Genomic DNA, 56526 nt, shown 5'->3' on the forward strand with positions numbered 1-56526 from the left:
TGCCCGACTTCAGCAAGTGAGCCCGGGTGGCCGCCGGATCCTCTCCTCGAAGGGGGGAAGGATCCGGCGGCCGCCGCCCTGTGCCCGGCCCAACCCTGATCTTCCAGAAGGTGTCGAACCATGACAGTCGCCATCGACCGCGCGACCGGCAAGCGCCGCGGTGACCGCGCGCCTCGGCCCGGGCTGGGCCGGCGCATCAAGAGTGGCTACCAGAAACACTGGTACGCGTACGCGATGATCGCCCCGGTGGCGGTCGTGCTGGGCGCGCTGGTGATCTACCCGCTGGTGTACGGCCTGTACCTGACGCTCACCGACGCCAACAGCCTGAACACCGCCCGCACCATCGGCGTCAACCACATCGACGCCACCTACAAGTTCATCGGGCTCGACAACTACAAGGACATCCTGTTCGGCCCGACGGCGTACGACCGCTTCTGGTCGCACTTCATCTGGACGATCGCCTGGACCGTCCTCTGCGTCGCGCTGCACTACTGCATCGGCCTGGGCCTCGCCCTGCTGCTCAACCAGAAGCTGCGCGGCCGCACCTTCTACCGGCTGATCCTCATCCTGCCGTGGGCCGTGCCCACCTTCGTCACCGTCTTCGGCTGGCGCTTCATGCTCGCCGACGGGGGCATCATCAACTCGGCGCTCGACGCGCTGCACCTGCCGGCCCCGCTGTGGCTGGAGGACACCTTCTGGCAGCGGTTCGCCGCCATCATGGTCAACACCTGGTGCGGTGTGCCCTTCATGATGGTCTCCCTGCTCGGCGGCCTGCAGTCCATCGACTCCTCGCTCTACGAGGCGGCCGAGATGGACGGCGCGAACTCCTGGCAGCGCTTCCGCTACGTCACCCTGCCGGGCCTGCGGTCGGTCAGCTCCACCGTCGTGCTGCTGGGCATCATCTGGACGTTCAACCAGTTCGCGGTCATCTTCCTGCTCTTCGGCAACACGGCGCCGGACGCACAGATCCTCGTCACCTGGGCCTACTACCTGGGCTTCGGACAGCAGCCGCGTGACTTCGCGCAGTCGGCCGCCTACGGCATCCTGCTGCTGGCCATTCTGATCGTCTTCACCTCGTTCTACCGCCGCTGGCTGAACCGCAACGAGCAGCAGCTCGCGATCTGAGGCAGGAGTCCCCATGAGCACCACGACACCTCCCGAGGCCACCGCCCAGAAGCCGGTGACCCCCCAGGTCCTCGAGGCCCTGAACCGCGGCCCGGCCCCCCGCCGGGGCAAGCGCCGCCCCCTGGCCGCCCTCGCCTCCCACGGCATCCTCACCGTCGCGAGCCTGATCGCCCTGTTCCCGATCGCCTGGCTGATCTTCCTCTCCCTCGGCCCGGACAAGGACGACTACCTGCACCCGGGCGGCATCTGGCACAAGATGACGTTCAGCAACTACTCGTTCGTCCTGCAGCACACCGGCTTCTTCGACTGGATGAAGAGCTCGCTGATCGTCTCGCTGGGCACCACGGTCATCGGCGTCTTCGTCGCGGCCACCACCGGCTACGCCGTGTCCAGGATGCGCTTCCCGGGCTACAAGAAGTTCATGTGGGTGCTGCTCGTCACCCAGATGTTCCCGATCGCCGTGCTCATCGTGCCGATGTACCAGATCCTCTCGGACCTGCAGCTCATCGACAGCTACCTGGGCCTGATCCTGGTCTACTGCTCGACCGCGGTGCCCTACAGCGCCTGGCTGCTCAAGGGCTACTTCGACACGATCCCGTTCGAGATCGACGAGGCGGGACGGGTCGACGGCCTCACCCCGTTCGGCACCTTCTTCCGGCTGATCCTGCCGCTCGCCAAGCCGGGCCTGGCGGTCGCCGCCTTCTACAACTTCATCACCGCGTTCGGTGAGGTCGCCTTCGCCTCGACGTTCATGCTCGACGACACCAAGTACACCTTCGCCGTCGGTCTGCAGAGCTTCGTCAGCGAGCACGACGCCCAGCGCAACCTGATGGCGGCCACCGCCGTGCTGGTCGCGATACCCGTGTCCGCGTTCTTCTACCTCGTGCAGAAGAACCTCGTCACCGGCCTCACCGCCGGCGGCACCAAGGGCTGACGCCCGCCGGAGGAATGCTCCCGCGCGCCGCAGTGCGCGCGGGTAGGCGGCCGCGGTGTCCATCCGACCCCGCCGGCACCGCGGCCGCCTCGCAGCGCACCGGCCCCGCCGCCGTACCCACGCCCATCATTGACCCTTCCCCCACGCCCGGGCCCCGCCCAGGAGGGGGGACCCCCACCGCATCAAGGACGCCATGAGCCAGCAGAATTCTGCAGCCCCGGCCACCGACTCCGCCGTCGCCACCGTCGCCACCAGCCGTGACTGGTGGCGGGACGCGGTCATCTACCAGGTCTACCCGCGCAGCTTCGCCGACAGCAACGGCGACGGCATGGGCGACCTGGAGGGCGTGCGCTCCCGCCTCCCGTACCTGCGCGACCTCGGTGTCGACGCCGTGTGGCTCAGCCCCTTCTACGCCTCCCCGCAGGCGGACGCGGGCTACGACGTCGCGGACTACCGCGCCGTCGACCCCATGTTCGGCAACCTGCTCGACGCCGACGCCCTGATCCGCGACGCCCACGGGCTGGGCCTGCGGGTCATCGTCGACCTGGTCCCCAACCACTCCTCCGACCAGCACGAGTGGTTCAAGCGCGCCCTCGCCGAGGGCCCCGGCTCCCCGCTGCGCGAGCGCTACCACTTCCGCCCCGGCAAGGGGAAGGACGGCGCACTGCCGCCCAACGACTGGGAGTCCATCTTCGGCGGCCCGGCGTGGACCCGGGTGACCGAGCCGGACGGCACCCCGGGCGAGTGGTACCTGCACCTGTTCGCCCCCGAGCAGCCCGACTTCAACTGGGAGCACCCGGCCGTCGGCGACGAGTTCCGCTCCATCCTGCGTTTCTGGCTGGACATGGGCGTGGACGGCTTCCGCATCGACGTGGCCCACGGCCTGGTGAAGGCCGAGGGCCTGCCCGACCTCGGCTCCCACGACCAGCTCAAGCTGCTGGGCAACGATGTCATGCCGTTCTTCGACCAGGACGGCGTGCACGAGGTCTACCGCCAGTGGCGCACCGTGCTCGACGAATACGCCGGCGAGCGCATCTTCGTCGCCGAGGCGTGGACCCCGACCGTCGAGCGCACGGCCAACTACGTCCGCCCGGACGAGCTGCACCAGGCCTTCAACTTCCAGTACCTGGGCACCGAGTGGGACGCCGCCGAGCTGCGCACCGTGATCGACCGCACCCTGGAGGCGATGCGCCCGGTCGGCGCCCCCGCCACCTGGGTCCTGTCCAACCACGACGTCACCCGGCACGCCACCCGCTTCGCCAACCCGCCCGGCCTCGGCACCCAGATCCGCACCGCCGGCGACCGCGACCTCGGCCTGCGCCGGGCCCGCGCGGCCTCCCTCCTGATGCTCGCCCTGCCCGGCTCGGCGTACATCTACCAGGGCGAGGAACTGGGCCTGCCGGACGTGGTGGACCTCCCGGACGAGGTGCGCCAGGACCCCGCGTACTTCCGGGGCGCCGGCCAGGACGGCTTCCGCGACGGCTGCCGGGTGCCGATCCCGTGGACCCGCGAGGGCTCCAGCTACGGCTTCGGCAGCGGCGGGAGCTGGCTGCCGCAGCCGGCGAGCTGGGCCGAACTGAGCGTGGAGGCGCAGACCGGCGTGCCCGGTTCGACGCTGGAGCTGTACCGCTCCGCGCTGAGCCTGCGCCGCTCCCAGCCCGGTCTGGGCGCGGGCGAGTCGGTGGAGTGGCTGCGGGCCCCGGAGGGCGTGGTGGCCTTCCGGCGCGGCGAGTTCGTGTGCGTCGCCAACACCACCGGCGAGTCGGTGACCATGCCGGCGTACGGCCGGGTGCTGCTCGCCAGCGGTGAGGTGACCGAGGCCGGCGGCGAGGCGAAGGTGCCGGCGGACACCACCGTCTGGTGGACCGCGGCGGACTGACGCCCGCTCTGAAATCTCTTGCATCAACTTCACACCGGCCCGCTGCCTTTCAGGCAGCGGGCCTTTAACATCTGCGTCACCGCAAGTTTGCTGAAACATTTCAGCAAGCGCCATCGGCGGTACCCCACACCCTTCGATGAAGAAGGAACCCCACATGGCACGCAGAACCCTCTTCGCGGCGGTCGCCCTCACGGCCGCCGCCCTTGTCATGACCCCGACGACCGCACAGGCGTCCCCGCCCGGCGCCAAGGACGTCACCGCGGTGCTCTTCGAGTGGAACTACGCCTCGGTGGCCCGCGAGTGCACCAGCACCCTCGGCCCCGCCGGCTACGGCTACGTCCAGGTCTCCCCGCCCGCCGAGCACATACAGGGCTCGCAGTGGTGGACCTCGTACCAGCCCGTCAGCTACAAGATCGCCGGCCGCCTCGGCAACCGCGCCGCCTTCCAGAACATGGTGAACACCTGCCACTCGGCGGGCGTGAAGGTCGTCGTCGACACGGTCATCAACCACATGTCGGCGGGCAGCGGCACCGGCACCGGCGGCTCGTCGTACACGAAGTACAACTACCCGGGCCTGTACTCGTCCTACGACTTCGACGACTGCACCTCCCAGGTCGGCAACTACCAGGACCGCTGGAACGTCCAGCACTGCGAACTGGTCGGGCTGGCCGACCTCGACACCGGCGAGGACTACGTCCGCAAGACCATCGCCGGCTACATGAACGACCTGCTCACCCTGGGCGTCGACGGCTTCCGCATCGACGCGGCCAAGCACATCGACAGCGCCGACCTCGCCAACATCAAGTCGCGGCTGACGAACCCCGGCGCCTACTGGAAGCAGGAGGTCATCTACGGCGCGGGCGAGGCCGTCCAGCCCACCGAGTACACCGGCAACGGCGACGTCCAGGAGTTCCGCTACGCCTACGACCTCAAGCGGGTCTTCAACAACGAGAAGCTGGCCTACCTCAGCAACTACGGCGAGGGCTGGGGCTACCTGAGCAGTGCCAGTGCCGACGTCTTCGTGGACAACCACGACACCGAGCGCAACGGCTCCACCCTCAACTACAAGAGCGGCGCCAACTACACCCTCGCCAACGTCTTCATGCTGGCCTGGCCCTACGGCGCCCCGGACGTCAACTCCGGCTACGAGTGGTCCGACGCGGACGCCGGCCCGCCCAACGGCGGCCAGGTCAACGCCTGCTGGCAGGACGGCTGGAAGTGCCAGCACAAGTGGCCGGAGATCATCGGCATGGTCCCCTTCCGCAACGCCACCCGGGGCCAGTCGGTCACCAACTGGTGGGACAACGGCAACAACGCGATCGCGTTCGGCCGGGGAAGCAAGGGCTACGTGGCCATCAACCACGAGTCCTCCACGCTGACCCGCACCTACCAGACCTCGCTGCCCGCGGGCAGCTACTGCAACGTCCAGAACAACACCACGGTGACCGTGAACTCCAGCGGCCAGTTCTCGGCCACCCTCGGCTCCAACACGGCCCTGGCCATCTACGCCGGCAAGTCGAGCTGCTGACGCGATGAGGCCCGTGCCGCCGCCCGCACGGCGGCACGGGCCAACTCGGTTGAAATTGCTTACCGATGCTTTCAAGCCTCTTGCTGCAACCCTTTCGCGGGCGGTACGGTCGCGCGGGCGCCCGGCATCGGAGCCGAGCCGCGGCGTGGGGTCGGACCCAGAAGAGCCGTAATCGCTAGGAGTTCCCGCCTGTGATACCGAGATGGCCGGCGCCCTCGACGCGCCGTACCCCGTACCGGCGCAGGGCCGCGGTCGTGACCGCAGCCGCCCTCGCCGCCGCCCTCGTGCAGCCGGTGTCCGCCCACGCGGACACACCGCCCGCGCCTCCCTCCGACGCCGCGCTGGCCGCCCAGGCCGCCCGGCACGACGACACGCGCGAGCAGTTCTACTTCGTCATGCCGGACCGTTTCGCCAACGGGGACGCCTCCAACGACAAGGGCGGACTCACCGGCTCGCGCCTGAGCACCGGCTACGACCCCACCGACAAGGGGTTCTACCAGGGCGGTGACCTCAAGGGCCTGACCAAGCGGCTCGACTACATCAAGGGGCTCGGCACCACCTCCATCTGGATGGCGCCGATCTTCAAGAACCGTCCCGTCCAGGGCGCCGGCGACAACGCCTCGGCCGGCTACCACGGTTACTGGATCACCGACTTCACCCAGGTCGACCCGCACTTCGGGACCAACAAGGACCTCGCGACCCTCATCTCCAAGGCGCACGCCAAGGGCATGAAGGTCTTCTTCGACGTCATCACCAACCACACCGCCGACGTCGTCGACTACCGGGAGAAGTCCTACGGCTACCTGTCCAAGGGCGCCTTCCCGTACCTGACGAAGGACGGCAGGCCCTTCGACGACGCCGACTACGCCGACGGCACGCGGAAGTTCCCGGCCACCGACGCCGGCTCCTTCCCCTACACCCCGAAGGTCACGAGCAGGAGCAAGGTCCCGGCCTGGCTCAACGACCCGACGATGTACCACAACCGGGGCGACTCGACGTACGCCGGCGAGTCCACCACCTACGGCGACTTCTCCGGCCTCGACGACCTGTGGACCGAACGTCCCGAGGTCGTCAAGGGCATGGAGAAGATCTACCAGCGGTGGGTCGGGGACTACGACATCGACGGTTTCCGCATCGACACCGTCAAGCACGTCGACATGGACTTCTGGACCCAGTGGGCGACCGCGCTGGACGCCTACGCGGCCGCGCACGGGCGGAAGAACTTCTTCATGTTCGGCGAGGTCTACTCCGCCGACACCTCCGTCACCTCCCCGTACGTCACCCAGGGCCGGCTGGACGCCACCCTCGACTTCCCCTTCCAGGACGCGGCCCGCGCCTACGCCTCCCAGGGCGGCAGCGCGCGGAAGCTGGCGAGCGTCTTCGGTGACGACTACAAGTACACGACCGACAAGGCCAACGCGTACGAGCAGGTCACCTTCCTCGGCAACCACGACATGGGCCGCGTCGGGTACTTCCTGAAGCAGGACAACCCCAAGGCCACCGACGCCGAGATCCTCAAGAAGGACAAGCTCGCCAACGAGCTGATGTTCCTCAGCCGCGGCAACCCGGTCGTCTACTACGGCGACGAGCAGGGCTTCACCGGCTCCGGCGGCGACAAGGACGCCCGCCAGACGATGTTCGCCTCGAAGGTCGCCGACTACCTCGACGACGACGAGATCGGCACCGCCCGCACCCACGCGAGCGACGCCTACGACACCGGCGCCCCGCTGTACCGGCAGATCGCCGCCCTCGCGAAGCTCCGCAAGGCCAACCCGGCGCTCACCGACGGGGTCCAGACCGAGCGCTACGCCGCCGACGGCGCCGGCGTCTACGCGTTCACCCGCACGGACGCGAAGACCGGCCAGGAGTACGTCGTCGCCCTCAACAACGCCGACGAGGCGAAGACGGCGACCTTCACCACCGGTTCGGCCGGCATGTCCTACCGCGGTGTCTACGGCGCCGACGACACCCGCGCCTCCGACGCCGACCGCCGGCTCACCGTCACCGTCCCGGCCGGCGCCACGGTCGTCTACAGGGCCGCGGGCGCCCTCGCCAAGCCCGCCACGAAGCCGGCCATCACCCTGACCGCACCGGCCGCCGGGGCGACCGGCACCGTCGAGCCGAGCGCGGACGTCGAGGGCGGGCGGCTCAACCGCGTCGTCTTCGCCGCACAGGTCGGCAACGGCAAGTGGCGCACGCTCGGCTCCGCCGACCACGCCCCCTACAAGGTCACCCAGGCCATCGGGGACGACGTGCCGGCCGGCACCGCCCTGCGCTACAAGGCGGTCGTGATCGACTCGGCCGGACACACCGCGAGCGCCACCGCGAGCAGCACCACCGGCGCCCCGGCCGCCCCGGAGGTCCCCACGGCCTCCTCCCGCGACTACGCGGTCGTCCACTACAAGCGCACCGAGGGCGACTACGCCGACTGGGGCCTGTACGCCTGGGGCGACCTCGCCGACGGCGAGGCGACGAACTGGCCCGCCAGCCACCCCTTCGTCGGCCGCGACGCCTACGGCGCCTTCGCCTACGTCAAGCTCAAGCCCGGCGCCTCCAACGTCGGCTTCCTGGTCATCGACAAGGACGGCAACAAGGACGTCTCCGCCGACCGGTCCATCGACGTCACCCGGACGGGTGAGGTCTGGATCGAGCAGGGCAAGGACGGCGTACTCACCGAGAAGCCCGACTACCCGGCCCAGGACACCGCCAAGGCGGTCGTCCACTACCACCGCGCCGACGGCGACTACGACGGCTGGGGCCTGCACGTCTGGACGGGCGCCGCGAACCCCACCGACTGGTCGAACCCCCTGAAGCCGGTGAAGACTGACGCCTATGGCGCGGTCTTCGAGGTTCCCCTCACCGAGGGTGCCACCAGCCTCAGCTACATCATCCACAAGGGCGACGACAAGGATCTCCCCACCGACCAGGCCCTCGACCTCAAGGCCGACGGGCACGAGGTGTGGCTGTTGAACGGGCAGGAGCAGCACCTGCTGCCGCAGCCCGCGGGCAGCGCCGCCGCCCTCGACCTGACCACCTCCAAGGCGGTCTGGATCGACCGGGACACCGTCGCCTGGAACGGCGCCGACGGCGCCGCCTCCACCCAGCTCCTGTACTCCCCGCACGGCTCCATCGCCGTCAAGGACGGGGCGCTGACCAGCGACGACGAGCACTGGCTGCGCCTGACCAAGACGGCGCTCACCGACGCCCAGAAGGCGAAGTTCCCGCACCTGAAGAACTACACCGCCTGGTCCGTCGACCCGCGTGACCGGGACCGGGTGCGCGCGGCCCTGAACGGGCAGCTCGTGGCCTCGCAGCGGGCCGCCAACGGCGCCGTGCTGGCCGCGACCGGCGTGCAGATCGCCGGGGTGCTGGACGACCTGTACCCCGCTGCGACGAAGGCCGCCCTCGGGCCGACCTTCCACGACGGCAGGCCGACGCTCGCCGTCTGGGCGCCGACCGCGCAGAGCGTCCACCTCGACCTCGACGGCAAGGCCGTGAGGATGCACCGCGACGCCGCCACCGGCGTCTGGTCCGTCACCGGCCCGGCGTCCTGGAAGGGCAAGCCCTACCGGTACGTCGTGAAGGTGTGGGCGCCCAGCGTCCGCAAGCTGGTCACCAACAAGGTCACCGACCCGTACTCGGTCGCCCTGACCACCGACTCCGAGCGCAGCCTCGTCGTCGACCTGAACGACAAGTCCCTCTCCCCGAGCGGCTGGGCGGGGCTGAGCAAGCCCAAGGCGGTGCCGCTGAAGGACGCGCAGATCCAGGAGCTGCACATCCGGGACTACTCGGTCGCCGACAAGACGGTCCCGGCCAAGGACCAGGGCACCTACCTGGCCTTCACCGACAAGAACAGCGACGGCTCGAAGCACCTGCGCGCGCTGGCGAAGTCCGGCACCTCGTACGTGCACCTGCTGCCGGCCTTCGACATCGCCACCATCCCCGAGAAGAAGGCCGACCAGGCGAGCCCCGACTGCGACCTGGCCTCCTACCCGGCCGACTCCGACAAGCAGCAGGAGTGCGTGGCGAAGACCGCCGCAAAGGACGCCTACAACTGGGGCTACGACCCGTACCACTACACGGTCCCCGAGGGCTCGTACGCCACCGACCCCGACGGCACCGCCCGTACCGTCCAGTTCCGGAAGATGGTGCAGGCGCTCAACCAGGATGGCCTGCGGGTCGTCATGGACGTCGTCTACAACCACACGGCCGCCAGCGGCCAGGCCGACACCAGCGTGCTGGACCGGATCGTGCCCGGCTACTACCAGCGGCTCCTCGCCGACGGCTCGGTCGCCAACAGCACCTGCTGCGCCAACACCGCGACCGAGAACGCGATGATGGGCAAGCTGGTCGTGGACTCGATCGTCACCTGGGCCAAGGAGTACAAGGTCGACGGCTTCCGCTTCGACCTCATGGGCCACCACCCGAAGGCCAACATCCTCGCGGTCCGCAAGGCCCTCGACGCGCTGACCGTCAAGAAGGACGGCGTCGACGGCAAGAAGATCATCCTGTACGGAGAGGGCTGGAACTTCGGCGAGGTCGCGGACGACGCGCGCTTCGTGCAGGCCACGCAGAAGAACATGGCCGGCACCGGCATCGCCACCTTCTCCGACCGGGCCCGTGACGCGGTCCGCGGCGGCAGCCCCTTCGACTCCGACCCCGGCGTCCAGGGCTTCGCCTCCGGTCTGTACACCGACCCCAACTCCTCCACGGCCAACGGCACCGAGGCGGAGCAGAAGGCCCGGCTGCTGCACTACCAGGACCTGATCAAGGTCGGCCTGAGCGGCAACCTCGCCAAGTACCGCTTCACCGACTCGGCCGGCAAGGAGGTCACCGGCGCCCAGATCGACTACAACGGCGCCCCGGCGGGTTACGCGGCCGCGCCCGGCGACGCCCTCGCCTACGTGGACGCGCACGACAACGAGTCGCTGTTCGACGCCCTGACCTACAAGCTCCCCAAGGACACCTCCGCGTCCGACCGGGCCCGCATGCAGGTCCTGGCGATGGCCACGGCCGCCCTCTCGCAGGGCCCGGCGCTCTCCCAGGCGGGCACCGACCTGCTGCGCTCGAAGTCGCTGGACCGCAACTCCTTCGACAGCGGCGACTGGTTCAACGCCATCCACTGGAACTGCGCGGACGGCAACGGCTTCGGGCGCGGACTGCCCATGGCGGCCGACAACGAGTCCAAGTGGCCGTACGCCAAGCCGCTGCTGAGCACGGTGAAGGTGGGCTGCCCGCAGATCACCGGTGCTTCGGCCGCCTACCAGGACCTGCTGCGCATCCGTACCTCGGAGAAGGCCTTCTCCCTCGGCACGGCCGCACAGGTGCAGGACCGGCTGTCCTTCCCGCTGTCGGGCAAGGACGAGACGCCCGGCGTGATCACCATGCGACTCGGTGACCTGGTCGTCGTCTTCAACGCCACCCCGCAGCGGCAGGAGCAGCGGATCGGCGCCCTCGCCGGCGGCCACTTCCGGCTGCACCCGGCGCAGGCCAAGGGCGCCGACCCGGTGGTGAGGACCGCCTCCTTCGCGACCGGTACGGGCACGTTCAGCGTCCCGGCGCGGACCGTGGCGGTGTTCAGCCGGCCGGCCGAGTAGGGTCGGGCCGACGCCGAGAACAGGAGTGCTCATGCCGCAGATCACCGTCGACTACTCCGGAACGCTGGAGGACGCCTTCGACCGCGCCGGCTTCGCGCGGGCGCTGCACGAGGCGACCGTCGGGATCGCGACGGCGAAGCCGGAGGCCTGCAAGACGCAGTTCCGGCCGAGCGCGCACACGGCGTACGGGTACGAGGACCCGGCGGACCACGGGCACGCGATCGTGCACGTGACCATCGGGCTCCTCGCCGGCCGCAGCGACGAGACGAAGGCACGGCTCACCGAGGCCGTGCTGGAACTGCTCGGTGAGCACATCGGCGAAGGGGGCCCGCGCGTGCACGGGTCCGCCGAGGTCCGCGACCTCGACCCCTCCTACCGGAAGTTCGACCGGTAAGGATCTGGCGCCCCGGCCTAGGAGGCCAGGGCGATGAGCCGGCCGACGAGCTCCGCGAAGGGGCCGTCGGCCGGTTCGTTCCGCACCATCGTGCGCAGCAGCCGCCCCATGTCCGCGTCGTGGGCGGCGCTGACGGCGGCCAGGGCGGCGAAGTCGTGCACGAGCTGGACCTCCAGTTCGGCACGCGGGACGCGCCGGCCGTCCAGCCAGATCAGCGCCGTCGCCTCGGCCAGCGAGATCCAGCTCCGGACGACCAGTTCCAGGCGCGGGGGAGCGTCGGTGACGCCGAGGTGCGCGAGCATCTGCTCGTACGCGGCCTGGCGCACCGAGTCGATCAGCGCGTTGGTGGTGGAGGAGCCCACCGCCGGGCCGCCGCGCATGAGCGCCGAGAAGCCCGGGCCGTGCTCGTCCACGAAGTCGAAGTAGCGGCGCATCACCCGCAGCAGCCGGGCGCCGAGCGGGCCTTCGTGCGGCTCGGCGAAGCGGCTCGCCAGATCCTCCGAGGCGCGCTTCAACGCGGCCTCGTACAGGCTGAGTTTGCCGGGGAAGTAGTGGTAGACCAGCGGGCGCGAGATACCCGCGGCGGCCGCTATCTCGTCGATGGAGACCTCGTCCGGCGAGCGCCTGCTGAACAGGTCCAGGGCGACACCGATCAGCTGCTGCCGCCGCTCCTCCACGCCCATCCTGCGGCGAACCCCGGTAGTCATACGAACACCTTACCGATCGAATTCGGCCGTCGGCGTTCACATGTCGAGCACCAGCCGGTCGCTCCTGGCCCGTGACACACAGATCAGCATCGAGTCCGCACGCTCCGCGTCCGTCAGCAGCTCGTCCCGGTGGTCCACCTCGCCCTCCAGGACCCGCTGTTGGCAGGTCCCGCAGAAGCCCTGCTCGCAGGAGTAGGCGGTGTCCGGCAGTTCGCGGCGCACGGCGGCCAGCATGGAGGAGCCGGCCGGCACGGTCAGCGTCCGCCCGCTGCGCCGCAGCTCCAGCTCGAACCCGGCGTCCCCCGCGGCGGACGCGCCGGCGGCGAACCGCTCCAGGTGCAGCGCGGCGCCCCGGGGCAGCCGCGCCTCCACCGCCGCCATCAGCCCCTCGGGCCCGCAGCAGTACACCGCCGTGCCCTCGGGGACACCGGCGAACAGCGCGTCCAGGTCCGGGCGTCCGTCCTCGTCCTCGGCGACGAGCGTCAGCCGGTCCCCGGCGAGTTCCCGCACCCGCTCCAGATACGGCATCGAGGCCCGCGTCCGCCCGCCGTACAGCAGCCGCCACTCGGCGCCGTCCGGCAGGGCGCTCAGCATCGGCAGGATCGGGGTGATGCCGATGCCGCCGGCGACGAACACGTACGAGGGCGCGGGGCGGAGCGGGAAGCGGTTCCGGGGGCCGCGCACCTCCAGTTCCATCCCCTCGGCGAGCCGCTCGTGCACCTCACGCGAGCCGCCCCGCCCGTCCGCCACCAGCCGGGTGGCCAGCGTGTACGAGGAGGCGTCCGCCGGGTCGCCGCACAGCGAGTACTGCCGTACCAGACCCGACGGCAGCACCAGGTCCAGATGCGCACCGGGCTCCCAGCGCGGCAGGCCGGGCCCCTCCAGACGGAGCTGCACGACGCCCTCGGCGATCGTCTCGATCCCGGTGAGCAGCGGCCGCAGGGCGCCGGCGCGGGGACGGCCGGAGACCGGCGGGTCCAGGGCGGGCAGCGGCCACAGCGGAGAGGCCCGCACGCGGCGGCGCAGCGCCCGCCGGGTCAGCACGGCGGCGCCCGCGACCAGTGCGACGGTCAGCGGCTTCGGCATCACGACCCGCCCTTCCGCGCGGCCGACGCGGCGGGGGAGACGGCCAGATAGGCGACGGCCTGGGCCGTGGAACCCTCCTGCGAGGGATGGTAGGAGCGGCTGAGATAGCGGGGGACGGAACGCAGCATGGCGCCGGCGGTGGGCAGCGTGCCCCGGCGGCCGCTGCGGTAGAACTCCCCGAAGGAGGCCCTGCCGTCCACGAGGGTGGGGTCGTTCTCCATGAAGAAGCGCGCCCCGCGCTGCCAGAGGAACACCAGCGCGCCGAAGGCGGCCGCCCAGGTGCGCGCCCGGCGCCGGTAGCCGCCGTCGAGGTGCTGGAAGAGGTCGAAGGCCACCGAGCGGTGCTCGACCTCCTCGGCGCCGTGCCAGCGCAGCAGGTCCAGCATGGTCGGATCGGCGCCCCGCCGGTCCAGTTCACCGGCGTTCAGCACCCAGTCGCCGAGGAACGCCGTGTAGTGCTCGATGGCCGCGATGAGCGCGACCCGCTCCAGCAGCCACCACCGGCGCGCCCGGCCCGGCGGCAGGGTGCGGTCGCCGAGCAGCTTCTCGAAGAACCAGTCGACCTGCGCGGTGTACGGCGTCGGGTCGAGCCCCTGCTCCCTGAGGTGCGGCAGGACCTCGTCGTGGGCCTGGGAGTGCATCGCCTCCTGGCCGATGAAGCCGATGACGTCCTCGCGGAGCCGGTCGTCCCGGATCAGCGGCAGCACCTGCTTGTACACGTGCACGAACCACCGCTCACCGGCGGGCAGCAGCAGGTGCAGCACGTTGATGGTGTGGGTGGTGAACGGGTCGCCGGGCACCCAGTGCAGCGGTGTGTCCTGCCAGGAGAAGGACACGTCGCGGGCCTTGAGAGGTATCCGCTCGGACTCCACCGGCCGGGCCTGCTTGTTGGACATGGCGTCAATGTACTGACGGGTAGGCCCGCTGAGAACCCCTTCGCGCCGCCTTGTTGACGCCACTGTCAACTAGCTCTCCCGATCACCGGCCTAGCGCAGCCCGCCGATCGTCCTGCCGTCCTTCAGCGTCCCGTTCAGATCGGCCCGCGTGCCCTGGCCGGCCTTGACCGCCAGCAGCGGCCCCTGGCCGGCCGCGGTGATCCCGCCGCTCGCCCGGATCGCGGTGACGTCCGGGCCGCCCGCGGCCAGCAGGTACCAGTCCCCGGTCCTCGCCTTCCACAACACCCCGGCCAGCACCTGCGGATCGCGGGGGCCGCAGGCCGCCACATCGGCGCCCTTGGCGACGACCGCCCCGGCAGTCCGGCCCGGCGTCCGGAACTGGGCCAGCGCCGCCGTACCGCCGCCGCGCCAGGTCTCGGCCCTGGTGCACACCCACTGGCCCGCACCGCTCCCGTCGGGCAGCCGCTGCTCGGCGAACGCCCAGGCGTTGACGCCCCGCACCCCCACCGAGCGCTCCGTGGCCAGCGAGCAGGCGAACGGCGCCCAGGCGTGCAGCCCCTCGGCCCCGGCCGCCTCGACGGGGGCGCCCGGGCGTCCGGCGGTGAGATGGGCCGGCACCAGCTCGCCCAGGTCGGTGTGGAGCTGATCGCCCGAGGGGCCGGTGAGCTGGAGGACGTTCCACGAGGTGCAGCCGCCGGTCCGCAGCGCCGGGCTGGCCAGCGGCGCGGTGACGCCGTCGGTGACGGGGAGCGGCAGCGGGGCCGCGTCCGGCTTCATCAGGTCCCGCTGCGCGGCCCCGCGCACCCAGGGAGCGGTCAGATAGCGCACGTTGCCGTCGGAGCGGCCGAGCACCAGCGCGCTCGCCTCGGTGCCGGTCGCGCCGTCGACCCGGGCGAAGTCCAGGGCCGCTCCCACCGTGCCGTCCCTTGGCTCGGCGTAGCGGGCGATGCGCAGCCCGTCGTAGAGGATCACGACGCGCGCGCTGTCCACGTCGCCCGCGTACAGCAGCTGGGGCGGTCCCGCCGGACCGCCGGTCCGGGTGCCCGGCGTCGCGGAGACCCGGACCGTCTCGCCGGGCCGGGCCCAGACGGCGAGGGCGCGGCGCAGCAGCGCCCGGTCGCCGGTGAGCGTGCCGCGTGCCGGCCACACGGAGAAGTCGGTGCGGGCGGCGGACCGCCAGGCGGCCGGGGCGACCCGGACCAGCTTGCCGGGATCCAGGGCCGCTTCGGCGGCCGGGTTCCGCGCGTAGAGCGGCGCGGCGGCGCCGTCGGGGCCCCAGCCGCCGCCCGGCAGGGTCACCAGCGCCCCGCACACCGCGAGCGCGGCCGCCGCGGCGAGCGCCGCCTTGGTGTGCTGGCGGCGGCGCACCAGGTCGGTGGGCCTGGCCTGCAGCGAGCAGGGGTCGAATTCCGGGGAGTGGAGCAGGGCGTCCTGCGCGGGCACCCCGTTGGCCTCGGTCAGCGCGGCCTCGGGCCGGTCGGCGCCGGCGGACGCGAGGATCCCGCGGACGGCCGAGTCCGGCAGCCGCTCCAGGCCGCGCAGCACGTACGCAGCGCGGGCCGGGCCGGAGAGCGCCGAGAGCCGCTGGTCCAGTGCGAGTTCGTCGGCCCCGCCGGACCTCGGGAACAGCCGCAGGCCCCACACCCGGGGGAGCAGCGGGGGCGGTGTCGACAGCCGCGGCCGGCGCCTGCGGGCCGCCGCCAGCGCCGTACGCACGACCTCCTGCCGGACGAACGCGTACCCCGGGTCGCCGTCCCGGCCCGCGGACTGGGCCGGGATCACGGACTTCCGCCGGCGGCCCCGGGGCAGGGCGCGCTGGACGAGGGCGTGTGCCGTCAGCACCCGGCGGCCGCGGCCGAGGCCGGGTGGCAGGACCAGGTAGGCGAGCCGGACCAGCCGCGGGTAGTGCTCGACGAGCGCGGCCTCGGCCTGGTCGACGCCGACCTCCGGACCGGCCGCGGTTTTCGTGTGACGCTGGGCTACATCCTGTGACTGCACATCCCGGTGAACGAGCGAGCCGTCGGCAGGTCACCGCGGGGCGGGCGGCGTACCGCGGGCGGGCCGCCGGGGCGGCTCACTCCTCCGGTTCGACCAGCAGGCGCGCGTAGTTGGCCATCGACCGCTGGTAGCGGGGCAGGTGCGGGGCGAGGGCGCCGAGCACCAGGGACAGGCCCTCGCGGTCGCGGCCCAGGCTGGACAGGCACAGGGCGAGACAGGCGCGCACCGCGTCGTCCAACTCGTCCGACGGGGCGTCGAGTTCAGGAGTGAGCAGGGCGACCCCCTCCTCCGCCCGCCCGGTGTTCCGCAGCGAGCTGGAGAGCTGGATCCGCGCCCGGCGGCCCTTGTAGCCGTCGAGCCCCCGCGCCAGCGCCTCCCGGTACAGCGGAACCGCCCGGTCCGAGTGACCGGTGGAGTCCCAGGCGCAGGCCTGCTCGAACGGGCCCAGCGGGCTGCCCTCCGGCAGCTCGGCCACGAGCTTGTCGATCAGGTCGCGGAACTCCTGCGCGCGCTCCTCCGGATAGTCGTCGAAAGAGGCCCAGGCGGCGGTCACGCGGTCTTCCCAGTCTTGGTTCACCGGAGCACCCTCGCACATCCGTGCCCGTCACCGCGCCGCATTTGAGCGCACCGGGCGCCGCGGCCGTATCCGTTGGGCGGGGCCCCGTGCCGGGGCTCCACGCGGCATGCTGGGGCGTACCAGGACCGGAGGAACGATGAGGGTGACACGTGCGGTGCTCGGCGCCGCGGCCGTACTGGCGCTGGCGGGCTGCGGGGCGGGCGGGGAGGGCGAGAAGGTGCCGCCCACCGCGACCGGCAGCCTGGAGAGCCTGGCCGCCGAGGTGCGGTGCAAGCCGAACATGCAGACCGACGCCGACGAGATCCGCCAGGCCCTCTGCCGCAACGGCGACGGCAGGTTCGTCCTCGCCACCTTCGCCACCGACCGCGGCCAGCGCGAGTGGATCAACGACGCCAAGGACTACGGCGGTTACTACCTGGTCGGCCGCAAGTGGGTCGCCGTCGGCGACGACGGCGTCGTGAAGGCGCTGCGCGGCACGCTCGGCGGCGACGTGGAGATCGGCACGGACCACCACGCGCACAGCGGCTGAGCCGGCCGCGCGGACACGGCGGAGGCCGGTGGCGGGAGGGACCCGCCACCGGCCTCTTTCAGTCCGCGCGCCTCGGGGGATCAGGCGCAGTTCTGACCGCGGTTGACGCAGTTCGCGATCTTGTTGGCCAGTCCGCCGGTCGTGACGCTGATGAAGTCGTCGTGGTCGGTGGCCGGCTTGTGCAGCTGTTCGGGGAAGCCGTCCACCGCGTAGGCGTTCTTCACCTGGCCGTTCTGGACGGTCGGCGGGGTGATGTTGTACACGAGGCGCATCGTGAGCTGCGGAATGGCCTTGAAGCCGTTCTGGCAGTTGCCGTTCGCGTCGGCGAAGGCCACGTGCGTGCGGTGGTTGGCGCTGTCGACGTTCTGCCCGTCCCAGCAGCTCTGGAAGGCGAACGTGCGCACCACCTTGCTGCCCTGCGGGCAGATCGGGTACTGCGTGGTCAGCTGCACCTTGTTCTCGAAGCCGGTGCAGCTCCAGTGCGCGTTGGCGTTGGCCAGGCCGTTGGTGGTGGTCTTGGCGTCACCGGTGATGATCCGCAGGAACTGCGGCATCGCGACGACCTTGGAGGTGGGGCTGCCCACGTACTTGATCTGGGCCTGGGCCGGCACCAGGATCTTGCCGACGTTGCCCTCCTTGCCGCCGCCGTCCGCGTTCTGGTCGAAGTCCTGCGAGCCGTCCTGCACCCGGACCACGGGCCAGTAGTACGACGACAGGTCGTTCCTGTTCTGGCAGCTCGTGCCGCCCTGGAGGAACGTGTTGTTGCTGGAGAACGCGTTGACCTTCTGGTTGCCGACGTAGTCGTGCAGGTGGTGGGCGCCGTTGGTCACGCCGGGGGCCACGATCACGTTGTCGGTGTTGTGGTTCTTGTTCGCGTTCACGCCGCAGCGCGTGGTGAACGTGCCGGTCGACGCGTTGCGGGACTTGCGGGGCTTGGCCTGCACGTTCGCCTGCACCTTGGTGATGTCGACGAAGTCGGCCGCGGCCGGGCCGTTGCCGGCCTGCCCGCCGTTGTTCTGCTGCTGCCCGTTGTTGCCCTGCTGCTGGCCGCCCTGTTGTTGACCGCCCTGCTGCTGGCCACCGTTCTGCTGCTGGCCGCCCTGCTGCTGCCCGCCTTGCTGCTGGCCGCCCTGTTGTTGACCGCCCTGCTGCTGGCCGCCGTTCTGCTGCTGGCCGCCGGTGGTCTGGTTGGCGTTCTGCGCCGTGCAGGTGGCCAGGGTGTCCAGGTCGCCGGGGGCGGTGCCGCCGACGCGGGTGATCTCCAGCCTGATCCGGTCCAGGATGGCCTTCCGCCGGTCCTGGAGCGGCTGCAGGATGGAGTTCTGGACGAAGCTGGTGTCTCTGGCCTGCGCGTCCCGCGTGGTCGCCAGACGCTGGTAGGCGTCGGTGATCTGGCGGTCGAGGTTGGACAGCTCCCCGGCGACCTCGCCCCGCGCCTGGTTCGGCACGTTGGTCAGCTTCTGGCCCACGTCCGGACACGAGATCGTCGCGACCTGCGCCGTCGCGGCCTTGGTCTGGTTGCCTCCCCACGACTGGTTGTTCGACTCGTGCGCCGAGGCGTAGAAGTTCGCCCAGATCAGCCCGCCCCCACCGAGCGCTAGGGCCGCCGATGCGGCTATGGCCTTGTTGGCCAGCGGCGTACGGCGTTTTCGTGTGTTGCGTCCCATGGAACTCCTCTGACTTCCTTGCGGGGCAGCATCGAGGCGCCCGACAGGAGTGAAGCGGCGTCCTTCCATACGGACGCCGCCCCGGAGGTGTTCAGCCGTCTCCCGAAACAGCCGGCGGAACGCCATGCGACTCGGGCCTCAAATGGCCTATGACCAGCGGTAGTTGACTTTCGAATCACCGGCCGCGGTCGAGGTACGCCAGCACCGCCAGTACGCGCCGATTGTCGTCGTCCGACACCTCGAGACCCAATTTGGTGAAGATGTTGGAGGTGTGTTTGGCGATGGCCCGTTCCGTCACCACGAGCTGACCGGCGATCGCCGCGTTCGAGCGGCCCTGCGCCATCAGCTCCAGCACCTCCAGCTCGCGCGGGGTGAGATGGGCGAGCGGACGGTCGTCCGCCGCCCGCCGCGACAGCAGCTGCTGGATCACCTGCGGGTCCATCGCCGTGCCGCCGGCGGCCACCCGCCGGACCGCGTCCACGAACTGGTCGGCGTCGAACACCCGGTCCTTCAGCAGGTACCCCACCGCGCCGCTGCCGTCGGCCAGCAGCTCACGCGCGTAGAGCTGCTCGACGTGCTGGGACAGCACCAGCACCGGCAGCCCGGGCCGCTCCCGCCGGGCCCGCAGCGCGCACTGCAGGCCCTCGTCGGTGTGCGTGGGCGGCAGGCGTACGTCGACGACGGCGACGTCCGGCTTCAGCTCCGCGAGGGCGCGGTCGAGTTCGGGACCGGACTCGACGGCCGCCACGATCTCGAAGTCGTAGGCCTCCAGCAGCCGGACCAGTCCGTCGCGCAGCAGGAAGAGGTCTTCGGCTAGGACAACGCGCACGGGAGCTCCATGGTGACCAGGGTGGGGCCGCCGGCGGGGCTGCTGACGGCCAGGACGCCGTCGAATGTACCCAGCCGCCGCTCCACCCCGGCCAGCCCGGACCCCGCGCCGATCGCCGCGCCGCCCCTGCCGTTGTCGGTGACCGTGATCCGCAGCATCCCGTCGGCGTGGTGCAGGTCCACCCAGAGCCGGTCGGCGCCGGAGTGCTTGACGGCGTTGGTGAGCACCTCGCTGACCGCGAAGTAGGCGGCGGACTCCACCGGCGCGTCCGCCCGGCCGGGCAGCTCCACGGCCACCTCGCTCGGCACCGGCAGCCGCAGCGCCAACGCCCGCACCGCGTCCCCGAGTCCGCGCTCGGCCAGCACCGGCGGATGGATGCCGCGGACCAGGTCGCGCAGTTCCTCCAGCGCCTCCACGGAGTTGCGCCGGGCCTGGGTGAGGAGCCGCTTGGCCTGCGCCGGGTCCTTGTCGAGCAGCATCTCGACGGTGCCGAGGTCCATGCCCATCGCGACCAGCCGGGCCTGCGCGCCGTCGTGCAGGTCCCGCTCGATGCGGCGCAGCTCGGCGGCCGAGGTGTCCACGGCGTCGCGCCGGGTCTCGGTCAGCACCCGCACCCGCTCGGCGAGTTCGCCCCGGTCCGCGCCGAGGACGTTCCGGGTGAGGCGGAAGTGCGCGGTCAGCAGACGGGGGGCGAGGTGGTAGGCGGCGACCAGCAGGACCACCGCGGTGGCGGCGGCGCCGAGCGCGCTCGGCTGGTCGGTGACCGGCACGAAGCCGTACCAGTACGTCCCGCCGTCCGCGAGCACCCGCCACAGCCCCGCGGCGACCGCGAAGCCCTCGAACGGGTACAGGCACAGCACCGCGGGCAGCAGCGCCGTGACGAAGCCCGCCGTCATGTCCACCGGCAGCCACAGCAGGTCCCGCCGCACCTGGCGGTCCCGGAGCATCGTGAAGGTGCGTGTCCAGGGGTTGGCGCCGGCGGGCAGGGGCCGGTACGCCGACGGGATCGGCACCCCGCCCCACTCGGCCGCGAGCCGGCGCCGGGTGTCCGCGACGTCCCGCACCCCGCCGAGGATCCAGGGGGTCGTGACGATGCCGATGCCGATCGGTATGAGCGCGATGGAGACGAGGCTCAGGGTCAGGCACAGCACCGTGACGGGCAGCGTCGCCACGGCCAGTACGAGCCCCCGTACGGCGGCGAGTGCGGCGTCCCGTGCCCGCGCGCGCACCGTGCCGCCCTTCGTGTCGGTAGTCATGCGGCCAGTCTGGCCGACCCCCGGGCGGCGGTCACTCGCCCGAAGCCCCCGGTCAGGAGGTGGTGCCAGGTACACCCCGGGCCGCGGCGAGCACCTGCGCCTCCACCCGCGGGTCGACGCCCACCGAGGTCCGGTCGGACCGCTGCGGCGCCGTGCCCCCGATACCGGTCAGCCACCGCCAGGTGTCCGCGACGGTCTCGCCCGCGGGCCGGCACTCCAGTCCCGTGGCCAGGGCGCGGGAGACGTCCGAGCGGTGCACGGCGTCGTACATCTCGCCGTCCGGCGGCACCCACACCGGCAGCCCGGTCCACGGCTCGATCCCGGCATCCAGGATCAACCGCGGCTCGGTCCAGCACAGTTCGGCGTCCGCGCCGGTCACCCGGACGCATGCCTCGAGCAGCTCGCCCATGGTGGCCGTGCCCGGCGGCCCGACCAGGTCGTACGGGCCGCTCAGCCCCTGTTCCACCGCGCCCAGCAGCCAGCCGGCGAGGTCGCGCACGTCGATGTACTGCACGGCCAGGCCGCGCGGCCCCGGCGCCAGGACCGGGCCGCCGCGGGCGATCCGGTTCAGCCACCAGGGCAGCCGGCCCACGTTCTCGTACGGGCCGAGGATCAGCCCGGCCCGGACCAGCAGCGAGTCCTCGGCGCCGAAGGCCTCCACCGCCGCCAGTTCGCCGCCCCGCTTGTCCCGCGCGTAGTCGGTCGCGGCGGCGCCGGCGGCGGCGCCCTCGACCAGCGGCGCGTCCTCACGGGCGCCCCTGGGCCACGGCCAGGCGTACACCGACCGGCTGGAGACGTAGACGTACCGGCCGGCGCGGCCGTGCAGCAGCCGCGCCGCGTCCCGGACCGCCCGGGGCGCGGCCGACCAGGTGTCGACCACCGCGTCCCAGGCGCCGTCGTCGCCCGCGAGGGCGGCGAGCCCGTCGGGCGCGGTGCGGTCGCCGTGCAGCGACCGCACGCCCGGGGGAGGCGCGTGCCGTCCCCGGTGGAAGACGGTCACCTCCCAGCCGCGCGCGAGCGCGGCCTCCACGACGGTCCTGCCCACGAACTCGGTCCCGCCCAGCACCAGAAGTCTCATGCCGGCGAGCGTGCCCGGTACCGGCCCGCGGAGGGAAGGGCTGTCTGCCGAGGGCAGACGGCCGGGCTCAGTCCCCGGTGGCCGGTGTGTACTTGTAGCCGACCCGGCGCACCGTCTGGATCGACCGGCGGTGCCGCTCGCCCAGCTTGCGGCGCAGCCGGGCGATGTGGACGTCGACGGTGCGGCCGTCGCCGACGTGGCCGTAGCCCCACACCGTGGTGACGAGCTGGTCGCGGGTGTGCACCCGGTTCGGGTGCGCCACCAGGTGCGCCAGCAGCTCGAACTCCAGGTAGGTGAGGTCGAGTTCGCGGCCGTCGACGCTGACGGTGCGCTGCACCGGGTCGATCCGCACCCGCGGGTCGCCGTCCGCCCCGGCCGCCGGGTCCTGCGCCGCCGCGGGCCCGTCGGGCAGCGCGACCGGGAGGAACGGCGGCCGCTGGTCGGCCGGGACCAGCACCAGGTAGCCGACCATCGGCGGCTGTCCGGGCAGGGTGGGCAGGGTGTGCTGGGGAGCGGGCAGCCAGGTGGCGCCCGGCGGCAGGAAGTCCGCGACGTCCACGACCTCGTCCCGGTCGACGGACCGCAGCCGGTGCCGGGGGCCGCTCTGGGAGGGCGCGGGAAGGGTGGCGGTGGAGAGGGAACGAGTGGTCGCCATGAGAGGTCAGCTCTTTCGCGCGAGGAGTTCGTCGGAAGGTGCGGCGGCCGCGATTCGTGGTCGGGCGCGCCGGGAGACGTACGTCGTTCCGCGCTGGCCGAAGGCCGGGGTGTACGGCTTTAGAGGGCCCGCGCGTTCGCCGCGCGGCAACACACCCGGTCGAAGTCGTGGTGCTGACGGGAGGGCCAGAACGGCTCGAGGTCGTGACGACCCGTCGCGGTGCGGTTCTGGAAGCTGGCCATGGGCCCATTGAAGCAGACGCGGGCCATCGGCAGGAGCCCTCTCTCACAGCTTGGACGCCCGGTCCGCTCGGGGCGGTCTCCGCGTGCGGGCGGCCGGGGACGCCTCAGGGGCGCCCGCCGTCCTGGCGGGCGCCCCTGAGGGGAAGCGGTGCGGATCAGACCTGGCCGGCCTTCTCCAGCGCGGAGCAGCAGGTGTCCACCAGCAGGCGGGTCACCACGTACGGGTCGACGTTGGCGTTGGGGCGGCGGTCCTCGATGTAGCCCTTGCCGTCCTTCTCGACCTGCCACGGGATGCGGACCGAGGCGCCGCGGTCCGACACGCCGTAGGAGTACTCGTTCCACGGAGCGGTCTCGTGCAGGCCGGTGAGGCGGTCGTCGATGCCGGCGCCGTAGTTCTTGACGTGGTCCAGCGGCTTGGAGCCCTCACCGAGGGACTCGCACGCGGTGATGATCGCGTCGTAGCCCTCGCGCATCGCCTTGGTGGAGAAGTTGGTGTGCGCGCCGGCGCCGTTCCAGTCGCCCTTGACCGGCTTGGGGTCCAGGGTCGCGGAGACGCCGAAGTCCTCGGCGGTGCGGTACAGCAGCCAGCGGGCCACCCAGAGCTGGTCGGAGACCTCCAGCGGGGCGAGCGGGCCGACCTGGAACTCCCACTGGCCGGGCATGACCTCGGCGTTGATGCCGGAGATGCCCAGGCCCGCCTTCAGGCAGTTCTCCAGGTGCGCCTCGACCACGTCGCGGCCGAAGATCTCGTCGGCGCCGACACCGCAGTAGTAGCCGCCCTGCGGGGCCGGGAAGCCGTTCTCGGGGAAGCCCAGCGGGCGGGCGCCGTCGAAGAAGGTGTACTCCTGCTCGATGCCGAAGATCGGCTCCTGGGCGGCGAACCGCTCGGAGACCTCGGCCAGCGCGGCGCGCGTGTTGGACCGGTGCGGGGTCATGTCGATGTCGAGGACCTCGCACAGCACGAGGATGTCGTCGCCGCCGCGGATCGGGTCCGGGCAGGTGTAGACCGGCTTGAGCACGCGGTCCGAGGAGTGGCCCTCGGCCTGGTTGGTCGAGGAGCCGTCGAAGCCCCAGATCGGCAGCGCGTCGAGACCGGCCTGAGCACCCGTGATGATCTTCGTCTTGGAACGCAGCTTGGCCGTCGGCTCGGTGCCGTCGATCCAGATGTACTCAGCCTTGAAGGTCACGGGGGGCCACATCCTTAGGGGGCGGGTCGGGTGCGCTCGGGGTGCTCGCGGCGCTGCGGCGCCGGGGCGCCGCGTCGATCTGCCCGGCAGCCTGTCAACAGGCAGTTTCCCGTCCATTGCCCGCATGTGAACCCCGTGTTACCTGCCCGTCCTGTGGCCGGACTCACGCGGTGAGGCGGCGCGCGGTTGCGTACGACGAGGGGTGCGGGAGCCGGTGAGGCGGCGCGCGGGCCGCGAGGCGCCGGGCCGGGCACGCCGCCTGTTCCTCCTGTGCCCGGCGTCCTGCTCCGCCGGGCACAAGGCGGCGTACCCCTCGCCCTGCCGGTGCCTCGCGGCCCGCGCCTCACCGGCCGGGCCTCACCCCACCTTCTCGATGAGCGCGCGGCGGATGAGGAACTTGCCGGGTTCCCGGACCTGTTCGAAGGCGGCGTTGTTCAGCAGCGCGCAACTGCCGCTGACCGAGGTGACCTTCACCGTCGTGGACTTGTTGTTGTCCAGGTTGGTGACCTTCAGGGTGGTGCCGGCCGGGAACTGGTTGCTGGACGCGGCCGGGGCGCCCCCCTCGCCGGACAGCGTGACGGTCGAGCCCTTGCACACCTGCTGGCCCGAGGCCGCGGCGCCGCCGCCGTTCCCGCCGGCCGCCGGGTCCGAGGGCGGCGCGGACTGCTGCGCCCCGCCGGCCTGCGCGCCCGCCCCCTGCTGCGCGCCGGCTCCCTGTTGTCCGTTGCCCTGCTGCCCGTTGCCCTGCTGGCCGCCCTGTGCCGCCTGGGAGCCCTGAGCCGACTCCCCAACGGTGCATCCGGCGGCCTTCTGCTGGACCTCGATCTGCTTGAGGACGGCCTCGCGGTTGGCGATCCGGGCCGCCGACTGCGCGTCCGGGTTCGCCTTCTGGTCCGCGATGAACCGGTCGTTGTTGCCGTGGGCCGTCGCCAGCCCCTGGCACACCGTCGAGTCCCCGGCGGACAGCGTCCGGGCGTTCTGCGGGCTCTGCGCGGCGTTCGAGGTGGACGCCAGCGCGAAGGCCCCGCCGCCCGCCACCGCCGCGGCGCTGACGAGCAGCGCGAGCTTCTTCTTCGTGCCGAGAGTTCTCCTGCGCGACATGCGCGCCTCCTGAAGAGGTAGGGGAGCGTACGCCGCTATGTACGAGATCCCGAACAGGGTTACTCAGCGGTCACCGGAGTTCGTCCAAGTAACCTGCGTCACAGCAGGGTTGAGTTTCGTTCAGCCCCTGCTCCGGGACACCGCGTCCCGCACGGCCTCCTCGGACCGGCCCACCAGGGCGGTCCCGTCGTCCGCCGTGATGATCGGCCGCTGGATCAGCTTCGGGTGCGCGGCGAGGGCGGCGATCCACCGGTCCCGCGCGCCCTCGTCCCGCGCCCAGTCCTTGAGCCCCAGCTCCTTGGCGGCGGCTTCCTGGGTGCGGGTGATGTCCCACGGCTCGAGCCCGAGCCGGTCCAGCACGGCCCTGATCTCGTCCTCGCTCGGCACGTCCTCCAGATAGCGGCGGACGGTGTAGTCGGCCCCCTCGGCGTCGAGCAGGCTGATGGCGCTGCGGCACTTGGAACAGGCCGGGTTGATCCAGATCTCCATGCGGCACACCGTACGCGAGGACCGGACCGGCGCCCGCCGCCCGGCCGCCTCGGAGCGCCGGGGATGTTCGATTTTCCGCGACCTCATGCGCACCTTGCGGAACTGCCGTGACGGTGCGACAACTTCCGCTCTCACCTGCGCATTCGAGGTCCGCTCGGACTGCCTGAATGTCAGTGCCCGGCAGTAGAATGGGAGCAGTGTTCGAGGAAATCGCCGGAGACCTTCCGGCGGACGCCCTGACCGCGACAGGAGGATGCCCGTGCCCGCTGCCGCCCTGAAGTCCAAGCCGCTGCCGACCCAGTCCACCGCCAAGCGCGCCGTCCGGCTCGACTCGCCCTACGCGCCGGCGGAGAAGCGCCCGCTGCCGGCCGGGCGGCCCCGCGAGTGGTACGTCACCCACAACCGGCGCCTGAAGGCCATGCGCCTCGCCATAGCCCTGCTCGACACCGGCGTCTACCTGCCGAACCAGGCCCACGACGAGGCGATCCGCGGCACCGCCGAGCGGATCGGCGTGCACCCGCCGTCCGCCACCACGTGCCACATGGTGCGGGCGCTGATGCGCTACACCCGGTGAGGAACGGCGCCGGGTGCCCCGGGCCGGCGCGGGGCACCCGGACCGTCAGGCCGACAACTCCCGCTCCAGCGGGGTGCGGAACCGCGGGGTGACCCTCGTCGCGCCCAGCCAGCCGCGCAGCCGTTCCGCCTCCGCCGCCACCCCCGGCTCCGCCTCCCGGCGAACGCCGGCGTCCGCGATCCGCCACACGATCCCGCCGTCCGCGCGCTGCGCCCAGCCGCCCACCACCCGGCCGTTCCACCACACGGTCGGGCCCACGTTGCCGCTGCGGTCGAAGAGCTCCGGGCGCAGCTCGTCCGGCAGGTACCAGTCGCGCCGCTGCCAGGCCATGGCCGTCGGGTCCAGCGCCGGCAGCAGGGCCGCCCAGGGCCGGCCGGGAGCCGCCACCGGGTCCAGGTCCCCGGCCGCCACGAACCCCGTGCCCTCCTCCAGGGCGACCTCGTGCGCGCCGATCGCGGCCAGGGCGCGGCGCACCTCCGTCACCCGCCACCCGGTCCACCACTTCAGGTCCGCCTCCGTCGCGGGCCCGCAGGCCCGCAGCCAGCGCTCCAGCAGACCGGCCTGCGCCGCCGCCGGGTCCAGCTCCGGGTGCGGCGGCGCCGGCGCCCAGCGGAACCGGCTGGACGTCCAGGAGCCGAGCGGGCGGCCCCGGACCACCTTGCCCTCCACGCCGAGCACCCGCAGCAAGCGCGAGGAGACCGTGTGGACCCCCTCGTAGCTCCTGCCCGCCGCGTACGGGAACTGCACCCGCAGCCTCGGCTCGTCCGCCGTCAGCTCCGCGGCCGTCGCCTGCCCGCGCCGGGCCAGCGCCGCCAGCGCGGACGCCTCCACCTCCGCCAGCCAGGCCGCGTCCGGGGCGCCCGCCGCGGCCATGTCCTTGACCAGCGAGGCGCGTTCCCGCGCGGCCACCGTGAGCCCCGTCGACGCGTGCACCACGGCGGTCAGCTCGGTGGGGAACACGAACACCGTGTGCCGCATGCCGTGCATACGGACCAGCGTCCGGTCCTCGTACAGCGCGCGTTCCGTCTCCGGCACCGCCCTCGCCGCGTCGGCCAGCCGCGCCGCCACCGCCAGGTACACCGTCGCCGGGTCGGTGCCGTGCAGGGCCACCAGGGCGCCGGCCACCTCCTCGGGGACCGCCGCCCGCGCCGTGTCCGCGAGCCGGTGGCGCAGCGCCAGCCGCGCCCGCCGCTCCGCCGTACCGATGCGCCGCCGTCCGTCGCCCATACCGGCCTCCCCGTCGCTCACCGTGCCGTCCCCGGCATCCTCGCCGACCCGGCCGCCGGCCGGTGCCCGGCGCACCCGATTCAGCCGTACCGCTCCATCAGCCCGCCCACGTACGCCGCCAGCCGCTCGCCCAGCACCCCGGGCGTCAGATCGGTGCGGCCCAGCTCGCGCCAGGGCCCGGCCAGCTTGGCCGCGTCGGGGGGGTAGGCCAGCGCGTCGAGCAGCCGCCAGTACAGGTGGTCCGGCCCGTCCGCCAGACCGTGACCGCCGTGCCGCTCGTACCGGTCCCGGAAGGCCAGCCCGCACTCGGGGCCGTGCAGCAGGGCCAGCGCAGTCGAGCAGTGGGCGACGTCCAGGTCGGCCGGACCCCAGGAGGTCTCCACCCAGTCGACGACCCCGCTCACCCGGAGCCCGTCCCCGGCCCCCGTGAACAGCACGTTGCCGGGATGGTAGTCCCGGTGCAGGAACCGGCCGCGGAACGGCGGCGGATCGCGCCGGATCACGTCCACCGCCCGCTCCCACAGCGCGCCCCCCGGCGTGCGCACCCTCTCCGGCGAGGTCCACGCCTGGTACGGGCGGGGGAGCTCCGCCGGCTCGACCGCGTGGATGCGGACCAGCTGGGCCGCGAGCAGGTCCAGCCGCCGGTCCAGGAACTCCCCGTCCTCGTCGTCCATCCGCACCAGACCCGGCATCCGGGTCATCAGCAGACTGGGGTGGTCGCAGTGCTCCGCGGTGGCGTCGACGGCGACCAGCGCCGGGGCCGGAACGCCCTCCTGCCCGGCGAGCAGACCGAGCACCGCCGCCTCCCGGGACAGCAGGCCCGGGGCGTGCCGCCGGAAGAACGGCCGCACGAACGTGCGCAGCACCAGCTCCTCCCCGTCGTCCAGCGTGAGCCCCCGCATCTGCGCGGACCAGCCCCCGGACAGCGGACGGGAGCCCACGACCCCGCGGCCCCCCGGCAGCCGTCCGGCCACCCAGCGCCGGGTCGCCGCCCAGGCGCCGTCCTCGACACCGCCCAGCAGCGCGGCCGCCAGGGCCCGCCGGTCTTCGGCGTGGTCCTGGAACCACAGACCCAACCGGTGCCCGGCGTCCGGCAGTTCGAGCCGGGTGAACTGGGCGCGCGCGGACAGCGCGTCCTGCACCGCCTCCGTCACCTCCGGCGGGATCACGTCGTCCGTGCCCGGCACCGCGAGCACCGCCCGCCCCTCGAACGCGCGCAGCGCCTCCAGCGCCCGTGAGGTCCGCCAGCTCCCGGGCGTACGGATGATCGTGCTGAACCGCCGGTCGCCGCTGCCGAAGGGCTCGTCCCAGGCCTCCGGCGCGTACACGGCGGGCGCGCACAGGCCCACCGCCACCACCCGGCGCCCGTAGTGCCGGACCAGGTCCGCGACCGTCTGCCCGCTCATGCTGAACCCGACCAGCACCAGCGGATCGTCCGCCGGGGCGTGCGCGTCGATCACCCCGACCGCCTGCGCGAACCGCCGCCGCAGGCTCGACTCCGCGAGCGCGCCGCTGCTCCCGCCGTGCCCGGAGAAGTCGAAGGCCAGCGCGTGGGCGCCCTGTCCGGCGAACTCGGCGAGCAGCGGCAGCAGGCGCTCCTTGCTGCCGTTCCCCGCGCCGTGCAGGAGCACGGCCGTCGCCCGTCCGGGCGGACCGGCGCTCACCCCGCTGATCCGCTCGCCGTCGTGCCCGCGCACGAAGTCCTCGTACTCGCTCGTGAACAGCGGGAGTTCGCCCATACGTGCCATTCACTCACGAGCGGCGGACCGCGCGGAAAACGGGGTGCGGACAGGCGATCCGCCTCCCTACTCTGAACAAACGGCGCGAAGCCGACACCCCGCCCTCGCTCACCTCATGGAGGAGGTCCGTCATGCGTGGCATCGTCAGCGCCGGGACCGTCGTCCTGGTGATCCTCGGATTCGGCAACCACACCTGGTGGCTCGCCGCCGGCGCGCTGCTGTACCTGTACGCGAAGTACGGCCGGGGCGCGCCCGCCGCACCGCCGTCCGGCGGCGCGGGCCCGGTGCCCGACTCCTACCGGGCGTACCGGGAACGCCGGGACCGCCAGGCCAAGTGGGAGCGCCGCTACCGCCGCGAGCGCCCCTTCGAGACCCGGCGCCAGGCGCGCGAGAAGAGCAGGTGAGCACAGGCGCCCCCGGTCGTCGCTGACCTGGGGCACCTCGCTCCCGTCCGTCACAGACCGGGGGCGCCCCACACCGGGAACCACCGGCCGAGATCCGGCTCGATCCGCAGATCGCTGCCGAGCGCCGCCTTCACCCGCAGCTCCAGCGCGCTGTCCCGGCGTTCGGCGCCGCCGGGGAGCGGGGCGAAGGGGAAGAAGGTGCCCCGCTTGTACAGGTAGACGAGGGCCAGCCGGCGGCCGGCGTCGTCGGTGAAGGCTGCCAGTGAGCACAGGAGCTGGGGGCCGAAGCCGTTGGCCTCCAGGGAGGTGTTCACCGCGTGCAGGTCGTTGACCAGCTCGATGAGCTGCTCGGGGGGACGGCGGGAGATCAGCCAGGAGTAGCCGTAGCCGTCCTGGGTGAGTTCCACCGGGTTCCCCGCCCGGTCGGCGTCCGCGTCGAGCAGCGCCTGGATCTCGCGGTGCGTCTGCTCGAAGGCCGCGCCCTCGACCGTGGCGAAGCACACCGCGCCGACGCCGGCCGGGCTGAAGCCGGCCGCCGCCTCCAGCGTGATCGCGGCCGAGGGCAGCGCGAACAACTGGTCCAAGTCCGGCGCGACCGGCTTCGTACGGCCGAGCAGGATGTCCAGCAGCCCCATGCTCAGCCCGCCTTGCCCGGAGTGGCCGCCTCACCGAGCTCGGCGGAGATCCGCCCGAGCTGGTCGAGCCGCTGCTGCAGCGTCGGGTGGGTGGAGAAGAACCGCTCGATGCCGGGCTCCCTGCCGGTCGCCGGGGTGAAGTAGAAGGCGTTGAAGGCCTGGGCCGTGCGCAGGTCCTCGGTCGGGATCCGGGCGATGTCCCCGGACACCTTGGTGAGGGCAGACGCCAGCGCCGAGGGCCGGCCGGTCAGGTGCGCGGCGGCCCGGTCGGCCGCCAGCTCCCGGTACCGGGACAGCGCCCGGATCAGCAGGAAGCTGATCGCGTACACGGCCGCGGAGACGGCCATCACGGCGGCGAAGACGGCGGCCGTGTTCTGGTCCCTGCGGCCGCCGCCGAGGACCTGGGAGTAGAACGCGAACCGCACGACCAGTCCGGCGATCACGCCGAGGAACGACGCGATGGTGATCACGGCGACGTCCTTGTGCGCCACGTGCGACAGCTCGTGCGCCAGCACGCCCTCCAGCTCGGCGGGCTCCAGCCGGCGCAGCAGCCCGGTCGTCACGCAGACCACGGCGTGGTCGGGGCTGCGCCCGGTCGCGAACGCGTTCGGCATGCCCATCTCGGAGACGGCGATCACCGGTTTCGGCAAGTCCGCGATCGCGCACAGCCGGTCGACCACGGCGTGCAGTTCGGGATACTCCTCCCGCTCCACGACCCGCCCGCGCATGGCGAACATCGCGATCCGGTCGGAGAACCAGAACTGCGCGACGAACATCGCCCCGACCACCACGACGACCAGCAGCCAGGACTTGAGCAACACGATCAACGCGGCGACGAAGGCCACGTACAGCAGTCCGAGCAGGAACAGCGTGACCGACATCCGTACGGTCAGCCGCCGATCGCTCCGGAAGCGGCTCTGCATCTTGCACCACCCCAGGGTCAGGCACTCGTCCCGCTGTCCAGTGTGCACCTGCGGGTACCCCTGCGGGGGACTGCGGACGGGCCGTTCACGCGGAGTGACGGACTAGTACGGCGAGTGCAGCTGGGCGTAGCCGAGCAGGACTATCACCGCGGCGACGCAGCCGAGGACCACGACCGTCGATATCCACGAGGACCGGCGGGGCGCCGAGCGCTCCGGGTCGGCGCGGAAGGGCGCCGGGTCCGGCGGGTTCTCCTTCCAGCGGGCGGCGAGCATCCGGGCGCGGGCCGAAGGCTCTTTGTGCTCAGCCGAGTTCGCCCACCTGTGATCGAACTCTTTCTCCCAGTCGTCCTGTTCGGACATCCCCGTTCAACCTCTCTCGTCGGACAGAGCCAGGGCGATGATCTCCCGAGAGTAGGAGCCATGGGAAGCCGCAAAGGTTGCCCAGGATGCTGGGTGACCACCGGACGGCTAGCATCGACATGAGAAGCCGCACTGCGGGGTGCTTCATGGTGACGCCCTGCCACGACATTCGTGCGGCCCCCCTACGACCGCGCCGGACTCTCGCTCCGAGACCGCGGCCATCCGACTCGTGCCCGGAAAGCCGCACGAGGGGTGGAAGGAAGGTGGATCCATGAAAGCACATCGCGCGAGGCGTCTCGCCGCAGTGTCCGCCGTCGGCGTCCTGATGGCCGGCGGAGCCGTCGTCACCTCGGCGGCCGGCGCATCGGCAGCCACCCCGAACCACGTCACGCAGGTCAGCACCAACCGGGGCTGCGGCTGGTGGGGCAACTGCTTCGACCGCTTCGACCGGGGCGACTTCTTCCGCAACAACTTCAACAACGGCGGAGTACCGGTCGTCATCGTCGTGGTGAGCTGACGGACGCACGACGCAGGGCCGCCACCCGGACACGCTCCGGGTGGCGGCCCTCCACAGTCCGGCGCGGGAGTCCCACCTCGGGCGGGGCGCCTCGCGAGGCCGCCGGCCCTGGGCCCGCCAGACCAGCACGAGACCGGCCGGCAAGGGCAGGCTCTGACCCCGAGTAAGCCGTAGGCCGTGCTCCCCGGGGTAGGGAAGCACGGCCTACGGCTCACAGACGGCCCAGGTCAGCGCGGGAAGCCACTCTGACCTGGGGCGCTGTCACACGTCGAAGTAGAGCTCGAACTCGTGCGGGTGCGGACGCAGCTGCAGCGGGGCGATCTCGTTGGTGCGCTTGTAGTCGATCCACGTCTCGATCAGGTCCGGCGTGAAGACGTCGCCCTGGAGGAGGAACTCGTGGTCGGCCTCGAGGCGGTCGAGGACGGCGCCGAGCGAGGTCGGGACCTGGGCCACGTTGGCGTGCTCCTCGGGAGCCAGCTCGTAGAGGTCCTTGTCGATCGGCTCGGCCGGCTCGATCTTGTTCTTGATGCCGTCCAGGCCCGCGAGCAGCAGCGCGGAGAACGCCAGGTACGGGTTGCCGGAGGAGTCCGGGGCACGGAACTCGACGCGCTTGGCCTTCGGGTTCGAGCCGGTGATCGGGATGCGCATCGCGGCGGAGCGGTTGCGCTGCGAGTACACCAGGTTGATCGGCGCCTCGAAGCCCGGCACCAGGCGGTGGTAGGAGTTCACCGTCGGGTTGGTGAAGGCCAGCAGCGACGGGGCGTGCTTGAGGATGCCGCCGATGTAGTAGCGGGCGGTGTCGGACAGGCCCGCGTAGCCCGCCTCGTCGTAGAACAGCGGGTCGCCGTTGCTCCACAGCGACTGGTGCACGTGCATGCCCGAGCCGTTGTCACCGAAGATCGGCTTCGGCATGAAGGTCGCCGTCTTGCCGTTCTTCCACGCCACGTTCTTCACGATGTACTTGAAGAGCATGAGGTCGTCGGCGGCGGCGAGCAGCGTGTTGAACTTGTAGTTGATCTCGGCCTGGCCGGCGGTGCCCACCTCGTGGTGCTGGCGCTCGACCTTCAGGCCGGACCGCTCCAGCTCCAGGGAGATCTCGGCGCGCAGGTCGGCGAAGTGGTCGACCGGCGGGACCGGGAAGTAGCCGCCCTTGTAGCGGACCTTGTAACCACGGTTGTTCTCCAGGGCGCCGGTGTTCCAGGCACCCGCCTCGGAGTCGATGTGGTAGAAGGACTCGTTCGCGCCCGTCGCGAAGCGGACGGAGTCGAAGACGTAGAACTCGGCCTCGGGACCGAAGTACGCGGTGTCCGCGATACCGGTCGAGGCGAGGTAGGCCTCGGCCTTCTTCGCCACGTTGCGCGGGTCACGGGAGTACTGCTCGCCGGTGATCGGGTCGTGGATGAAGAAGTTGATGTTGAGCGTCTTGTCCCGGCGGAACGGGTCCACGCGCGCGGTCGACAGGTCGGGGCGCAGGGACATGTCCGACTCGTGGATGGCCTGGAAGCCGCGGATCGACGACCCGTCGAAGGCCTGCTCGTCGTCGGGGTCGAACGCCTCGGCGGGCAACGTGAAGTGCTGCATGACGCCCGGCAGGTCGCAGAAACGGACGTCGATGAACTTGACGTCCTCGTCCGCGATGAACTTCTTGGCCTCGTCGGCGTTCTGGAACATCCAGCTCCTCCTACTCCCGACCATCCCGCCGGGGTGGTAGATCGTTCGTGCGGCCAGTGCGGTGGCACACGCTGCCCTCGACCCTAGGGACGGGTGATTTCTCGGGCGTGACCCGTTTGTTTCGCAGAAGTTAACCGCCTACCCCACCACCCTAGCCCCGACACACCCCTGTGCGCCGTGCCCGAACCGGGGCGCAGTACCGTGGACGGGTGGACAACAGGCAAGCAATGGGATCGTGGCTCTCCGGGCCGCGCGCGGCGCTGGAAGACGCCGGCGCCGACTTCGGATACCGGGGCGAGCAGCTCGGTCTGCCCGAGGAGGGGCCGAACTCGATCGCCCGGCCCGGCAGGCGCCTGGGCGCGCTGGCCGTCGACTGGGGTCTGTGCGTCCTGATCGCATACGCCCTCATCACGCACGGCAACAGCCCGGCGACCAGCAACTGGGCCCTGCTCGTCTTCTTCGCCATGAGCGTCCTGACCGTCGGCACCATCGGCTTCACCCCCGGCAAGCGCCTCTTCGGCATCCGGGTCGTGGCCCTGGAGACCGGCACCGTGAACCCAGGGCGCGCGCTGCTGCGCTCCGTTCTGCTGTGCCTCGCGATCCCGGCGCTGATCTGGGACCGGGACGGCCGCGGCCTGCACGACCGGCTCGCGAAGACCGTCGAGGTCCGCCGGTAGCGCCCGCGACCCCATGACGAAGGGGGCCGCCCGGACCAGGTCCGGGCGGCCCCCTTGCTCGTACGAGGCGTTCTAGCGGGCCTTCGGGCCGCCCCGCGGCATCCGCATGCCCTTGGGCATCGGGCCCTTCGGCAGCGGCATGTTGGTCATCAGGTCGCCGAGGGCGCGCAGCCGGTCGTTGGTGGCGGTGACCTGCGGGCCGGTCAGCACGCGCGGGTACTTCAGCATGGTCGTGCGCAGCTTCTTCAGCTCGACCTGGCCCTCGCCGGTGCCGACGATCACGTCGTGCACCGGGACGTCCGCGACGATGCGGTTCATCTTCTTCTTCTCGGCGGCCAGCAGGCTCTTCACGCGGTTCGGGTTGCCCTCCGCGACCAGCACGATGCCCGCCTTGCCGACCGCCCGGTGCACCACGTCCTGGCTGCGGTTCATCGCCACCGCCGGAGTCGTGGTCCAGCCCCGGCCGATGTTGTCCAGCACGGCCGCGGCGGCGCCCGGCTGGCCCTCCATCTGCCCGAAGGCGGCCCGCTCGGCCCGGCGGCCGAACACGATCGCCGTGGCCAGGACGCCCAGCAGCAGGCCCAGGATGCCCAGGTAGTACGGGTGGCCGATCAAGAAACCGATCGCGAGGAAGACACCGAAGGTGCCGATACCGACAGCCGCGAGTACAAGACCGAGTTTCTTGTCGGCCTTGCGGGTCATCTTGTACGTGAGGGCGATCTGCTTCAGTCGCCCTGCGTTCGCGGCGTCCGCCGCGTTTTCCTTCCTCGCCATGCCACGAAGTCTACGTGGCCGCGGGAGCGCCCACGACGGCAGTGCCCGCGGGGGAGGAGGTTCAGGAGCGGTCGGCGGCCCGCTCGAGCACGAGCTGCGCCTCGAACCGGTCCTTGGCGCGGCGGCGGTCCTCCAGGACGGAGTTCCAGGCGTTGCGGCGGGCGGTGCGCTGCCCACCGCTCATGAGCAGGGACTCGACGGCGCGGAGCGCGTCGGTGAAGGACGGGATGGGTGTGGCGCGAACGGGCGCGGCCTGCATGATCGGGTCCCCTTCGTCACTGTCGGGATACGGGGCGTGATACCAGAGTCACTGAATGGTGTTACCAGGGCGTGACCGGCCGGTCAAACGCCCGTGAAGCCTCGATGTGGAACCCGGGAACGCCGACGCGGCCCCGGTAGCGCCCTCATCAGCGAGGACGGCCGGGACCGCGTCGACTCGGCCATTACTGGCCGGTAGTAACTTGTGCGTGACTTCACACGCTCGGCTCACACGGCCTGGACGGCGATGTAGGAGCCCCGCTTCTCGACGGCCATCTGGTAAAGGCGTCCCGCACGGTACGAGGACCGCACCAGCGGGCCGGACATCACACCGGAGAAGCCGATCTGCTCGGCCTCCTCCTTCAGCTCGACGAACTCGTGCGGCTTCACCCAGCGCTCCACCGGGTGGTGGCGCACGGACGGACGCAGGTACTGCGTGATGGTGACCAGCTCGCAGCCGGCGTCGTGCAGCTGCTTCAGCGCCTCGCTGACCTCCTCGCGGGTCTCGCCCATGCCGAGGATCAGGTTGGACTTGGTCACCAGGCCGAAGTCGCGGGCCTCGGTGATGACCTTCAGGGAGCGCTCGTAGCGGAAGCCGGGGCGGATGCGCTTGAAGATCCGCGGCACCGTCTCGACGTTGTGCGCGAACACCTCGGGCCGGGACTCGAAGACCTCGGCGAGCTGCTCCGGGACCGCGTTGAAGTCGGGGGCGAGCAGTTCGACCTTGGTCCGGCCGGCCTCGCGCTCCGCCGTCTGCGCGTGGATCTGGCGCACGGTCTCCGCGTACAGCCAGGCGCCGCCGTCCTCCAGGTCGTCGCGGGCGACGCCGGTGATGGTGGCGTAGTTCAGGTCCATGGTGACCACGGACTCGCCCACGCGGCGGGGTTCGTCGCGGTCCAGCGCCTCGGGCTTGCCGGTGTCGATCTGACAGAAGTCGCAGCGCCGGGTGCACTGGTCGCCGCCGATGAGGAAGGTCGCCTCGCGGTCCTCCCAGCACTCGTAGATGTTCGGGCAGCCGGCTTCCTGGCAGACCGTGTGCAGGCCCTCGCTCTTCACGAGGTTCTGCATCTTCGTGTACTCGGGACCCATTTTCGCCCGGGTCTTGATCCACTCGGGCTTGCGCTCGATGGGGGTCTGGCTGTTGCGGACCTCCAGGCGCAGCATCTTGCGTCCGTCGGGTGCGACTGCGGACACGACCGGCTCCCTGTGACTTCGATTCCTCGGCGTACACCAGGGTACGCCCGTATTTACTGAGCCCTGCCGCCGAGGCCGACCCCGGGGCCGCAGGGCGCGTGAGCGGGTCAGGCGGACGCCTTCTCCACGACGCGCGGCTTGAGGTCCGCGTTCTGCAGCACGTCCCGCAGGTGCCGCTCGACCACCGGCAGGACGTCCTTCACGGTGATGTCCCGGCCCAGCTCGGCGGCGAGCGACGCCACGCCGGCGTCCCGGATGCCGCACGGGATGATCCGGTCGAACCACTTGTTGTCGGGGTTCACGTTGAGCGCGAACCCGTGCATCGTGACGCCCTTGGCCACGCGGATGCCGATGGCGGCGATCTTGCGGTCCTCGCGGCGCTGGCCGGCGTTGGAGGGGGCGTACTCGGGGCCGTTCAGCCGGGGGTCGAACTCCTCGTCCGTCAGGCGCGGGTCGAAGTCGAGGGAGAGCCCTCCGAGCGCCGGCCGCCGCTCGACCGGGTCGCCCAGCACCCACACCCCGCTGCGGCCCTCGACCCGGGTGGTCTCCAGGCCGAACTCGGCGCAGGTGCGGATCAGGGCCTCCTCGAGGCGGCGCACATGGGCGACCACGTCCACCGGGCGGGGCAGCTTCTGGATCGGGTAGCCCACGAGCTGGCCCGGCCCGTGCCAGGTGATCTTGCCACCGCGGTCCACGTCGACGACCGGGGTGCCGTCGAGCGGGCGCTCGCTCTCCTCGGTGCGGCGGCCCGCCGTGTAGACCGGGGGGTGCTCCAGCAGGATGACCGTGTCCGGGATCTCGTCGGCGAACCGGGCCGCGTGCACCCGGCGCTGCTCGTCCCACGCCTCCTGGTACTCGACGGCGTCCGCACCGAACCCCATGCGGACGAACCGCAACTCACTCACGGCAAGCGCCTCCCTCAGCGAACCGGTGTCAGGCGCGTGACGCGCCCACGCCACTGTACGACCGTCCGGCGTACGTCAGCCCTGCGGGCAATCCTCACACGATCGGATGAATGAACGGGGATCTATGCGATCGTCTGCTCACTCTCCGCTACATTCGCGCCGTCCATGAGGCCATAAGGGCTGCTCACCGGCAATCCGGGCACGACAGCAGAGCCGTAAGGCAGGAGAACGCACCGCAGATGACGGACCGACCCGCGCAGCGCACCCCCAACCGACAGCTCGCCGCGCTCATCGCAGAAGCGGGGTTCTCCAACGCGGGTCTCGCCCGTCGCGTCGACCAGCTCGGCCTGGAGCACGGCCTGGACCTCCGATACGACAAGACCTCGGTCACCCGCTGGCTGCGCGGCCAGCAGCCCAGAGGGACGACGCCGGCGCTGATCGCCGAGGTGTTCACCCGCCGGCTCGGACGCCGGCTCACCGCCCAGGATCTCGGTCTGGACGCGTGCGCGCCGGTGTACGCCGGGCTCGAGTTCGCGTCCACCCCGGAGGAGGCCGTGGACATCGTCAGCGGGCTGTGGCGCAAGGACTCCGGCAGCCACGCCGAGCTGCGCAAGATCGCCTTCACCCCGGCCGGTCTGGTCGTGCCCAGCAGGGACTGGCTGATCGGCAAGGCCGACGACCGGGTGGCCCGCGATGCGGTGGCCCGGGTGCCCGCCCAGGGCCGCCCGGCCGCCGTCCGGAGCCGGCTGGAGGCCGTGACCGCCCCGGCCCGGCCCGGCGGCCGGGCCGAGCGGGCGCCGGGCCAGCGGGTCACCGGCGGGGACATCGCCGCGCTGCGCTCGGTGGGCGAGCTGTTCCGCACCCTCGACGACGCCTACGGCGGCGGCCACGCCCGGCAGGCCCTGGTGCGCTACCTGGAGCACGAGTGCGAGCCGCTGCTGCGCGGCGCCTACGACGAGCAGACCGGGCGGCGCCTGTTCGCCGCGGCCGCCGACCTGACCCGGCTCGCCGGCTGGACCTCGTACGACATCGCCGCGCACGGACTCGCCCAGCGCTACTTCGTGCAGGCCCTGCGGCTCGCCCAGGCGGCCGGCGACCGGTCCTACGGCGCCTATGTGCTGGTCACCATGAGCCGCCAGGCCGTCTACCTCGGGCACGGCAGGGAGGCCGTGCAGCTCGCGCGGGTGGCCCAGCAGGGCGTGGGGACCGGCGCCCCGCCGGTCGTGCAGGCGCTGCTGCACTGCGCCGAGGCCCGCGCGCACGGGGTGCTGGGCGAGGTCAGGGCGTGCACCGGCGCGCTGGTGCGGGCCGAGCGCGCCCTGGAGGCGGCTCGGCCCGGGGACGAGGTGCCGTACTGGGCCCGGTTCTTCGACGAGGCGCAGCTCGCGGACGAGTTCGGGCACTGCCACCGCGATCTCCAGCAGTTCAGGGCGGCGGCGCAGCACGCCGAGCGCTCCCTGCAGCTGCGCGCGCCCGCGTACGCCCGCAGCCGCCTGTTCTGCCGGGTCGTCCTCGCCACCGCCCGGCTCGGCCTCGGCGAGCTGGACCAGGCGTGCGCGCTGGCGGCGGAGGCCGCCGGCCAGGCGGCCCAGATGCGGTCCGTGCGGGCCGTCGAGTACGTCAGGGACTTCGAGCGGCGCCTGGAGCCGTACCGGGACGCGGCGCCCGTGCGGGGCTACCGCGAGAAGGTGGCCGCGCTCGGCTAGCCCGGGTCCGCGACGCGATCTCGCGGACGCGAAGCCACGCCCGCGACGCGACCTCGCGGACGCGGCCCGTCCCGGCGGATCACGCGGACGGGCCCCGGCCGCGGCGGGTCAGGCGGCGCTCGGCAGGGTGGGCGCGGGGTCCGACCGGTGCATCGACCCCGTCGCCCCCAGGTCCGCGAGGACGGCCGCGGCCGCCCGGTGGGCCGAGTGCAGGGCGCCCTGGACGGTGCTGGTGTCGCGGTGGTCGCCGCAGACGTACAGGCCGGCCAGCAGCCGCACCGGGCGGCGCAGGTCGTGCGGCGGGCGCATGGCGGGCACCGCTTCCGGGGTGTGGTGCACGGCCAGCGTCTCCCAGCGCCGGGTCGAGGTGCCGTAGAGCCGGGACAGGTGGATGCGCACGGCCGTGTCGACGCCGTCGGGCGGGGCGCCCAGCACGGTCGAGGAGATCAGCACGCGCCCCGCCGGCGCCCGGCCCGGGTCGACGTTGCTCAGCACCGCCGTGTGCGCGACCGGTCCGCCGCGGTCGGCGTCCAGCAGCAGCGAGGTGCCGGCGGCGAAGGCCGGCGCCGGGTCGTCGGTGGTGTGGTGCAGGACCGTCACCGGGTGGAAGTCCGGCACCCTCAGGCCCGGCAGCAGCTGCGCCGCGGCCCGCGCGTCGGTCGCCACCAGCACCGCGCGGCAGCGGACCTCGCCGTGTTCGGCGGTGGTCACCGAGGTCGTGGACACCGAGGTGACCCGCACCCCGGTGCGCACGGTGCCGGGCGGCAGCGTCCGGGCCAGCAGCTCGGGCAGCGCCTCGGCGCCGCCCTCCGGCACGCACAGCCGGCCGCTCGCGAAGGCGTGCAGCGCCAGGTCCGCGCACCGGCTGGACGTGGACAGCTCCGGATCGCACAGCAGCGCGGCGAGCAGCGGGCGCAGGAAGCCCTCGACGGTGCGCGCCGGCACCCCCCGGGCCGCGAGCGCCTGCGCCGCGGGAAGTTCGGGCCGGGACAGCAGGCGCTCGACCGGGGTGGTGGCGATCCGGCCCAGCGCGGTGCCGAGCCGGGCCTGGTCGACCGCGCCGCCGACCGGCGCGCCGGTCCGGCCCGGCGGGGCCGCCGGACCACGAGGGGCGCTCGCGAGGGCGCGCACCACATGAAGTGCGCCCCTTGCGCTCCCCGTGACCGCCGGTGCGCCCGCGCGGTGCGTGCGCCCGTCGCGATGCAGCAGCACGCCCGGCGCGAACCGGCGCAGGGCGAGCGCGCCCAGCCCCGGCGTCAGCCGGAGTTCGGGATACGACGTGGACAGCAGCTGTCCTATGCGGTCGAGCCGGAAGCCGTCGACCTTCTCGGTCGACATGCGGCCGCCCGCACACGGGGCGGCCTCCAGGACTGCGGTGGTTACTCCTGCGCTGGTGAGCCGGTGAGCCGCCGAGAGTCCGGCGATCCCGGCTCCCACGATGACGACGTCCACCTGGTACGCGGGCTCAAGCACGAGGCCCCTCCTGTGGTTGCGCGGCCGGTGGAGACGTCATGCCCCCAACTGGCTCCGGGGATACCCGAGTTCGGCTTGAGGTTAGGTCCCTGACCGGACAGGAGTGGTCCGCGCATCGACAGGGCACGGTCGCACGGCGGTCGCATACGGTCACAAGAGAACTCAACAGATCACACGAGCCCTCACAAGCCGCCGACGGGCGCCCGGCCGGCGGTCAGGCCGCGCGGATCGCGTCCTCGATGCCCGGGAACGCGAACGTGAACCCCGACTCCAGCAGCCGCTTCGGCAGCACCCGCTGACTGCCCAGCACGTCCCCGGCCATCTCGCCCAGCGCCGCCCGCAGCACCGGCTCCGGCACCGCGAACAGCGTCGGCCGGTGCAGCACCCGGCCCATCGCCTCCGTGACCTCACGGTTCGTCAGCGGCTGCGGCGCGGTCAGGTTGTACGGCCCGGACGCGGTGCCGTCGTCGATGAGGTGCCGGATCGCGGCCACCTCGTCGTGCAGCGCGATGTACGACCAGTACTGCCGCCCGCTCCCCAGCCGGCCCCCGAGCCCCGCCTTGAACAACGGGAACAGCCGGCCCCAGGCCCCGCCGCCCCGCGCCACCACCAGACCCGTGCGCAGGAACACCGTCCGCACCCCCGCCTCCTGCACGGGCGCCGCGGCCTCCTCCCACTCCACGCACAGCGAGGGCAGGAAGCCGTCGCCCGGCGGCGCGTCCTCGTCCACCGCGCGGTCACCGGTGTCGCCGTAGATGCCCATCGCGCTGCCGCTCACATAGACCCGCGGCGGGGTGTCCAGCGAGGCCACCGCCTCCGCCAGCGCGGCCGTGCCGAGCACCCGGCTGTCCCGGATCAGCCGCTTGTACTCCGGTGTCCAGCGCCGGTCGCCGATTCCCGCCCCGGCTAGGTTGACCACCGCGTCGCAGCCCGCCAGCCCGGCCGCGTCCACCTGCTGCCGCTCCGGATCCCAGCGGACCTCGTCTCCGCCCCGGGGCGCGCGGCGGACCAGGCGCACCACCTCGTGCCCGTCGGCCGTCAGGGACCGCACCAGGGCGCTGCCGATGAGACCGGACGCACCGGCCACCGCGATTCGCGAACGTTCCATGCGCCCATCCTTCCCCGCCGCGGCCGTTCCTCCCCGGTCTGCTTAGGGTGAGCCCCATGCCGTCCATACGCATCGCCCTGCCCGCCGACGAGGAGGAACTGGCCCTCCTCGACCGGGCCGCCTGGTCCCCGCTGCACGCCGTACTGCCCGCACCGCGGCCGCCGTACCCGCCCTTCTTCGACGAGCGCCACCGGCCGGGGGACTACCTCGTCGCCGAACTGGACGGGCGCATCGCCGGGTACATCCGCCTCGTCCTGCCCACCGCGCTGGCCGCCAACGCGCACGTCCGCCAGATCCAGGGCCTGGTCGTCTCCGACGAGGCCCGCGGCAGGGGCGTCGGCGGGGCGCTGGTCCGGGCCGCCGTCGAGGAGGCGCGGGCGCGGGGCGCGCGCCGCCTCACCCTCCGCGTGCTCGGCCACAACACCCCGGCCCGGCGCCTGTACGAGTCCCAGGGCTTCGTGGTCGAGGGCGTGCTGCCCGGGGAGTGGCTGATCGAGGGCGCCTTCGTCGACGACGTGCTCATGGGCCGCGCCCTCTGAGGACCCTGCCCCTCCCGGAGTGCCACCGAAGCGCCACCGGCGTGCTCCCGGGCAGGGCGGCCCGCGCGCTACGACGTGACGAGGTGGCCGGTCCCGACCGGCGCCGTCGCCGTGGCCGCGGTCGAGGCGTCGGCCGCCACCTCGTCCGCCGTCAGCGCGTACCCCGTCTCGGCGTCCGAGGTGGACCGGGCGAAGACCATGCCGAACACCCGGCCGTCGGCGGACAGCAGCGGGCCGCCGGAGTTGCCCGGCCGGACCGTCGAGCGGATCGAGTAGATCTCCCGGGTGACCGTACGGGTGCCGTAGATGTTCTGGCCCCGCGCCCGGACCCGGTTCGCCACCGTGGCCGCCTGCAGGTCGAGGCCGCCGTCCTGCGGATAGCCCGCCACCACCGCCGGCTCGCCGCGCACCGCGCCGTGGTCGAACCGCAGCACCGGGGCGCGCAGCCGGGGCACGTACAGCACCGCCACGTCCCGGTCCGGGTCGAAGAGCACCACCCGGGCCCGGTACGCCGCACCGACCCCGCCCACCCGCACGCTCGGCCGGTCGATGCCCGCCACCACGTGCGCGTTGGTCATCACGTGCCGCGCCGAGTACACGAAGCCGCTGCCCTCCCGCCCCTCGGTGCCGGAGGCGCCCTCGATCTTCACCGAGCTGCGCCGCGCCGCGTTCGCCGCCGCGGACGTGACGCTGTCGCCGGTGGGCCGGGCCACCCGGGCCGTCGACTCGTTCTCGAAGGGGTTGAAGACCTGCGGGAAACCCGCCTCCGTCAGCGCGGCGGTGGCCCGCGAGAACCACACCGGGGTGGTCTCCGGCATCGCCTCCTGCACCGCGCCCAGCACCGCCGAGTTCCGGATCGCCGTGGTCACGGTCTGCGAGGAGGAGGCGCCCAGCACACTCGCCGCGACCCAGGCCACGATCAGCACGGCGGCCGCGTTCGCCACCGCGCCCCCCGCGCCATCCGCCACCCGCAGCGGACCCCGCCCCTCCCGGTCGAGCTGACGCCGCAGCCGCAGCGCCGGCCGGGCCGCCAGCTCGTGCCCCAATACACCCGGCACCAGCACGGTCAGCACCGCCAGCACGGTCGCCGCCGCCGACCCGCGCTCGGCGAGCCCGGTCACCCACGGCAGCGCCCACACGCCGACCGCCGCGCCGCCCACGAACCCGGCCAGGGACAGGCAACCGGCCACCAGCCCGCGCCGGTAACCGGACACCGCGTAGGCGACGGCCACCAGTGCGAGCACCAGGTCGAGCAGGTCCACGGAGCCGCCTTTCTCTCGGACCCCCTGAGATACGGGCCGGGCGGCCCCGGTGATCAGTCGCGTGCGCGAGCGGCCAACCGGACCGCCGACCGGCCACGTGTGCGTATATCCCCAGAAACGGCCTGGACAAGGACGATGGTTCCACCAGGTGGCACACCCCACATCGCGGGCACGGCGCGCCGAGCCGACAGTGGGACCATGCGCGTCCCCCGAAGAGCGCCGGGAACGCAACGACGGCGGCCCGCCCGCGTCCCCGGTGCCGTGCTGGTGCTGCTCGGCTGCCTGCCCGGCCTGATGGCCGTCGTGGCGCTCGCCCTGTGCGCCCGGGGCGTCGAGAGCGCCGCCCCGGTCCGCCTCGCCCGGCCCGGCGCCGACCCGCAGGCCCCGGCCCACCACGCCGCCCGGCCGCGCATCCTGACCCGCTCCGTCTGGCTGGACCGGGCCGCCGCCCCGGCCCGTCAGCCGCCCCCGCGCTACGACGACAAGGTGGTCGCCGTCTTCGTCCACCACACCGACTCGCCCAACGGGTACGACTGCGCCGACACGCCCCGCATCATCCGCGCCCTGTACGCCGGCCAGACCGGCAGCCGGAGCTGGGACGACATCGGCTACAACTTCCTCGTGGACCGCTGCGGCACCATCTACGAGGGCCGCGCCGGAGGCGTGGACCGGCCGGTCACCGGCGCCCACACCCAGGGCTTCAACCACCGCACCGCGGGCATCGCCGCCCTCGGCACCTTCACCGCCGGCGTGCCCGTGCCGCGGGCCATGACCGACGCGATCGCCGCCCTCGCCGCCTGGAAGCTCGGACTCGCCGACGTCGACCCGCGCGCCCGGGCCCGCCTGGTCTCCAGCAACGGACTCAGCCGCTTCAAGGCGGGCACCGCCACCACCCTGCCCGCCGTGGCCGGCCACGACGAGGGGTTCAGGACCACCTGCCCCGGCGCCGCCCTCACCGCCCGGCTGCCGGAGATCAGGCAGCGGGCCGCCCGGCTGCAGGGCAGGACGCCCACAGCGGGGCCGTAGCCGGCCCGCAGCCCGCTCCGAGCCGCGCGCCCTACCGTCCGGGGCACGGCACGGGACGCGGCGCCGGACACCGGCGCGGCACGACCGCGCCGGGCGGGGCAGGGGACGCGGCGCCGGGCACGGGCGCGGCACGACCGCGCCGGGCGGGGCAGGGGACGCGGCGCCGGGCACGGGCGCGGCACGACCGCGCCGGGCGGGGCAGGGGATGCGGTGCCGGGCACGGCGCCGGACGAGTGGAGGCGGGGACCATGAACGGCGGGCGCGGGCGGTTCACCCGGCGGGCGGGACGGACGAGGCCGGCGCGCGGACCCTGGGCGGTGGTGTGCGCGGTCGCGGCGGTGATCCTCGGCCCGGCCGCCGCCACCGCCTCCGCCCTCGACCGGGCCGACGCCGCGCCCCCGCACCACCCGCCGCCGGCCGGCACGTCCGACCGCCCGCCCGCGGACACCACCGGGAGGCGCACGGGCGCATGAAGCGGCGGTCCGGTGCCGTCCGTGCCCGGCCCGGCTACTCCCTGAAGCGCTCCCACAGCCGGGGATAGCGCTCGGCGAGCACCCGCTCGTTCTCGAAGGAGAGCGCGGTGCCCTCCGGCTCGGCCGGCGCCGGGGCGATGCCGAGGTCCGGGGCGACGGTGCCGGTGAGCTGCTCGTAGGCCTCGTCCGCCGCGTAGCCCAGCTCCTCGCCGTCCCCGTCGATCTCCTCGTCGAAGTCCTCGAGCAGGTCGGCCAGGGAGTCCGGGTCGTGCAGGGCGCCCTCGAAGACCTCCCGGCCCTGGCCGATCAGCCAGCACCGGAAGTAGTCGAACGCGTCGTCGCTGGCCCCGCCCAGCAGGACCCAGGCGGCGCCCCACAGGTCCCAGTGGTACGCCCGGTTGTACCGGGCCTCGAAGTGACGGGCGAAGTCCAGGACCAGCTCCGGGTCCAGTTGGAGCAGCCGTTCCACGAGCAGGTCCGCCTGCTCCTCCGGATCGCCCTCGGCGGCCTCGCGGGCCGCGTCGATCAGCTCCCAGAACTCCGTCTCGTCCATCACGGCACCAGCATCGGGCCTCCACCGGTGGGGCGCACGCGGAGTGTGGCGGATCGTTATGCGCCGTCCGCGCGCCCGTAGCGCGCGGCGAGCCGGACCGCGTCCGCCGCGAACCGCTCCCGCAGCCCCGCCGGCGCCAGCACCTCCGCCTCCGGACCCAGCGCCGTCAGCTGCTCGTGCGCCACCTCCTCCGACTCCACCGGCACCGTCACCGTCACCCAGCCCTCGCCGTCCGGCTCGCCCGCGCCCGCGAGCGCCTCGCGCGCGGCCACCGGGTCCACGGCGTACGGCAGCCTGCGCACGCCGCCGGGGGACAGCCGCACGACGACCTCGGCGCGCAGGATCGACCGGGCGAACCGCTCGGCCTGCCCGGCCCAGAAGGCAGCCAGATCGAAGTCCGGCACCCGGTCGAAGCGCTCGCCGAGGGCGTCGACGGCGCCGAACCGGTCGATCCGGTACGTCCGGAAGGCGCCGCCGTCGGTCACCCGCGCGCACAGGTACCAGACGCCGGCCTTCAGTACGAGCCCGTACGGCTCCAGCTCCCGCTCCACCGGCCGCTCCCCGCGCCGGTACACCGCGCGGATCCGCCGGTCGGCCCACACCGCCTCGGCGATCACCGGCAGCGGCGCGGGCGTCTCCGGCTCCTGGAACCAGGCCGGCGCGTCCAGGTGGAACCGCCGGGCGGCACTGTCCGGCGCGTCCCGCAGGGAGGGCAGCAGCGCGGCGGACACCTTCAGCCGGGCGGCGCCCGCCGCGTCCTGCAGCCCCATCTCGCGCAGCGCGCCCGGCACCCCGCTCAGGAACAGCGCCTCGGCCTCGGTGCGCGCCAGCCCCGTCAGCCGCGTCCGGTACCCGCCGACCAGCCGGTAGCCGCCGGCCCGCCCCCGGTCCGCGTACACCGGCACGCCCGCCTCCGACAGCGCCTGCGCGTCCCGGGTGACCGTCCGCTCCGACACCTCGAGCTCCCGCGCCAGCTCGGCTGCGGTCATGGAGGGCCGGGACTGGAGGAGGAGCACCATCTTGATGAGGCGGGCGGCACGCATGGCCCCATCCTGCCGGGGGCCACCGACACCGGAAGGGGTACGGCGACCGCCGTACCCCTTCCGTGGAGAAGCCGGTGACTACAGCCCGTACTTCGCCCGGGCCTCCTTCACCGCCGTCGCCTGGACCTCGCCGCGCTTGGCGAGCTGGGCGAGCGCGGCGACGACGATCGACTGGGCGTCGACGCCGAAGTGGCGGCGGGCCGCCTCACGGGTGTCGGAGAGGCCGAAGCCGTCCGCGCCCAGCGAGGACCAGTCCTGCTCCACCCACTGCGCGATCTGGTCCGGGACCTGCCGCATGTAGTCGGACACGGCCAGCACCGGGCCCTCGGCGCCCTGCAGCGCCTGCCGGACGTACGGCACCCGCTCCTCGCCGCGCAGCAGGGCCGCGTCGGCGTCGAGCGCGTCGCGGCGCAGCTCGCCCCAGGAGGTCGCGGACCACACGTCGGCGGCCACGCCCCACTCCTCGGCGAGCAGCTTCTGCGCGTCGAGGGCCCAGTGGATCGCCGTGCCCGAGCCGAGGAGCTGGATGCGCGGGGCGTTGGCCGGGACGGTCACGCCCGCGGACTCCGCCGTGTTGAAGCGGTACAGGCCCTTGACGATGCCCTCGTCGACGCCGGGCGCGGCCGGCTTGGCCGGCTGGGGCAGCGGCTCGTTGTAGACGGTGAGGTAGTAGAAGACGTTCTGGTCCTCGCCCGGCTTGGCCTCGCCGTACATCCGGCGCAGACCCTCGCGGACGATCACCGCGACCTCGTAGGCGAAGGCGGGGTCGTAGCTGAGCGCGGCCGGGTTGGTGGCGGCGATCACCGGGGAGTGGCCGTCGGCGTGCTGCAGGCCCTCGCCGGTCAGCGTCGTACGGCCCGCCGTGGCGCCGACCAGGAAGCCGCGGCCGAGCTGGTCGGCGAGCTGCCACATCTGGTCGGCGGTGCGCTGCCAGCCGAACATCGAGTAGAAGATGTAGAACGGGATCATCGCCTCGCCGTGCGTCGCGTAGGCGCTGGACGCGGCGATGAAGTCGGCCATCGAACCGGCCTCGGTGATCCCCTCGTTGAGGATCTGGCCGTTCTTGGCCTCCTTGTAGTACATGAGCTGGTCGCGGTCGACCGGCTCGTACGTCTGGCCCTTCGGCGAGTAGATGCCGAGGGACGGGAAGAGGCTCTCCATGCCGAAGGTGCGCGCCTCGTCCGGGACGATCGGCACCCAGCGCCTGCCGGTCTCCTTGTCGCGGACCAGGTCCTTGACCAGGCGGACGAACGCCATGGTGGTGGCGACGTTCTGGGAGCCGGAGCCCTTGTCGAAGGCGGCGAAGGCCTTCTCGGCGGGGGCGGGCAGCGGGGCCGGCGCGTGGACGCGGCGGGCCGGGGCCGGGCCGCCGAGGGCCGCGCGGCGCTCCTGCAGGTAGCGGACCTCGGGGGAGTCGGCGCCGGGGTGGCCGTAGGGGACGACGCCGTCGGCGAAGTCGCCGTCCTTGATCGGCAGCTCCAGCAGGTCGCGCATCGCCTTGAACTCGTCCACCGAGAGCTTCTTCATCTGGTGGTTGGCGTTCTTCGACGCGAAGCCGCTGCCCAGGGTGTGGCCCTTGACCGTCTGGGCCAGGATCACGGTCGGCGCGCCCTTGTGCTCGACGGCCGCCTTGTACGCGGCGTAGACCTTGCGGGCCTCGTGGCCGCCGCGGGACAGGTGGAAGCACTCGAGGATCTTGTCGTCGCTCAGCAGCTTCGCCATCTCCACGAGCGCCGGGTCGGCGCCGAAGAAGTCCTGGCGGATGTAGGCGGCGTCGCGGGTCTGGTACGTCTGGACCTGCGCGTCCGGCACCTGGCGCAGCCGGCGTACCAGCGCGCCCGTGGTGTCCAGGGCGAACAGCTCGTCCCAGGCCGAGCCCCAGAGCGTCTTGACGACGTTCCAGCCGGCGCCGCGGAACTGGGCCTCCAGCTCCTGCACGATCTTGAAGTTGGCGCGGACCGGGCCGTCGAGGCGCTGCAGGTTGCAGTTGATGACGAAGGTGAGGTTGTCCAGTTCCTCACGGGCGGCCAGCGCGAGCGCGGCCGTCGACTCGGGCTCGTCCATCTCGCCGTCGCCCAGGAAGGCCCAGACGTGGGAGGCGGAGACGTCCTTGACGCCGCGGTTGGTGAGGTACCGGTTGAAGCGCGCCTGGTAGATCGCGGAGAGCGGGCCGAGGCCCATCGACACCGTCGGGAACTCCCACAGCCAGGGCAGCCGGCGCGGGTGCGGGTACGAGGGCAGGCCGTTGCCGCCGGACTCCTGGCGGAAGTTGTCGAGGTGTCCCTCGTTCAGCCGGCCGTCGAGGAAGGCGCGGGCGTAGATGCCGGGGGAGGCGTGGCCCTGGATGTAGAGCTGGTCGCCGGAGCCGTCCTGCTCCTTGCCCCGGAAGAAGTGGTTGAAACCGGTCTCGTAGAGCCAGGCCGCGGAGGCGAAGGTGGCGATGTGGCCGCCGACGCCGTGCTTCGCGCCGCGGGTCACCATGGCGGCCGCGTTCCAGCGGTTCCAGGCGGTGATCCGGGCCTCCATCTCCGGGTCGCCGGGCAGGGCCGGCTCGGCGGAGGTGGGGATGGTGTTGACGTAGTCCGTCTCGAGGAGCTTCGGCAGCGCGACGCCGCCCGCCTCGGCACGCTCCAGCGTGCGCCGCATCAGGTAGGCGGCGCGGTGCGGCCCGGCCTCCCTGGCCACGGCGTCCAGGGAGGCCTGCCATTCGGCGGTCTCCTCCGGGTCGCGGTCCGGGAGCTGGTCGAGCGCGCTCGGCTGGATGGCGTTGGGGTCGGTCATGTCGCCGCCTTCCTCAGTCGAAGGGGGTTCCCTCATCGTTTAAGGGTTCGGGGTTGCCCTTGGTCTTTGGCAGGACAGGGCAGCGGACCTCGGTGGAGGTCCGCCGAGACTCTAACTCCGTGATCGATGATCGATCAAAGGTTGGAGGGGGAAAACTTCTCGATATCGAGAAAGTCGGCACGGGGTGCCTCGCGCAGGGGCACCCAGTGTCGTGATCGGTGAGGGGTTTTCGCAGGTCGGACGGCGTATGAGCGGGGGTGTGCTCGACTGGGTCAGGCGCGCGGAGCGCAGCCCAGCACGTGGGCCTTCACCAGCTCGGCGATCCGGGGATCGCGGCGCTGGAACGCCTGCACCAGCTCCTCGTGCTCCTCCGCGTAGCTCTGCTGGACCGTGCCCAGCCAGCGGATGGACAGCGCCGTGAACACCTCGATGCCCAGGCCCTCCCAGGTGTGCAGCAGCACGGAGTTGCCGGCCGCGCGCACCAGCTCCCGGTGGAAGCCGACCGTGTGGCGCACCTGGGCCGTGCCGTCGGCCGCGCGGTCGGCCTCGTACAGGGCCAGGACGTGCGGCTCCAGGGCCGAGCAGTCGCCGGCGAGGCGCTCGGCCGCCAGCTCCGCCGCGATGGCCTCCAGGCCGGCCCGGACGGGGTAGCTCTCCTCCAGGTCGGCGGCGGTGAGGTTGCGGACCCGCACGCCCTTGTTGGGGGCCGACTCGATCAGACGGAGGGACTCCAGCTCGCGCAGGGCCTCCCGCACCGGCGTCTGGCTGACCTCGAGCTCGGTGGCGATCCGCCGCTCCACGATGCGCTCGCCCGGCTGCCAGCGCCCGCTGACGATTCCCTCCACGATGTGCTCGCGGATCTGTTCGCGCAGCGAGTGGACGACGGGCGCGGTCATGGGGGCTCCTCCCAGGGGCTGACGTTTAGACAATACGGCGGGTTCGCGCCGCGCAGAGGGCGCGCGGGGTGCTTTGACGCAGGTGAGACGAGGCTTACACGGCGCGCACCCCGACAAACGCGAACACCCCGCCCGGAACGCTCCGGGCGGGGTGCCGCACTGCCGATCAGGCTGGTCAGAGGCCGAGCTCGACCTCGAACTCGCCGGCCTCCAGGATCGCCTTGACCGCCGACAGGTAGCGGGCCGCGTCGGCGCCGTCCACCAGGCGGTGGTCGTAGGAGAGGGTCAGGTACGTCATGTCGCGGACGCCGATGACCGTGCCCTCCTCGGTCTCGATGACGGCCGGACGCTTGACCGTGGCACCGATGCCGAGGATCGCGACCTGGTTCGGCGGCACGATGATCGTGTCGAACAGCGCGCCGCGCGAACCGGTGTTGGAGATGGTGAAGGTCGCGCCGGACAGCTCGTCCGGGGTGATCTTGTTGGCGCGGACCTTGCCCGCCAGGTCGGCCGTGGCCTTGGCGATGCCCGCGATGTTGAGGTCGCCGGCGCCCTTGATGACCGGGGTCATCAGGCCCTTCTCCGAGTCCACCGCGATACCGATGTTCTCGGCGTCGAAGTAGGTGATGGTGCCCTCGGCCTCGTTGATCCGGGCGTTGATGACCGGGTGGGCCTTCAGCGCCTGGGCGGCGGCCTTGACGAAGAACGGCATCGGGGAGAGCTTGACGCCCTCACGGGCGGCGAAGGAGTCCTTCGCCTTGCCGCGCAGCTTCATCAGACGGGTGACGTCGACCTCGACGACCGACGACAGCTGGGCCTGCTCGTGCAGGGCCTTGACCATGTTGTCGCCGATGACCTTGCGGATGCGGGTCATCTTGACGGTCTGGCCGCGCAGCGGGGAGACCTCGAGCGCCGGGGCCTTCTTGGCCGCGGCCGGGGCGGCGGCCGGGGCCGGCGCGGGGGCCTTGGCGGCCTCGGCGGCGGCGAGGACGTCCTGCTTGCGGATACGGCCGCCGACGCCGGTGCCCTTGACGGCGGCCAGGTCGACGCCGTTCTCGGCGGCGAGCTTGCGCACCAGCGGGGTCACGTAGGCGCCCTCGTCGGTCGCCTGGGTGGCGGTCGGCGCGGTCGGCGCGGCCGCCGGGGTGACCGGAGCCGGGGCCGGAGCGGCCGGGGCGGGGGCCGGAGCCGCCGGCTGGGCCGGAGCGGCGGGCTGGGCCGGCGCCGGAGCGGCGGCGGGCGCCGGAGCCGGGGCCGGAGCGGCGGGAGCGGCCGGGGCCGGGGCCGGGGCCGGAGCGGCCGGGGCAGCGGCGGCGGGCGCCGGGGCGGCCGGAGCCGGAGCGGCACCCGGGGCGCCGATGACGGCGAGCTTGGCGCCGACCTCGGCGGTCTCGTCCTCGTTCACCACGATCTCGAGCAGCACGCCGGAGGCGGGCGCCGGGATCTCGGTGTCGACCTTGTCCGTGGAGACCTCGAGCAGCGGCTCGTCGGCCTCGACGGAGTCGCCGACCGACTTCAGCCAGCGGGTGACGGTGCCCTCGGTGACGGACTCACCGAGCGCGGGCAGGACCACGTCGGTGCCCTCGGCGGAACCGCCGCCGGAGGCCGCCTCGGCGGTCGGGGCGGGGGCGGGGGCCGCCTGCTCGGTGGACGGGGCGGCCTGCGGAGCGGGCTCGGGCTCGGCGGCCGGAGCCGGCTCGGCGGCCGGGGCCGGAGCGGCCGCGGGGGCGCCGGAGCCGTCGTCGATGACGGCCAGCTCGGCGCCGACCTCGACGGTCTCGTCCTCGGCGACCTTGATGGAGGCCAGCACGCCGGCGGCGGGCGAGGGGATCTCGGTGTCGACCTTGTCGGTCGAGACCTCGAGCAGCGGCTCGTCGGCCTCGACGCGCTCGCCCTCGGCCTTCAGCCAGCGGGTGACAGTGCCCTCGGTGACGCTCTCACCGAGCGCCGGAAGGGTTACGGAAACCGCCATGGTTTCGGTTGCTCCTTACGAATTGCGGAAAGTCTGTGTCGTCGCGCCCGTTGACCGAAGGCTCAGTCGTGGGAGTGCAGCGGCTTGCCGGCCAGCGCCAGGTGCGCCTCGCCGAGGGCCTCGTTCTGCGTCGGGTGGGCGTGGATGAGCTGGGCGACCTCGGCCGGCAGCGCCTCCCAGTTGTAGATCAGCTGGGCCTCGCCGACCTGCTCACCCATGCGGTCGCCGACCATGTGGACGCCGACCACGGCACCGTCCTTCACCTGGACGAGCTTGATCTCGCCCGCGGTGTTGAGGATCTTGCTCTTTCCGTTGCCCGCCAGGTTGTACTTCAGAGCGACGACCTTGTCCGCGCCGTAGATCTCCTTGGCCTTGGCCTCGGTGATGCCGACGGAGGCGACCTCCGGGTGGCAGTACGTCACCCGCGGGACACCGTCGTAGTCGATCGGGACGGTCTTCAAACCGGCCAGACGCTCCGCCACCAGGATGCCCTCGGCGAAGCCGACGTGCGCGAGCTGGAGCGTCGGGACCAGGTCACCGACGGCGGAGATGGTCGGGACGTTGGTGCGCATGTACTCGTCGACCAGGACGTAGCCGCGGTCCATGGCGACGCCCTGCTCCTCGTAGCCGAGGCCCTGGGAGACCGGGCCGCGGCCGACGGCGACGAGCAGGACCTCGGCCTCGAACTCCTTGCCGTCGGCGAGGGTGACCTTCACGCCGTCCTGGGTGTACTCGGCCTTCTGGAAGAAGGTGCCGAGGTTGAACTTGATGCCGCGCTTGCGGAAGGCGCGCTCGAGCAGCTTCGAGCTGTTCTCGTCCTCGACCGGGACGAGGTGCTTCAGGCCCTCGACGACCGTGACGTCGGCGCCGAAGGACTTCCACGCCGAGGCGAACTCGACGCCGATGACACCGCCGCCCAGGATGATCGCGGACTTCGGCACGCGGTCCAGGACGAGGGCGTGGTCGGAGGAGATGATCCGGTCGCCGTCGATCTCCAGGCCCGGCAGCGACTTCGGCACGGAGCCGGTCGCCAGCAGGACGTGGCGGCCCTGGATCCGCTGGCCGTTCACGTCGACGGAGGTGGGGGAGGACAGCCGGCCCTCACCCTCGATGTACGTCACCTTGCGGGAGGCGACGAGACCCTGCAGGCCCTTGTACAGGCCGGAGATGACACCGTCCTTGTACTTGTGGACCCCGGCGATGTCGATGCCCTCGAAGGTGGCCTTGACGCCGAACTGCGCGCTCTCGCGGGCCTGGTCGGCGACCTCGCCCGCGTGCAGCAGGGCCTTGGTGGGGATGCAACCCCGGTGCAGGCAGGTGCCGCCGACCTTGTCCTTCTCGATCAGGGCGACGTCCAGGCCCAGCTGCGCCCCGCGCAGGGCCGCGGCGTAACCACCGCTACCACCGCCGAGGATCACTAGGTCGAAAACGGTGCTGGCGTCGTTCGCCACGTCACGTCCTCCATGCATGTGCGCCTTGCGCCGATCTCCGATGACCGGCGGGCGGCTGGTGTCCGGCCGCTTGATGCTTCGGCCCTTCGGTGGGGGCCCTGTCCTGCCGGGCTCCATCTTTGCACTTGTTCGAGGCGGACGAGACGCGGGGCCTCAGTGTGAGACACCCCACGTACCCCCGCAAACCAAGGCGCGCGGGGACGCGGAAGCGGGGACCGCGCGAACGGTCCCCGCGCTCCCGCGGCCGCCCCGCCGGGGGGCGGCCCGGGCTACCGGGCGTTCATCAGCCCAGGTCACCCGCCGCGGTCAGCTCGGCCAGCCGCACCAGCGTGCGGACGGCGGAACCGGTGCCGCCCTTCGGGGTGTAGCCGAACGGGCCGCCCTCGTTGAACGCGGGACCCGCGATGTCGAGGTGCGCCCAGGTGATCCCCTCGCCCACGAACTCGCGCAGGAACAGGCCGGCCACCAGGCCGCCGCCCATGCGCTCACCCATGTTGGCGATGTCGGCGACGGACGAGTCCATGCCCTTGCGCAGGTGCTCGGGCAGCGGCATCTGCCACGCGGGCTCGCCGACCTCCTCGGCGGCCTCGTGCAGCGCGGAGCGGAACGCGTCGTCGTTCGCCATGATGCCGAACGTCCGGCTGCCCAGCGCCAGCACCATCGCGCCGGTCAGGGTGGCGACGTCCACGATCGCGTCCGGCGCCTCCTGCGAGGCCGCCCACAGCGCGTCGGCGAGCACCAGCCGGCCCTCGGCGTCGGTGTTGAGCACCTCGACCGTCTTGCCGCTGTACATGTGCAGCACGTCGCCGGGGCGGACGGCGGAACCCGAGGGCATGTTCTCGGCCAGCGCCAGCCAGCCGGTGACGTTGACCCTGAGGCCGAGCCGGGCGGCGGCGACGACCGCGGCGAACACGGCGGCGGCGCCGCTCATGTCGCACTTCATCGTCTCGTTGTGGCCCGCCGGCTTCAGCGAGATGCCGCCCGAGTCGTAGGTGATGCCCTTGCCGACGAGGGCGAGGTGCTTGTCCGCCTTGGGGTGCGAGTAGGACAGCTTGACCAGCCGCGGGGTCGCGGCCGAGCCGCCGCCGACGCCCAGGATGCCGCCGTAGCCGCCCTTGACGAGGGCCTTCTCGTCGAGCACCTGGATCTTGAGGCCGTGCTCCTTGGCCGCGTTCTGCGCGACGCCCGCGAACGCCTGCGGGGTGAGGTCGTTCGGCGGCATGTTGATCAGGTCGCGGGCGCGGTTCAGCTCCTCGCAGACCGCGACGGCACGGGCCACGGCGCCCTTGTGGGCGGCGTCGCGCGGCTTGCCGCCGAGCACCACGGCCTCGGCCAGCGGGGCCTTGCCGTTCTTGGCCCGCGCGTCCTTGGCGCTCTCCTTGTAGGTGTCGAAGGCGTACGCGCCGAGCAGCACGCCCTCACCGATCGCGCCGATGGCGCCGGGGCCGTCGACGGGCAGCGCGAACGCGGCCTTGCGGGCGCCGGTCAGGGTCCGGGCGGCCACGCCGGCGGCCTTGCGCAGGGCCTCGGCGTCGTACCCGGCGTCCTTCTCGGGCTCCGCGCCCAGGCCCACCGCCACCACGAGCGGCGCCTTGAAGCCGGCCGGGGCGGGCAGCTTCGTCAGCTCGCCCTCGGCACCGGCGGCGCCGAGGGTCTCCAGGACGCCGGCCAGCTTGCCGTCGTACGCCTTGTCCACGGCCTCGGCGCCCGGCGCGACGACGGGCCCCTTGGCACCCTTGGCGACACCGATCACGATCGCGTCGGCCCGCAGGCCGGGCGCCGCGGCGGTGCTGAGAGTCAGAGCAGTCACGGTGGTGAAATCTCGCTTCCGATGTGAAGTTGCAGTGGCCGAAATGGGGTGGGTCGACCGGGCCCGACAGCCGACCCTAGGCCCAGGCCTGGAGGCGGGTGGCAACCGGGGCCTTCACCCTGTCGGCGAACACCCGGGACGAGACTACGCGCGTACGCCCGTTCCCTCAGCCCTGCGGGTGGTCCCCGGGCCATGCCCTGGGGTAATCCCTCGGCCATGTCTTCGGGTAATCCCTATCCCCCGGATCCCCGGCGCGCAGGGTCACCGCGGCGACCGAGGTGCCGGCCAGGCGGTCGGCGAGGGAGCGGCGGCCGGGGGAGAGCACCGGCAGCGCGTTCACCAGGAAGAGCGTCACGGCGGCCGCCCACACCAGCACGGACAGCAGGAACCGGCCCTCTATCAGCAGCACGCAGGCCAGGGCGTACACGGCGACGTCGGCGGCGGTGGTGACGGCGGCCCGGCGCAGCGCCCGGCGGGACAGGCGCGGGGTGACCCGCAGTCCGAGCAGGCCCTTGCCCAGGGTGCGGCCGAGCAGCGCGAGACAGGCCCACTGGTAGAGGAAGGCGGCGAGCACGAGCGCCCCGAAGGCCTCCTCGACGTCCAGCACCGCCTCGTTCCACAGCGAGAGGCCGACCGTCTCGGAGGCGTCGAGGACGTCGCCGCGCGAGGTCAGCAGGTCGAAGCCGCCGCGGGCGGCCAGCTCCGGCACGTCGGTGACGAGCGCGGTGATCCGGTGGAAGGTGAGCGCGGCCAGCAGCCAGGCCGCCGTCAGGACCAGCGCGAAGTCGACCGACCAGGCCAGCGCGCGGCGCACGGTGAGC

51 protein-coding genes (2 of these 51 cut by a window edge) are annotated in these 56526 nt (G+C 72.6%); 16 read left to right on the forward strand and 35 right to left on the reverse strand.

The genetic code is table 11. From position 1 onward, the window contains the following. The 7 genes from ACFYU0_RS33605 to ACFYU0_RS33635 all read left to right on the forward strand — a co-directional run. On the forward strand, positions 1 to 20 hold the 3' portion of the coding sequence (locus ACFYU0_RS33605; RefSeq protein WP_351670587.1) for an extracellular solute-binding protein. Its footprint begins 1252 nt before the window's first position; 20 of the gene's 1272 nt are visible here — the last part of the coding sequence; the start codon falls outside the window, past its left edge; its stop codon occupies positions 18 to 20. Positions 21 to 120: 100 nt separating this feature from the next. Further along, a complete protein-coding gene (locus ACFYU0_RS33610) occupies positions 121 to 1125 on the forward strand; it encodes a sugar ABC transporter permease (RefSeq protein WP_351670590.1) in 1005 nt (334 codons plus the stop codon). A 13-nt stretch (positions 1126 to 1138) separates the two neighbouring features. Continuing rightward, positions 1139 to 2059: an ABC transporter permease subunit gene (locus tag ACFYU0_RS33615; protein ID WP_351670593.1), complete on the forward strand. Its 921-nt coding sequence runs from the start codon at positions 1139 to 1141 to the stop codon at positions 2057 to 2059. 193 nt (positions 2060 to 2252) lie between these two features. Beyond that, the gene (locus tag ACFYU0_RS33620; RefSeq protein ID WP_389306114.1) at positions 2253 to 3938 is read left to right on the forward strand and encodes a glycoside hydrolase family 13 protein; all 1686 of its coding nucleotides are present in this window, start codon (positions 2253 to 2255) and stop codon (positions 3936 to 3938) included. 154 nt (positions 3939 to 4092) lie between these two features. Continuing rightward, positions 4093 to 5466, forward strand: coding sequence for an alpha-amylase family protein (locus tag ACFYU0_RS33625; protein ID WP_389306116.1), 1374 nt, complete (start codon positions 4093 to 4095; stop codon positions 5464 to 5466). 191 nt (positions 5467 to 5657) lie between these two features. Beyond that, positions 5658 to 11063, forward strand: a complete 5406-nt coding sequence (pulA, locus tag ACFYU0_RS33630) for a pullulanase-type alpha-1,6-glucosidase (RefSeq protein ID WP_389306118.1) — start codon at positions 5658 to 5660, stop codon at positions 11061 to 11063. Positions 11064 to 11094: 31 nt separating this feature from the next. After that, entirely contained in the window at positions 11095 to 11457 is a 363-nt protein-coding gene (locus tag ACFYU0_RS33635) for a 5-carboxymethyl-2-hydroxymuconate Delta-isomerase (RefSeq protein WP_389306120.1), read from the forward strand. 17 nt (positions 11458 to 11474) lie between these two features. Here the strand turns inward: ACFYU0_RS33635 and ACFYU0_RS33640 are convergent, their stop codons facing one another. The 5 genes from ACFYU0_RS33640 to ACFYU0_RS33660 form a co-directional block, all read right to left on the reverse strand. Further along, positions 11475 to 12164, reverse strand: coding sequence for a TetR/AcrR family transcriptional regulator (locus ACFYU0_RS33640; RefSeq protein WP_389306122.1), 690 nt, complete (start codon positions 12162 to 12164; stop codon positions 11475 to 11477). Positions 12165 to 12200: 36 nt separating this feature from the next. Beyond that, on the reverse strand, positions 12201 to 13250 hold the full coding sequence (locus tag ACFYU0_RS33645; RefSeq protein ID WP_389306124.1) for a PDR/VanB family oxidoreductase: 1050 nt from the start codon (positions 13248 to 13250) through the stop codon (positions 12201 to 12203). Continuing rightward, a complete protein-coding gene (locus ACFYU0_RS33650) occupies positions 13250 to 14146 on the reverse strand; it encodes a metal-dependent hydrolase (RefSeq protein WP_351670613.1) in 897 nt (298 codons plus the stop codon). The genes ACFYU0_RS33645 and ACFYU0_RS33650 overlap by 1 nt, the downstream gene beginning before the upstream one ends. A 90-nt stretch (positions 14147 to 14236) precedes the next feature. After that, positions 14237 to 16144, reverse strand: coding sequence for a hypothetical protein (locus ACFYU0_RS33655; protein ID WP_389306126.1), 1908 nt, complete (start codon positions 16142 to 16144; stop codon positions 14237 to 14239). Positions 16145 to 16220: 76 nt separating this feature from the next. Then, the gene (locus ACFYU0_RS33660) at positions 16221 to 16739 is read right to left on the reverse strand and encodes a tetratricopeptide repeat protein (RefSeq protein WP_389306128.1); all 519 of its coding nucleotides are present in this window, start codon (positions 16737 to 16739) and stop codon (positions 16221 to 16223) included. A gap of 118 nt (positions 16740 to 16857) precedes the next feature. On the opposite strand from ACFYU0_RS33660, the gene ACFYU0_RS33665 reads away from it, so the two are divergent. Further along, positions 16858 to 17250, forward strand: coding sequence for a hypothetical protein (locus ACFYU0_RS33665; RefSeq protein ID WP_351670622.1), 393 nt, complete (start codon positions 16858 to 16860; stop codon positions 17248 to 17250). Between the two features lie 80 nt (positions 17251 to 17330). Here ACFYU0_RS33665 and ACFYU0_RS33670 read toward each other — a convergent pair whose 3' ends face one another. From ACFYU0_RS33670 to ACFYU0_RS33710, 9 genes are all read right to left on the reverse strand, one after another. Then, the gene (locus tag ACFYU0_RS33670) at positions 17331 to 18917 is read right to left on the reverse strand and encodes a DUF1996 domain-containing protein (RefSeq protein ID WP_389306131.1); all 1587 of its coding nucleotides are present in this window, start codon (positions 18915 to 18917) and stop codon (positions 17331 to 17333) included. A gap of 175 nt (positions 18918 to 19092) precedes the next feature. Continuing rightward, positions 19093 to 19746 (reverse strand): response regulator transcription factor, encoded by a 654-nt coding sequence (locus ACFYU0_RS33675; protein WP_351670628.1) that lies wholly within the window; start codon positions 19744 to 19746, stop codon positions 19093 to 19095. Then, complete coding sequence (locus ACFYU0_RS33680) at positions 19731 to 21002, reverse strand: sensor domain-containing protein (RefSeq protein WP_351670631.1); 1272 nt, start codon at positions 21000 to 21002, stop codon at positions 19731 to 19733. The genes ACFYU0_RS33675 and ACFYU0_RS33680 overlap by 16 nt, the downstream gene beginning before the upstream one ends. A gap of 52 nt (positions 21003 to 21054) precedes the next feature. Next, entirely contained in the window at positions 21055 to 22080 is a 1026-nt protein-coding gene (locus tag ACFYU0_RS33685; protein WP_351670634.1) for an NAD-dependent epimerase/dehydratase family protein, read from the reverse strand. A gap of 67 nt (positions 22081 to 22147) precedes the next feature. Further along, positions 22148 to 22735, reverse strand: a complete 588-nt coding sequence (locus ACFYU0_RS33690; RefSeq protein WP_351670637.1) for a winged helix-turn-helix domain-containing protein — start codon at positions 22733 to 22735, stop codon at positions 22148 to 22150. Positions 22736 to 22854: 119 nt separating this feature from the next. Next, complete coding sequence (locus tag ACFYU0_RS33695; protein WP_268894189.1) at positions 22855 to 22977, reverse strand: hypothetical protein; 123 nt, start codon at positions 22975 to 22977, stop codon at positions 22855 to 22857. Between the two features lie 155 nt (positions 22978 to 23132). After that, positions 23133 to 24164, reverse strand: a complete 1032-nt coding sequence (glnII, locus tag ACFYU0_RS33700; RefSeq protein WP_351670641.1) for a glutamine synthetase — start codon at positions 24162 to 24164, stop codon at positions 23133 to 23135. Positions 24165 to 24521: 357 nt separating this feature from the next. Then, positions 24522 to 25265, reverse strand: coding sequence for a hypothetical protein (locus ACFYU0_RS33705; protein WP_389306135.1), 744 nt, complete (start codon positions 25263 to 25265; stop codon positions 24522 to 24524). A 120-nt stretch (positions 25266 to 25385) separates the two neighbouring features. Continuing rightward, on the reverse strand, positions 25386 to 25754 hold the full coding sequence (locus ACFYU0_RS33710; RefSeq protein ID WP_351670647.1) for an arsenate reductase family protein: 369 nt from the start codon (positions 25752 to 25754) through the stop codon (positions 25386 to 25388). Positions 25755 to 26013: 259 nt separating this feature from the next. Here ACFYU0_RS33710 and ACFYU0_RS33715 point away from each other — a divergent pair, with 259 nt between their 5' ends. Continuing rightward, the gene (locus tag ACFYU0_RS33715) at positions 26014 to 26328 is read left to right on the forward strand and encodes a hypothetical protein (protein WP_389306137.1); all 315 of its coding nucleotides are present in this window, start codon (positions 26014 to 26016) and stop codon (positions 26326 to 26328) included. Positions 26329 to 26373: 45 nt separating this feature from the next. Here the strand turns inward: ACFYU0_RS33715 and ACFYU0_RS33720 are convergent, their stop codons facing one another. Together ACFYU0_RS33720 and ACFYU0_RS33725 are read right to left on the reverse strand one after the other, a co-directional pair. Next, positions 26374 to 27555, reverse strand: a complete 1182-nt coding sequence (locus ACFYU0_RS33720; protein ID WP_389306194.1) for a winged helix DNA-binding domain-containing protein — start codon at positions 27553 to 27555, stop codon at positions 26374 to 26376. 80 nt (positions 27556 to 27635) lie between these two features. Continuing rightward, the gene (locus ACFYU0_RS33725; protein WP_389306139.1) at positions 27636 to 29303 is read right to left on the reverse strand and encodes an alpha/beta fold hydrolase; all 1668 of its coding nucleotides are present in this window, start codon (positions 29301 to 29303) and stop codon (positions 27636 to 27638) included. A 122-nt stretch (positions 29304 to 29425) separates the two neighbouring features. Here ACFYU0_RS33725 and ACFYU0_RS33730 point away from each other — a divergent pair, with 122 nt between their 5' ends. After that, the gene (locus ACFYU0_RS33730) at positions 29426 to 29698 is read left to right on the forward strand and encodes a hypothetical protein (RefSeq protein ID WP_351670651.1); all 273 of its coding nucleotides are present in this window, start codon (positions 29426 to 29428) and stop codon (positions 29696 to 29698) included. Between the two features lie 50 nt (positions 29699 to 29748). On the opposite strand, the gene ACFYU0_RS33735 is transcribed toward ACFYU0_RS33730, so the two are convergent. From ACFYU0_RS33735 to ACFYU0_RS33745, 3 genes are all read right to left on the reverse strand, one after another. Continuing rightward, the gene (locus ACFYU0_RS33735; protein ID WP_389306141.1) at positions 29749 to 30333 is read right to left on the reverse strand and encodes a hypothetical protein; all 585 of its coding nucleotides are present in this window, start codon (positions 30331 to 30333) and stop codon (positions 29749 to 29751) included. A 2-nt stretch (positions 30334 to 30335) separates the two neighbouring features. After that, positions 30336 to 31256 (reverse strand): zinc metalloprotease HtpX, encoded by a 921-nt coding sequence (gene htpX, locus ACFYU0_RS33740; RefSeq protein WP_389306196.1) that lies wholly within the window; start codon positions 31254 to 31256, stop codon positions 30336 to 30338. 102 nt (positions 31257 to 31358) lie between these two features. Further along, a complete protein-coding gene (locus ACFYU0_RS33745) occupies positions 31359 to 31616 on the reverse strand; it encodes a hypothetical protein (RefSeq protein ID WP_351670657.1) in 258 nt (85 codons plus the stop codon). A 271-nt stretch (positions 31617 to 31887) separates the two neighbouring features. Between ACFYU0_RS33745 and ACFYU0_RS33750 the strand changes: the two genes are divergently transcribed. After that, positions 31888 to 32133, forward strand: a complete 246-nt coding sequence (locus tag ACFYU0_RS33750) for a hypothetical protein (RefSeq protein WP_351670659.1) — start codon at positions 31888 to 31890, stop codon at positions 32131 to 32133. A 261-nt stretch (positions 32134 to 32394) separates the two neighbouring features. On the opposite strand, the gene glnA is transcribed toward ACFYU0_RS33750, so the two are convergent. Beyond that, a complete protein-coding gene (gene glnA, locus ACFYU0_RS33755) occupies positions 32395 to 33804 on the reverse strand; it encodes a type I glutamate--ammonia ligase (protein WP_351670662.1) in 1410 nt (469 codons plus the stop codon). Between the two features lie 209 nt (positions 33805 to 34013). Between glnA and ACFYU0_RS33760 the strand changes: the two genes are divergently transcribed. Continuing rightward, positions 34014 to 34481, forward strand: a complete 468-nt coding sequence (locus tag ACFYU0_RS33760) for an RDD family protein (protein WP_389306144.1) — start codon at positions 34014 to 34016, stop codon at positions 34479 to 34481. A gap of 72 nt (positions 34482 to 34553) precedes the next feature. Here ACFYU0_RS33760 and ACFYU0_RS33765 read toward each other — a convergent pair whose 3' ends face one another. From ACFYU0_RS33765 to lipB, 4 genes are all read right to left on the reverse strand, one after another. Beyond that, positions 34554 to 35255, reverse strand: a complete 702-nt coding sequence (locus tag ACFYU0_RS33765; protein ID WP_351670668.1) for a DUF4191 domain-containing protein — start codon at positions 35253 to 35255, stop codon at positions 34554 to 34556. A 61-nt stretch (positions 35256 to 35316) separates the two neighbouring features. Next, a complete protein-coding gene (locus ACFYU0_RS33770; protein WP_351670671.1) occupies positions 35317 to 35514 on the reverse strand; it encodes a hypothetical protein in 198 nt (65 codons plus the stop codon). 227 nt (positions 35515 to 35741) lie between these two features. Next, on the reverse strand, positions 35742 to 36707 hold the full coding sequence (gene lipA, locus ACFYU0_RS33775; protein WP_389306146.1) for a lipoyl synthase: 966 nt from the start codon (positions 36705 to 36707) through the stop codon (positions 35742 to 35744). A 107-nt stretch (positions 36708 to 36814) separates the two neighbouring features. After that, entirely contained in the window at positions 36815 to 37612 is a 798-nt protein-coding gene (lipB, locus tag ACFYU0_RS33780; protein WP_389306148.1) for a lipoyl(octanoyl) transferase LipB, read from the reverse strand. Between the two features lie 239 nt (positions 37613 to 37851). Between lipB and ACFYU0_RS33785 the strand changes: the two genes are divergently transcribed. Beyond that, positions 37852 to 39318: a regulator gene (locus ACFYU0_RS33785; RefSeq protein WP_351670680.1), complete on the forward strand. Its 1467-nt coding sequence runs from the start codon at positions 37852 to 37854 to the stop codon at positions 39316 to 39318. A gap of 108 nt (positions 39319 to 39426) precedes the next feature. Here the strand turns inward: ACFYU0_RS33785 and ACFYU0_RS33790 are convergent, their stop codons facing one another. Next, positions 39427 to 40791: an NAD(P)/FAD-dependent oxidoreductase gene (locus tag ACFYU0_RS33790; RefSeq protein WP_351670683.1), complete on the reverse strand. Its 1365-nt coding sequence runs from the start codon at positions 40789 to 40791 to the stop codon at positions 39427 to 39429. 214 nt (positions 40792 to 41005) lie between these two features. Then, positions 41006 to 41899, reverse strand: coding sequence for a TIGR01777 family oxidoreductase (locus ACFYU0_RS33795; protein WP_351670686.1), 894 nt, complete (start codon positions 41897 to 41899; stop codon positions 41006 to 41008). Positions 41900 to 41955: 56 nt separating this feature from the next. Here ACFYU0_RS33795 and ACFYU0_RS33800 point away from each other — a divergent pair, with 56 nt between their 5' ends. After that, positions 41956 to 42438, forward strand: a complete 483-nt coding sequence (locus tag ACFYU0_RS33800; protein WP_351670689.1) for a GNAT family N-acetyltransferase — start codon at positions 41956 to 41958, stop codon at positions 42436 to 42438. Between the two features lie 68 nt (positions 42439 to 42506). On the opposite strand, the gene ACFYU0_RS33805 is transcribed toward ACFYU0_RS33800, so the two are convergent. Continuing rightward, complete coding sequence (locus ACFYU0_RS33805) at positions 42507 to 43700, reverse strand: MarP family serine protease (protein WP_389306152.1); 1194 nt, start codon at positions 43698 to 43700, stop codon at positions 42507 to 42509. Between the two features lie 198 nt (positions 43701 to 43898). Here ACFYU0_RS33805 and ACFYU0_RS33810 point away from each other — a divergent pair, with 198 nt between their 5' ends. Together ACFYU0_RS33810 and ACFYU0_RS33815 are read left to right on the forward strand one after the other, a co-directional pair. Further along, entirely contained in the window at positions 43899 to 44726 is an 828-nt protein-coding gene (locus tag ACFYU0_RS33810; protein ID WP_389306154.1) for a peptidoglycan recognition protein, read from the forward strand. Positions 44727 to 44974: 248 nt separating this feature from the next. Further along, complete coding sequence (locus tag ACFYU0_RS33815) at positions 44975 to 45199, forward strand: hypothetical protein (RefSeq protein WP_389306156.1); 225 nt, start codon at positions 44975 to 44977, stop codon at positions 45197 to 45199. A 34-nt stretch (positions 45200 to 45233) separates the two neighbouring features. Here the strand turns inward: ACFYU0_RS33815 and ACFYU0_RS33820 are convergent, their stop codons facing one another. The 8 genes from ACFYU0_RS33820 to ACFYU0_RS33855 form a co-directional block, all read right to left on the reverse strand. Next, positions 45234 to 45752: a DUF4240 domain-containing protein gene (locus ACFYU0_RS33820; protein WP_351670785.1), complete on the reverse strand. Its 519-nt coding sequence runs from the start codon at positions 45750 to 45752 to the stop codon at positions 45234 to 45236. Between the two features lie 56 nt (positions 45753 to 45808). Further along, entirely contained in the window at positions 45809 to 46795 is a 987-nt protein-coding gene (locus tag ACFYU0_RS33825; RefSeq protein ID WP_389306158.1) for a helix-turn-helix transcriptional regulator, read from the reverse strand. Positions 46796 to 46873: 78 nt separating this feature from the next. Continuing rightward, entirely contained in the window at positions 46874 to 49576 is a 2703-nt protein-coding gene (gene aceE / locus ACFYU0_RS33830) for a pyruvate dehydrogenase (acetyl-transferring), homodimeric type (protein ID WP_351670701.1), read from the reverse strand. Positions 49577 to 49848: 272 nt separating this feature from the next. After that, entirely contained in the window at positions 49849 to 50472 is a 624-nt protein-coding gene (locus ACFYU0_RS33835; RefSeq protein WP_351670704.1) for a GntR family transcriptional regulator, read from the reverse strand. A 175-nt stretch (positions 50473 to 50647) separates the two neighbouring features. Next, positions 50648 to 52444: a 2-oxoglutarate dehydrogenase, E2 component, dihydrolipoamide succinyltransferase gene (gene sucB / locus ACFYU0_RS33840; protein ID WP_389306160.1), complete on the reverse strand. Its 1797-nt coding sequence runs from the start codon at positions 52442 to 52444 to the stop codon at positions 50648 to 50650. A 62-nt stretch (positions 52445 to 52506) separates the two neighbouring features. Beyond that, on the reverse strand, positions 52507 to 53895 hold the full coding sequence (gene lpdA, locus ACFYU0_RS33845) for a dihydrolipoyl dehydrogenase (RefSeq protein ID WP_174266524.1): 1389 nt from the start codon (positions 53893 to 53895) through the stop codon (positions 52507 to 52509). Between the two features lie 283 nt (positions 53896 to 54178). Beyond that, positions 54179 to 55705, reverse strand: a complete 1527-nt coding sequence (locus ACFYU0_RS33850; RefSeq protein WP_351670711.1) for a leucyl aminopeptidase — start codon at positions 55703 to 55705, stop codon at positions 54179 to 54181. Positions 55706 to 55871: 166 nt separating this feature from the next. Then, positions 55872 to 56526: the 3' portion of an RDD family protein gene (locus ACFYU0_RS33855; protein ID WP_351670714.1), read on the reverse strand. 20 nt of this gene lie beyond the right edge of the window; only the last 655 of its 675 coding nucleotides appear in the window; its start codon lies off the right edge, out of view; its stop codon occupies positions 55872 to 55874.

This window comes from Streptomyces sp. NPDC003720, assembly GCF_042875075.1.
Taxonomy (GTDB): domain Bacteria; phylum Actinomycetota; class Actinomycetes; order Streptomycetales; family Streptomycetaceae; genus Streptomyces.

Bases quoted from the DNA above. Each gene is read 5' to 3' on its own strand.
- ACFYU0_RS33695 (WP_268894189.1), bottom strand. From the start codon at position 22,977: ATGGCCAGCTTCCAGAACCGCACCGCGACGGGTCGTCACGACCTCGAG.
- ACFYU0_RS33825 (WP_389306158.1), bottom strand. From the start codon at position 46,795: ATGCGTGCCGCCCGCCTCATCAAGATGGTGCTCCTCCTCCAGTCCCGG.
- ACFYU0_RS33640 (WP_389306122.1), bottom strand. From the start codon at position 12,164: ATGACTACCGGGGTTCGCCGCAGGATGGGCGTGGAGGAGCGGCGGCAG.
- ACFYU0_RS33795 (WP_351670686.1), bottom strand. From the start codon at position 41,899: ATGGAACGTTCGCGAATCGCGGTGGCCGGTGCGTCCGGTCTCATCGGC.
- ACFYU0_RS33720 (WP_389306194.1), bottom strand. From the start codon at position 27,555: ATGGGCGACGGACGGCGGCGCATCGGTACGGCGGAGCGGCGGGCGCGG.
- sucB (WP_389306160.1), bottom strand. From the start codon at position 52,444: ATGGCGGTTTCCGTAACCCTTCCGGCGCTCGGTGAGAGCGTCACCGAG.
- ACFYU0_RS33645 (WP_389306124.1), bottom strand. From the start codon at position 13,250: ATGCCGAAGCCGCTGACCGTCGCACTGGTCGCGGGCGCCGCCGTGCTG.
- ACFYU0_RS33690 (WP_351670637.1), bottom strand. From the start codon at position 22,735: ATGGCGACCACTCGTTCCCTCTCCACCGCCACCCTTCCCGCGCCCTCC.
- ACFYU0_RS33765 (WP_351670668.1), bottom strand. From the start codon at position 35,255: ATGGCGAGGAAGGAAAACGCGGCGGACGCCGCGAACGCAGGGCGACTG.
- ACFYU0_RS33680 (WP_351670631.1), bottom strand. From the start codon at position 21,002: ATGACTACCGACACGAAGGGCGGCACGGTGCGCGCGCGGGCACGGGAC.
- ACFYU0_RS33835 (WP_351670704.1), bottom strand. From the start codon at position 50,472: ATGACCGCGCCCGTCGTCCACTCGCTGCGCGAACAGATCCGCGAGCAC.
- aceE (WP_351670701.1), bottom strand. From the start codon at position 49,576: ATGACCGACCCCAACGCCATCCAGCCGAGCGCGCTCGACCAGCTCCCG.
- ACFYU0_RS33800 (WP_351670689.1), top strand. From the start codon at position 41,956: ATGCCGTCCATACGCATCGCCCTGCCCGCCGACGAGGAGGAACTGGCC.
- ACFYU0_RS33635 (WP_389306120.1), top strand. From the start codon at position 11,095: ATGCCGCAGATCACCGTCGACTACTCCGGAACGCTGGAGGACGCCTTC.
- ACFYU0_RS33815 (WP_389306156.1), top strand. From the start codon at position 44,975: ATGAACGGCGGGCGCGGGCGGTTCACCCGGCGGGCGGGACGGACGAGG.
- ACFYU0_RS33745 (WP_351670657.1), bottom strand. From the start codon at position 31,616: ATGTCCGAACAGGACGACTGGGAGAAAGAGTTCGATCACAGGTGGGCG.
- ACFYU0_RS33735 (WP_389306141.1), bottom strand. From the start codon at position 30,333: ATGGGGCTGCTGGACATCCTGCTCGGCCGTACGAAGCCGGTCGCGCCG.
- htpX (WP_389306196.1), bottom strand. From the start codon at position 31,256: ATGCAGAGCCGCTTCCGGAGCGATCGGCGGCTGACCGTACGGATGTCG.
- ACFYU0_RS33810 (WP_389306154.1), top strand. From the start codon at position 43,899: ATGCGCGTCCCCCGAAGAGCGCCGGGAACGCAACGACGGCGGCCCGCC.
- ACFYU0_RS33750 (WP_351670659.1), top strand. From the start codon at position 31,888: ATGAAAGCACATCGCGCGAGGCGTCTCGCCGCAGTGTCCGCCGTCGGC.
- ACFYU0_RS33770 (WP_351670671.1), bottom strand. From the start codon at position 35,514: ATGCAGGCCGCGCCCGTTCGCGCCACACCCATCCCGTCCTTCACCGAC.
- ACFYU0_RS33665 (WP_351670622.1), top strand. From the start codon at position 16,858: ATGAGGGTGACACGTGCGGTGCTCGGCGCCGCGGCCGTACTGGCGCTG.
- ACFYU0_RS33670 (WP_389306131.1), bottom strand. From the start codon at position 18,917: ATGGGACGCAACACACGAAAACGCCGTACGCCGCTGGCCAACAAGGCC.
- ACFYU0_RS33820 (WP_351670785.1), bottom strand. From the start codon at position 45,752: ATGGACGAGACGGAGTTCTGGGAGCTGATCGACGCGGCCCGCGAGGCC.
- ACFYU0_RS33730 (WP_351670651.1), top strand. From the start codon at position 29,426: ATGCGTGGCATCGTCAGCGCCGGGACCGTCGTCCTGGTGATCCTCGGA.
- ACFYU0_RS33620 (WP_389306114.1), top strand. From the start codon at position 2,253: ATGAGCCAGCAGAATTCTGCAGCCCCGGCCACCGACTCCGCCGTCGCC.
- ACFYU0_RS33610 (WP_351670590.1), top strand. From the start codon at position 121: ATGACAGTCGCCATCGACCGCGCGACCGGCAAGCGCCGCGGTGACCGC.
- ACFYU0_RS33625 (WP_389306116.1), top strand. From the start codon at position 4,093: ATGGCACGCAGAACCCTCTTCGCGGCGGTCGCCCTCACGGCCGCCGCC.
- ACFYU0_RS33685 (WP_351670634.1), bottom strand. From the start codon at position 22,080: ATGAGACTTCTGGTGCTGGGCGGGACCGAGTTCGTGGGCAGGACCGTC.
- ACFYU0_RS33725 (WP_389306139.1), bottom strand. From the start codon at position 29,303: ATGGCACGTATGGGCGAACTCCCGCTGTTCACGAGCGAGTACGAGGAC.
- ACFYU0_RS33710 (WP_351670647.1), bottom strand. From the start codon at position 25,754: ATGGAGATCTGGATCAACCCGGCCTGTTCCAAGTGCCGCAGCGCCATC.
- ACFYU0_RS33785 (WP_351670680.1), top strand. From the start codon at position 37,852: ATGACGGACCGACCCGCGCAGCGCACCCCCAACCGACAGCTCGCCGCG.
- ACFYU0_RS33660 (WP_389306128.1), bottom strand. From the start codon at position 16,739: ATGTGCGAGGGTGCTCCGGTGAACCAAGACTGGGAAGACCGCGTGACC.
- glnA (WP_351670662.1), bottom strand. From the start codon at position 33,804: ATGTTCCAGAACGCCGACGAGGCCAAGAAGTTCATCGCGGACGAGGAC.
- ACFYU0_RS33705 (WP_389306135.1), bottom strand. From the start codon at position 25,265: ATGTCGCGCAGGAGAACTCTCGGCACGAAGAAGAAGCTCGCGCTGCTC.
- ACFYU0_RS33650 (WP_351670613.1), bottom strand. From the start codon at position 14,146: ATGTCCAACAAGCAGGCCCGGCCGGTGGAGTCCGAGCGGATACCTCTC.
- ACFYU0_RS33615 (WP_351670593.1), top strand. From the start codon at position 1,139: ATGAGCACCACGACACCTCCCGAGGCCACCGCCCAGAAGCCGGTGACC.